Source organism: Burkholderia sp. SIMBA_062, from assembly GCF_046534765.1.
GTDB classification, from domain to species: domain Bacteria; phylum Pseudomonadota; class Gammaproteobacteria; order Burkholderiales; family Burkholderiaceae; genus Burkholderia; species Burkholderia ambifaria.
Genome location: NZ_JAWRYD010000018.1, coordinates 115,344 through 165,603 on the forward strand (window position 1 = coordinate 115,344; position 50,260 = coordinate 165,603).

The 50,260-nt window shown below is 65.7% G+C and carries 43 protein-coding genes and 1 pseudogene (1 of these 44 running past the window's edge); 33 read left to right on the forward strand and 11 right to left on the reverse strand.

Going from position 1 to position 50,260, the window contains the following annotated elements; translation table 11 throughout:
- Both SB786_RS20815 and SB786_RS20820 read left to right on the forward strand, forming a co-directional pair.
- Positions 1-434, forward strand: the 3' end of a protein-coding gene (locus SB786_RS20815) for an HD domain-containing phosphohydrolase (RefSeq protein ID WP_410729122.1). The gene continues 976 nt to the left of window position 1, outside the view; 434 of the gene's 1,410 nt are visible here — the last part of the coding sequence; its start codon lies beyond the left edge, outside the window; its stop codon occupies positions 432-434.
- A 77-nt stretch (positions 435-511) separates the two neighbouring features.
- Positions 512-2,302, forward strand: coding sequence for a histidine kinase (locus SB786_RS20820; protein ID WP_410729123.1), 1,791 nt, complete (start codon positions 512-514; stop codon positions 2,300-2,302).
- Between the two features lie 23 nt (positions 2,303-2,325).
- On the opposite strand, the gene SB786_RS20825 is transcribed toward SB786_RS20820, so the two are convergent.
- The gene (locus SB786_RS20825) at positions 2,326-3,402 is read right to left on the reverse strand and encodes an alpha/beta fold hydrolase (RefSeq protein ID WP_410729124.1); all 1,077 of its coding nucleotides are present in this window, start codon (positions 3,400-3,402) and stop codon (positions 2,326-2,328) included.
- A gap of 312 nt (positions 3,403-3,714) precedes the next feature.
- On the reverse strand, positions 3,715-4,623 hold the full coding sequence (locus SB786_RS20830) for a LysR family transcriptional regulator (RefSeq protein ID WP_410729125.1): 909 nt from the start codon (positions 4,621-4,623) through the stop codon (positions 3,715-3,717).
- A 281-nt stretch (positions 4,624-4,904) separates the two neighbouring features.
- Here SB786_RS20830 and SB786_RS20835 point away from each other — a divergent pair, with 281 nt between their 5' ends.
- The 3 genes from SB786_RS20835 (at position 4,905) to SB786_RS20845 (ending at position 8,604) form a co-directional block, all read left to right on the forward strand.
- Positions 4,905-5,846: a hydroxymethylglutaryl-CoA lyase gene (locus tag SB786_RS20835; RefSeq protein ID WP_410729126.1), complete on the forward strand. Its 942-nt coding sequence runs from the start codon at positions 4,905-4,907 to the stop codon at positions 5,844-5,846.
- Positions 5,847-5,853: 7 nt separating this feature from the next.
- Positions 5,854-7,005, forward strand: a complete 1,152-nt coding sequence (locus SB786_RS20840) for a CaiB/BaiF CoA transferase family protein (protein ID WP_410729127.1) — start codon at positions 5,854-5,856, stop codon at positions 7,003-7,005.
- A 159-nt stretch (positions 7,006-7,164) separates the two neighbouring features.
- Complete coding sequence (locus SB786_RS20845) at positions 7,165-8,604, forward strand: MFS transporter (protein WP_410729128.1); 1,440 nt, start codon at positions 7,165-7,167, stop codon at positions 8,602-8,604.
- 133 nt (positions 8,605-8,737) lie between these two features.
- Here the strand turns inward: SB786_RS20845 and SB786_RS20850 are convergent, their stop codons facing one another.
- From SB786_RS20850 to SB786_RS20865, 4 genes are read right to left on the reverse strand one after another with little or no spacing between them, the layout of a single operon-like run.
- Entirely contained in the window at positions 8,738-9,121 is a 384-nt protein-coding gene (locus SB786_RS20850) for a GtrA family protein (RefSeq protein WP_410729129.1), read from the reverse strand.
- Positions 9,122-9,136: 15 nt separating this feature from the next.
- Positions 9,137-10,180: a glycosyltransferase family 2 protein gene (locus tag SB786_RS20855; RefSeq protein ID WP_410729130.1), complete on the reverse strand. Its 1,044-nt coding sequence runs from the start codon at positions 10,178-10,180 to the stop codon at positions 9,137-9,139.
- A gap of 23 nt (positions 10,181-10,203) precedes the next feature.
- Complete coding sequence (locus SB786_RS20860; protein WP_410729132.1) at positions 10,204-11,583, reverse strand: glycosyltransferase family 87 protein; 1,380 nt, start codon at positions 11,581-11,583, stop codon at positions 10,204-10,206.
- Positions 11,580-12,818 (reverse strand): glycosyltransferase family 87 protein, encoded by a 1,239-nt coding sequence (locus SB786_RS20865; RefSeq protein WP_410729163.1) that lies wholly within the window; start codon positions 12,816-12,818, stop codon positions 11,580-11,582. Before SB786_RS20865 ends, SB786_RS20860 begins: the two co-directional genes overlap by 4 nt.
- A 1,035-nt stretch (positions 12,819-13,853) precedes the next feature.
- Here SB786_RS20865 and SB786_RS20870 point away from each other — a divergent pair.
- The 17 genes from SB786_RS20870 (at position 13,854) to SB786_RS20950 (ending at position 31,566) form a co-directional block, all read left to right on the forward strand.
- Positions 13,854-14,036 carry a Flp family type IVb pilin gene (locus SB786_RS20870; RefSeq protein WP_410729133.1) on the forward strand — a complete coding sequence of 61 codons (183 nt, stop codon included), beginning with the start codon at positions 13,854-13,856 and terminating at the stop codon, positions 14,034-14,036.
- Positions 14,037-14,205: 169 nt separating this feature from the next.
- Complete coding sequence (locus tag SB786_RS20875) at positions 14,206-14,412, forward strand: Flp family type IVb pilin (RefSeq protein WP_410729164.1); 207 nt, start codon at positions 14,206-14,208, stop codon at positions 14,410-14,412.
- Between the two features lie 34 nt (positions 14,413-14,446).
- Positions 14,447-14,986 carry a prepilin peptidase gene (locus tag SB786_RS20880; RefSeq protein ID WP_410729165.1) on the forward strand — a complete coding sequence of 180 codons (540 nt, stop codon included), beginning with the start codon at positions 14,447-14,449 and terminating at the stop codon, positions 14,984-14,986.
- Positions 14,987-15,020: 34 nt separating this feature from the next.
- A complete protein-coding gene (locus SB786_RS20885; protein WP_410729134.1) occupies positions 15,021-16,421 on the forward strand; it encodes an ATP-binding protein in 1,401 nt (466 codons plus the stop codon).
- 35 nt (positions 16,422-16,456) lie between these two features.
- On the forward strand, positions 16,457-17,302 hold the full coding sequence (gene cpaB, locus SB786_RS20890) for a Flp pilus assembly protein CpaB (protein ID WP_175756902.1): 846 nt from the start codon (positions 16,457-16,459) through the stop codon (positions 17,300-17,302).
- A 112-nt stretch (positions 17,303-17,414) separates the two neighbouring features.
- Positions 17,415-19,406 (forward strand): type II and III secretion system protein family protein, encoded by a 1,992-nt coding sequence (locus SB786_RS20895; RefSeq protein ID WP_410729135.1) that lies wholly within the window; start codon positions 17,415-17,417, stop codon positions 19,404-19,406.
- A 20-nt stretch (positions 19,407-19,426) separates the two neighbouring features.
- Positions 19,427-19,723, forward strand: coding sequence for a hypothetical protein (locus SB786_RS20900; RefSeq protein WP_012372338.1), 297 nt, complete (start codon positions 19,427-19,429; stop codon positions 19,721-19,723).
- A gap of 25 nt (positions 19,724-19,748) precedes the next feature.
- On the forward strand, positions 19,749-21,020 hold the full coding sequence (locus tag SB786_RS20905) for a pilus assembly protein TadG-related protein (protein WP_410729136.1): 1,272 nt from the start codon (positions 19,749-19,751) through the stop codon (positions 21,018-21,020).
- Positions 21,021-21,033: 13 nt separating this feature from the next.
- Entirely contained in the window at positions 21,034-21,567 is a 534-nt protein-coding gene (locus SB786_RS20910; protein ID WP_410729137.1) for a TadE/TadG family type IV pilus assembly protein, read from the forward strand.
- Complete coding sequence (locus tag SB786_RS20915; protein ID WP_410729138.1) at positions 21,564-22,007, forward strand: TadE/TadG family type IV pilus assembly protein; 444 nt, start codon at positions 21,564-21,566, stop codon at positions 22,005-22,007. Before SB786_RS20910 ends, SB786_RS20915 begins: the two co-directional genes overlap by 4 nt.
- Before the next feature lie 21 nt (positions 22,008-22,028).
- On the forward strand, positions 22,029-23,237 hold the full coding sequence (locus SB786_RS20920; protein WP_410729139.1) for a CpaE family protein: 1,209 nt from the start codon (positions 22,029-22,031) through the stop codon (positions 23,235-23,237).
- Positions 23,238-23,256: 19 nt separating this feature from the next.
- Positions 23,257-24,624, forward strand: coding sequence for a CpaF family protein (locus SB786_RS20925; protein ID WP_410729140.1), 1,368 nt, complete (start codon positions 23,257-23,259; stop codon positions 24,622-24,624).
- A gap of 33 nt (positions 24,625-24,657) precedes the next feature.
- On the forward strand, positions 24,658-25,635 hold the full coding sequence (locus tag SB786_RS20930; protein ID WP_410729141.1) for a type II secretion system F family protein: 978 nt from the start codon (positions 24,658-24,660) through the stop codon (positions 25,633-25,635).
- 38 nt (positions 25,636-25,673) lie between these two features.
- A complete protein-coding gene (locus tag SB786_RS20935; protein WP_410729142.1) occupies positions 25,674-26,645 on the forward strand; it encodes a type II secretion system F family protein in 972 nt (323 codons plus the stop codon).
- A gap of 681 nt (positions 26,646-27,326) precedes the next feature.
- Positions 27,327-30,056, forward strand: coding sequence for a xanthine dehydrogenase family protein molybdopterin-binding subunit (locus SB786_RS20940; protein WP_410729143.1), 2,730 nt, complete (start codon positions 27,327-27,329; stop codon positions 30,054-30,056).
- Positions 30,053-30,571, forward strand: coding sequence for a (2Fe-2S)-binding protein (locus SB786_RS20945; protein WP_410729144.1), 519 nt, complete (start codon positions 30,053-30,055; stop codon positions 30,569-30,571). The genes SB786_RS20940 and SB786_RS20945 overlap by 4 nt, the downstream gene beginning before the upstream one ends.
- Positions 30,568-31,566 carry a hypothetical protein gene (locus SB786_RS20950; RefSeq protein ID WP_410729145.1) on the forward strand — a complete coding sequence of 333 codons (999 nt, stop codon included), beginning with the start codon at positions 30,568-30,570 and terminating at the stop codon, positions 31,564-31,566. The genes SB786_RS20945 and SB786_RS20950 overlap by 4 nt, the downstream gene beginning before the upstream one ends.
- A gap of 150 nt (positions 31,567-31,716) precedes the next feature.
- Here SB786_RS20950 and SB786_RS20955 read toward each other — a convergent pair whose 3' ends face one another.
- From SB786_RS20955 to SB786_RS20965, 3 genes are all read right to left on the reverse strand, one after another.
- Positions 31,717-32,826, reverse strand: coding sequence for an S-(hydroxymethyl)glutathione dehydrogenase/class III alcohol dehydrogenase (locus SB786_RS20955; RefSeq protein ID WP_410729146.1), 1,110 nt, complete (start codon positions 32,824-32,826; stop codon positions 31,717-31,719).
- Positions 32,827-32,882: 56 nt separating this feature from the next.
- Positions 32,883-33,158 carry a formaldehyde-responsive transcriptional repressor FrmR gene (frmR, locus tag SB786_RS20960; RefSeq protein WP_006753040.1) on the reverse strand — a complete coding sequence of 92 codons (276 nt, stop codon included), beginning with the start codon at positions 33,156-33,158 and terminating at the stop codon, positions 32,883-32,885.
- 185 nt (positions 33,159-33,343) lie between these two features.
- A complete protein-coding gene (locus SB786_RS20965; RefSeq protein WP_410729148.1) occupies positions 33,344-34,306 on the reverse strand; it encodes a LysR substrate-binding domain-containing protein in 963 nt (320 codons plus the stop codon).
- Positions 34,307-34,444: 138 nt separating this feature from the next.
- Between SB786_RS20965 and SB786_RS20970 the strand changes: the two genes are divergently transcribed.
- The 7 genes and pseudogenes from SB786_RS20970 (at position 34,445) to SB786_RS21000 (ending at position 39,958) form a co-directional block, all read left to right on the forward strand.
- Positions 34,445-35,614, forward strand: coding sequence for a M20 aminoacylase family protein (locus SB786_RS20970; protein ID WP_410729149.1), 1,170 nt, complete (start codon positions 34,445-34,447; stop codon positions 35,612-35,614).
- Positions 35,615-35,667: 53 nt separating this feature from the next.
- A complete protein-coding gene (locus SB786_RS20975; RefSeq protein ID WP_410729150.1) occupies positions 35,668-36,462 on the forward strand; it encodes an ABC transporter substrate-binding protein in 795 nt (264 codons plus the stop codon).
- 55 nt (positions 36,463-36,517) lie between these two features.
- Positions 36,518-37,702 (forward strand): porin, encoded by a 1,185-nt coding sequence (locus tag SB786_RS20980; protein ID WP_410729151.1) that lies wholly within the window; start codon positions 36,518-36,520, stop codon positions 37,700-37,702.
- Positions 37,703-37,921: 219 nt separating this feature from the next.
- A pseudogene (locus SB786_RS20985) lies at positions 37,922-38,172 on the forward strand (autotransporter outer membrane beta-barrel domain-containing protein); the annotation flags it as partial.
- A gap of 621 nt (positions 38,173-38,793) precedes the next feature.
- Complete coding sequence (locus SB786_RS20990) at positions 38,794-39,282, forward strand: hypothetical protein (RefSeq protein ID WP_410729152.1); 489 nt, start codon at positions 38,794-38,796, stop codon at positions 39,280-39,282.
- A 211-nt stretch (positions 39,283-39,493) separates the two neighbouring features.
- Positions 39,494-39,631, forward strand: a complete 138-nt coding sequence (locus tag SB786_RS20995; protein WP_158380557.1) for a hypothetical protein — start codon at positions 39,494-39,496, stop codon at positions 39,629-39,631.
- 36 nt (positions 39,632-39,667) lie between these two features.
- Positions 39,668-39,958, forward strand: coding sequence for a DUF4148 domain-containing protein (locus SB786_RS21000; protein ID WP_410729153.1), 291 nt, complete (start codon positions 39,668-39,670; stop codon positions 39,956-39,958).
- 75 nt (positions 39,959-40,033) lie between these two features.
- Here SB786_RS21000 and SB786_RS21005 read toward each other — a convergent pair whose 3' ends face one another.
- Together SB786_RS21005 and SB786_RS21010 are read right to left on the reverse strand one after the other, a co-directional pair.
- Positions 40,034-41,206, reverse strand: a complete 1,173-nt coding sequence (locus SB786_RS21005) for a porin (RefSeq protein WP_410729154.1) — start codon at positions 41,204-41,206, stop codon at positions 40,034-40,036.
- Positions 41,207-41,280: 74 nt separating this feature from the next.
- A complete protein-coding gene (locus SB786_RS21010; RefSeq protein ID WP_410729155.1) occupies positions 41,281-42,630 on the reverse strand; it encodes an MFS transporter in 1,350 nt (449 codons plus the stop codon).
- Positions 42,631-43,429: 799 nt separating this feature from the next.
- Here SB786_RS21010 and SB786_RS21015 point away from each other — a divergent pair.
- The 4 genes from SB786_RS21015 to SB786_RS21030 form a co-directional block, all read left to right on the forward strand.
- Positions 43,430-44,293 (forward strand): AraC family transcriptional regulator, encoded by an 864-nt coding sequence (locus tag SB786_RS21015; protein ID WP_410729156.1) that lies wholly within the window; start codon positions 43,430-43,432, stop codon positions 44,291-44,293.
- Positions 44,294-44,612: 319 nt separating this feature from the next.
- Positions 44,613-47,327 (forward strand): alpha-ketoglutarate dehydrogenase, encoded by a 2,715-nt coding sequence (gene mdeB / locus SB786_RS21020; RefSeq protein ID WP_410729157.1) that lies wholly within the window; start codon positions 44,613-44,615, stop codon positions 47,325-47,327.
- Positions 47,328-47,488: 161 nt separating this feature from the next.
- Positions 47,489-48,826 (forward strand): dihydrolipoyllysine-residue acetyltransferase, encoded by a 1,338-nt coding sequence (aceF, locus tag SB786_RS21025; RefSeq protein WP_410729158.1) that lies wholly within the window; start codon positions 47,489-47,491, stop codon positions 48,824-48,826.
- A gap of 274 nt (positions 48,827-49,100) precedes the next feature.
- On the forward strand, positions 49,101-50,260 hold a 1,160-nt coding region (locus SB786_RS21030), incomplete at its 3' end, for an FAD-dependent oxidoreductase (protein ID WP_410729166.1).

Sequence of the window (50,260 nt, forward strand, 5' to 3'; positions counted from 1 at the left end):
GCGACGCGATTCCGCTCGGTTCGCGGATCGTCGCGATCGCGCGCGACTTCGAAGGGCTGCGCAACGGCGAGATCGGTGCGCCGCACTCGGTCGAGCAGGCGATCGACGTGCTGCACTCGCAGGCCGGCGTGCGTTACGACCCGCTGCTCGTCGCGCGCTTCATCGAACTAATGCGGCATCCGGCGAGCCTCGGCATCGCGACGTCCGTCGCGGAGATCCCGTCCGCGCAGCTGCGCGAAGGGATGCAGCTCGCCGACGATCTGCGCACGCATCGCGGCGTGCTGCTGATGACGAAGGGCAGCGTGATGTCGACGCACCAGATCGAGCTCGTGCGTCGCTTCGAGGCTCGCGAAGGGACACCGTTCGACATTCTCGTGTTGACGGGCACCGCCGCGTCGAAGCAGGCGCCGGCCGACGCCGCGCCGCCGGCCTGACGTCGCGCACCGCACGGCCGCGGCGCACGATTACCCGTGCGCCGCGGCAACGCGTTCCTCTCGACCGGGGTTCGATCATGTATGGCACCTACAATCCGCTGCTTGTCCTGCTGTCGCTCGTCATCGCGACGCTGGCCTCCTATACGGCGCTCGACCTCGCCGCATTCATTTCGCTGCTCGACAACCCGAAGCTCAAGCGCGCATGGCTTGGCGGCGGCGCGGCCGCGATGGGCACCGGCATCTGGTCGATGCATTTCGTCGGCATGCTGGCGCTGTCGCTGCCGATCCCGCTCGGCTACGCGCTGCCGGATACCGGCGCGTCGCTGGCCATCGCGGTGCTCGTGTCGTATTTCGCGCTGAACGTCGTCACGCGTGCGCGGTTGAGCCGCCGGCGCCTGCTCGCGGGCGGCGCGCTGATGGGCGCCGGGATCGTCGGGATGCATTACACGGGGATGGCCGCGATGCGCATGGCGCCCGGCATTCGCTACGATCCCGTGCTGTTCGCGGCGTCGATCGGCGTCGCGGTGATCGCGTCGACGGCCGCGCTATGGATGGCGCAGGCGCTGCGCGTACAACAGGCGCGCCATGCGACCGCGCTGCGCATCGGTGCGGCGCTGATCATGGGCATCGCCATCACGGGCATGCACTACACGGCGATGGCGGCCGCGCATTTCGCGCCGGATGCGCGATGCGGCGCGGCGAACGGGATCGATGGGCCGTGGCTTGCGACGACGATCGCGCTGTTCACGATGGCGACGCTGATCGTCACGCTGCTGGTGTGCCGTTTCGATGCGCGTACAACGTTTCTGCGCGGGATGACGGATACGCTCGAGCGACTGGTGCGCGTGCGGACCGCGGAACTCGAAACGGCGTTGCGACGCTACGAGCAGACGACGGCGATGCTGCAGCGCACCCGCGAAAACATGGCGACCGAGATCGACGAGCGCAAGGCGGCGCAGATCCGGCTCGAGCAGGAGAAGGACGAACAGCGGCGCCTGCTGCGGGCGCTCGAGGAAACGCACGTGCAGTTGCTGCAGTCGGAAAAACTCGCATCGATCGGCCAGCTCGCGGCCGGCGTCGCGCACGAGATCAACAATCCGGTCGGCTTCATCAGCGCGAACCTCAACACGCTGAAGACATGGGTGCGAAGCCTGCTCGACGTGATCGCCGCGCACGAGGCCGCGCTGCCGCAGCTGGACCCCGCCCAACGCGACGCGCTGGCCGCGATGGGGCGTGCCGCCGATCTGGACTACGTGCGCGACGAGATCGTGACGCTGATCGACGAGTCGATCGACGGCGCGCTGCGGGTGCGGCGCATCGTGCAGGACCTGCGTGATTTCTCGCGGCCGGGCAGCGGCGAATGGTGCGTGGCCGACATCCACGCGGGCCTCGAAAGCACGCTCAACGTCGTCCACAACGAACTCAAGTACAAGGCCGACGTCGTGCGCGAGTACGGCGACGTGCCGCCCGTCGAATGCCTTCCGTCGCAATTGAACCAGGTATTCATGAACCTGCTCGTCAACGCGGCGCATGCGATTGCCGAGCGCGGCGTGATCACGATCCGTACGTCGAGCGACGACGAACAGGTGTCGATCGCGATCAGCGACACCGGCGCCGGCATGACGCCCGACATCGTTCGGCGGATCTTCGATCCATTCTTCACGACGAAGCCGGTCGGGCAGGGCACGGGGCTCGGCTTGTCGGTGTCACACGGCATCGTCGAGCGCCACCGCGGCGCAATCGACGTGACGAGCGAGCCGGGGCGCGGCACCACCTTCCGCATTCGACTGCCGATCCGGCGCGCCGGCGCGAGCGCGGACGCGAGCATGAGCGCGAGCGAGACGGCGGCAGTCGGGCAGCGTGCGTGAGCGCGAGGCGGCCAGCGTCGCCGCTATCGCTTGCGCCGCCGCCTTCGAAAGAAATTCCAGAACATCGCGGTGGCGTCCGGCCCTGTCGCGGAGTGGAACGCTTCGCGCGGATCGCCGCCGCTCCACGCGTGCGCCAGCCGGCGAACGATGCAGACCCGGACGATCAGCCGCCCGCCGCGCAGATAGTCCGTGTAATCCGCATCGTCATGCGCGTAGGTCTGCCGCTCGCCGACGCGCAGCTCACCCTGTTCGTCGACGAGCCGGTTGATCCGCGCGAACGCGACGCCGAGCTGCAGCGCGTTTTGCTCGGCGACGACCGTATCGAGGCCGCCATGCATGACGAGCGCGGGCATGCCCGGATAAGCGCGCACGTCGACGCATGCGTCGACCACGCGTATCGGGTCGTCGCGCAGGCCGCGGCGCATCAGGCTCATCGCGGCCATCGTCGACAACGGCGGCGCGATGGCCGGACCGGAATGCAGGCCGACGGCCGCGAACCGATCGGGATACGCGATCGCCAGCTGCGCGGCCAGCCCGGCGCCGGCCGACATGCCGGCCAGATAGATCCGGTCGCGATCGAATCCGCGCTCCCGCACGATCGCGTCGATCAGCGATACGACCGCCGGGAGCTCCGACTCCGACGCATCGCCATGCCAGTTCCAGCAGCGATGCGCGTGGGCGGTATTCGCCTGTTCGGGGAACAGCACGGCAAACCCGGCACGCTCCGCGACGCGGCACATGCGCGTGCCCGCGGCGAACGACTCGGCCGTCTGCTTGCAGCCGTGCAGCATGACGACGATCGGCATGCCGGCGGTCGTCACCGGTGCGGCGGGCAGGTACAGCGCGTAGGCGAGATGGTTGACGAGGCGGCCGGCGGTCGGGCGCGCGGAATGAAACGAACGCAGCCACGTGCCCGGTGCGTGGCGCGGCGACGGGTGGGCGGCCGGCGCCGGCGCGCGGGTGCGGCGCGGGGTCCGTACCGTGGCGGGGCGCTTGACCGACGCCGCCGGTTTGGCTGTCTTCCGTTTCGGTCGCGGGCTCGGCGCGGCGGAAAACAGGTCGAAAGCCCGTAGCCAGAGGCTGGTTTTTTTCCTGGGCATGGACGAATCTCGTGCCGGCGGCTTGCGCAACAGCATGCGGCGCAGCCGGCCGTCGGGTGGAAGTCGAATGCGGGCAGAGCACGATTCGTGCGTGCGGGAAGCGGCCGCGTCGAAGCGGTCTCGCGCGGCCGACACGAGGGCGGCAGGCGGCGCAAATGCCATGCCACGCGACATCTTTACAGCCGGGTCGCGATTCGGACGGGCCTCCCGGCATGCTAGCAGGCGTCGCTCGTATCGGGTGCGATGGTTTCATGACGGATCGATGAATGCTTCGACCCTATCGTGGGGCGATTGCCGACGCGGCGCGACGCGTTACCGGCCATCGACGGCGCGGTTCGCGAGATGGTCGACCATCCGCTGGGCGGCGGGCTGCAGCGTATCGAAGCGCTGGAAACACACGATGAAGCGACGCTTCGCCCATGCGTCGGTGAGCGGAATGATGTGCACGCCGAGCGACTGCCGGTAAGCCGCCGCGACTTCGACGGGAATGACGCTGATGCCCAGGCCGGCGGCCACCACGCGAAACGCCGCGTCGAAACTCGACACGATCACGCGATACGACACGGTCCGCCCGCGGTCCGCGGCGGCCCGCTTGAGCATCGTATGAACGGCGGTGGCCGGCGGCAGGCCGACGTGCTCGAACTCGAGCGTGTCGTCGAAGCCGATCGACTGACGGCCGGCGAGCGGATGGTCGGGATGCACGGCGAGCGCCAGCTGGTCGTGGCGATAGGACCGCGCCTGCAGCCCCTGCAGGTCGACGTTGTCCCAGCACACGCCGAGCGCGGAAGCCCCTTCGCGCACCTGCCGGACCAGATCGCGCGACAGCCGCTCTTCCACGTCGACCTTGATGTTCCGGTTGGCGGGATCGCGCATGAACGACGCGATGTCGTCCAGCAAGACTTCCGCGATTGCCGATGCCGACGCGCAGATGCTCACGCGCCCCTGCAGCCCGTCGCCGATCGCGGTGACGTCGGCCGCGATCCGCTCCATCGTGAACAGCATGCTGCGCGCATGCTCGAGCAGCGCGATGCCGGCCGGCGTGGGCGCGACGCCGCGTCGTGACCGCGTGAGCGCAGGCACGCCGAGATCGCTTTCGAGCTGCGCAATGCGCTTGCTGATCGCCGAAGGCTCGATGTGCGCTTCCTGCGCGGCACGCGCGATATTGCCGTGATCGCACACCGCCACGAACAGCCGCAGTGTCTTGAGGTCGATGTCGCGCATCGGTGCAGTCTCCGCGTGTCGGAACGTTCCGGGCCGGAAGCGTTCGGCTCGATTCCGCCGTTTCCGGGTTTTCCGGGAATGCCAGAAATTACCACGGCGACGGCGCCGCGTCGCTCCGTTCGGATTGCTTTCGAAATGCCTTCACGGCGCCACGTGGAGGGATTCCATTTCGGAACGGTTGCGGTTCCAAACCGGTGCTTTACGTTTTTTCGGGAAGCTCTAAAGTGGGGCTATCGCCGGCGTGTGACGACCGGCCACCGATTGCGGAGACAGCCCACGCCATGCCTTCTTTTCCCACCCCCGTCGTGATTCGCGAGGTCGGATTGCGCGACGGCCTGCAAAGCATCCAGGCCGTTCTGCCGACTGCGCGCAAGCTCGAATGGATCGCCGGCGCCTACGCGGCCGGCCAGCGCGAGATCGAAGTCGGCTCGTTCGTGCCGGCGCGCCTTCTGCCGCAACTGGCCGATACCGCCGAACTCGTTGCGTACGCGAAAACGCTGCCGGGCCTCGCCGTATCGGTGCTGGTGCCGAACCTGAAAGGCGCGCAGCGCGCGCTCGAAACCGGCGCCGACTTGCTGCTCGTGCCGTTGTCCGCGAGCCGCGAACACAGCCTCGCGAACCTGCGCAAGACGCCCGATGAAGTCGTCGCCGAGGTCGCGCGCATCCGCGCCGAGCGCGATGCCGCCGGGTCCGCGACGCTGATCGAAGGCGGCATCGGCACGGCATTCGGCTGCACGATCCAGGGGCGCGTCGAACCGGACGAAGTCCTGCGCTGCATGCAGGCGTTGCTCGATGCGGGTGCGGATCGCGTCAGCATCGCCGATACGGTCGGCTACGCGGGGCCGGCCGCCGTGCGCGCGCTGTTCGAGCGGGCGCGTCGCGTCGCCGGCGATCGCTTCTTTTGCGGTCACTTTCACGATACGCGCGGCCTTGCGCTCGCCAACGTCTATGCCGCGCTCGAAACCGGCGTCGCGCGTTTCGACGCGACGCTCGCCGGCATCGGCGGATGCCCGCACGCGCCGGGCGCAAGCGGCAATGCGTCGAGCGAAGACCTGGCGTTCATGCTCGCCGACATGGGCATCGACACCGGCATCGACCTGCCGGCGCTGCTGGCGTTGCGCGCCAAGGTCGCGCGCTGGCTCGGCGGCGAATCGCTGCACGGCGCGCTGTGGCGGGCCGGCCTGCCGAAAACCCATCGCGCGTCGATCGCGCTCACTGCCTGAGGACCTCATGGAAACCAACGCAAGACTTCCGCTCGACGGCGTGCGCGTGATCGAGTTCACGCACATGGTCATGGGGCCGACGTGCGGGATGATCCTCGCGGATCTCGGCGCGGAGGTCATCAAGATCGAGCCGCCCGGCGGCGACAAGACCCGCAAGCTGCCGGGCCTCGGCATCGGCTTCTTCCGCACCTTCAACCGCAACAAGAAGAGCGTCGTCCTCGACATCAACACGCCGGAAGGCAAGGACGCCGCGGTCGAACTGATCGGCACCTGCGACGTGATGCTCGAGAATTTTCGTCCGGGCCTGATGACGAAACTTGGTCTGGACTACGACACGCTGTCGAAGGCGTTCCCGCGGCTCGTCTATGTGTCGCACAAGGGCTTCCTGCCCGGGCCGTACGAGAAGCGGCTCGCGCTCGACGAAGTCGTGCAGATGATGGGCGGGCTGTCGTACATGACGGGGCCGGTGGGCCGGCCGTTGCGCGCGGGAACGTCGGTCAACGACATCATGGGCGGCATGTTCGGGGCGATCGGCGTGCTCGCCGCGCTGCGCGAACGGGATGTCACCGGGCGCGGCCAGGAAGTGCAAAGCGCGCTCTTCGAGAACTGCGTGTTCCTCTGCGCGCAGCACATGCAGCAATATGCGATGACGCATGAAGCGCCGCCGCCGATGCCGGCACGCGTGTCCGCATGGAGCGTGTACGACGTGTTCACGCTTGCCGACGACGAGCAACTGTTCATCGGCGCCGTCAGCGACAAGCAGTTCGTCACGCTGTGCGACGTGCTCGGCCGGCCGGATCTGCCCGCCGAACCGCGCTTTGCCAGCAACGCGTTGCGGGTGGCGGCCAGGCCGGCGTTGCTCGACGTTCTTGGCGACATCCTGAAGCGGCACCGGGTCGACGAACTGACGCCGAAGCTCGAAGCCGCAGGCATTCCATATGCGCCGATCGTGCGACCGGAGCAATTGCTCGACGATCCGCATCTGAAGGCCAGCGGGGGCCTCGTGCCGATGGAAGCCGACGACGGCACGACGACCGACGTCGTGCTGCTGCCGCTGACGATGGGCGGCCGCCGGCCGGGCGTCCGGCAGGCGCTGGCCCGGGTCGGCGAACACACGCACGAGATTCTTTCGCGGCTGACCGGCCGCGCGGCCGCATGACCTGCTACCGCCTCGGCAGCGATCCGGTCCGTCGAGGTGCAGCAGCACAAAACCGTTGAGAACCACGCGCCGCGCATGACGTGCGCGGCGCGCAACACCGGCAGACGGACCACGATCGAACAACAAGGCCGTCGACATTCGCCGTATCAGGAGACAGACATGCAGCCCACCGTCACCGCGGATTCCCGTCCGCATGATTCGCCCTTCATCGATGTCGACGTCATGCCGGGCGCCGCGATCGCCGCGCGCATGGATCGCCTGCCGATCACCCGCCATTTGTGGATGCTGGTGCTGCTGATTTCACTCGGCGGCTTTTTCGAAGTCTACGACCTGATCTTCACCGGCTATATCGCGCCGGGCATGGCGAAGAGCGGCGTGCTGCAAACCACCACGCACGCATTTTTCGGCTTCACCGGGATCGCCGGCTTCATCGCCGCGACGTTTGCCGGCCTGTTCGTCGGTACGTTCGGGCTGGGCTGGATGCCCGATCGCTACGGCCGGCGCGCGGTGTTCACGGTGTCGCTGCTCTGGTATTCGATCGGCTCGGTGATCATGGCATTCCAGACGACGGCAGAGGGCATGATCCTCTGGCGCTTCATCACCGGGATCGGCGTCGGGGTCGAGATCATCACGATCGACAGCTACGTGACGGAACTCGTCCCGCAGCAGATGCGTGGCCGCGCGATGGCGTTCAACCAGAGCGTGATGTTCGCGGCGGCGCCGGTCGCCGCGATCCTGTCGTACTGGCTCGTGCCGACCACGGTGTTCGGTATCGACGGATGGCGCATCGTGGTGCTCGCAGGCGCGCTCGGCGCGTTGCTGGTGTGGTTCATCCGGCGCGGTGTGCCGGAGAGTCCGCGGTGGCTCGCGATGCACGGACAGGTCGACAGGAGCGACGCGATCGTGCGGCACATCGAGGCGATCGTCGAACGTCAGTCGGGGCAGCCGCTGCCGGCGCCGTCGCCGTTCGTCGAACAGCCGCGGCATCGCCGTGCATCGCTCGCGCAATTGTGGCAGCCGCCGTATCGTTCGCGCCTCGTGATGCTGATCGTCTTCAACTTCTGCCAGGCGATCGGCTATTACGGTTTTGCGAACTGGGTGCCGACGCTGTTGATCAGCCAGGGCATCACGGTCACGAAAAGCCTGCTCTATTCGTTCATCATCGCGTTCGCATTGCCGGTCGGGCCGCTGCTGGCGATGGCCGTCGCCGACCGGATCCAGCGCAAATACCTGATCGTCGGCGGCGCGCTGGTCGTGATCGTATGCGGGACGGCGTTCGCGCAGGTCAGGGCCGTGGTGCCGCTCATCGTGCTCGGCGTGTTGATCAGCTTCGCCGGCCAGATCATCTCGGTCTGCTACCACGCTTACCAGGCAGAGTTGTTCCCGACGGCCGTGCGGTGCCGCGCCAATGGGATCGTGTACTCGGCCAGCCGGGTCGGCGCGATGATGTCGGGTTTTTCGATCGCGTTCCTGCTCCGGGATTTCGGATTGCCCGGGGTATTTGCCGGCATCACGGCGTGCATGCTGGCGGTCGCGGTATCGATCGGGTTCTTCGGGCCGAAGACCAACGGGCTGCGCCTCGAGGAGCTGAACCGTTGACGGACCGTTGCAGCGGGCGACGACACGCGGGCGAGCGCTCCGTGCTCGTCGCTGGCGCCGATCCGGCCACGTCTCGCTCAATACGCTGAACGTCGCGCCAGGCCGGGAAGCCCGCGCGCGCCACCGTGAAACTTTACCGATACGTCCACACCCGATGCATCACGAACATCGTCGGCGGGATCAGCAGCGCGATCGCGACGATGGCCCAGCCGCGCGGCACGTCGAGCAGTTCGGCGGCGCGTGCGAGCAGCATCGTTTCGGCGAAGCCGGCCAGCGCGACCGTCAGATAGCGCACCAGATTGCGCGAATGCACCGTCGACGAGAAGCTCCACAGCGTGTTCGCGAGATACGAGAACGCGGTCGCGCACACGAATGCGACGGCGTTCGCGAACACCTGCGTCGCATCGAACAGCGCATACATCGCGGATGCGACCAGCACGTGCAGCGCGGTCGAGCCGAGTCCGGACACGCCGAAGCGCGCAAGCCGCACGCGCTCGGCGCAAAGCAGTTCGAACATCGCGCTCTTCGCCTGTCAGCGTGCGCCGACCCGCACGCGGGCCGGCTGGACGCGGCGGCGTGCGGCCGTGCGCCGCGCATCGCGCGCGACCGGCAGCTCGATCACCTTGGCGTGCGCGTCGTAGCGGCGGCGAATCAGATAGATGGGGCGTTGCTTCGACTCGTCGTAGATGCGTCCGATGTACTCGCCGACCACGCCGATGCCGACGAGCTCGATCCCGCCGATGAACAGCGTGACCGACAGCAGCGACGCATAGCCGAGCACCGGGTTGCCGAACAGCAGCGTACGGCCCACGATGAACGCGCCGTACAGGAATGCGAGCGCGGCGATGCTCAGGCCGATATAGGTCCAGCTGCGCAGCGGCACGGTGCTGAAGCTGGTGATCCCCTCGAGCGCGAAGTTCCACAGCTTCCATCCGGAGAACTTAGAGTGCCCGGCGCTGCGCGCTTCGCGCTGGTACTCGATGATCACGGTCCGGTAGCCGACCCACGCGAACAGCCCCTTCATGAAGCGATGCCGCTCCGGCAGGCTGCGCAGCGCGTTCACGACCTTGCGATCCATCAGCCGGAAGTCGCCGACGTTCTCCGGCAGCTTCACGTCCGACAGCAGGTTGTGGACGCGGTAGTAGATCGAGGCGGCGGTGCGCTTCGCGAACGAATCGCATGCGCGGTTGCTGCGCTTCGCGGCGACGACTTCCACCCCGTCGCGCCAGTGCTCGAGCATCACCGGAATCAGGCTCGGCGGATCCTGCAGGTCGGCGTCGAGCGGGATCACGGCGTCGCCGGCGGCTTCGTCGAGGCCGGCCGTCAGCGCCGCTTCCTTGCCGAAGTTGCGCGTGAGATCGATGACGCGCACGCGGCGGTCGCTCATGCTGATCCGGATCAGGCGGTCGAGCGTGTCGTCGCGGCTGCCGTCGTTGACGCAGACGATCTCGAAGCGGATCGCGTCGAGGCCGGCCATCAACGGAATCACGACGTCGAAGAAGCGTTCGACGGCTTCGCCTTCGTTGTAGAACGGCACGACCAGTGAGACGAGCGGCGTGTAGAGTGATTCGCGCATGATGGTTCCCCTGTAATCGCGTGTCAGCGGCCGATGCCGACGGTCGGGCGGCCGGTGCGGCGCAATCCGTGCGCCGGGCGGTGATGTGAGCGCAACGGATGCGTGAAGCCGGTCTCGGTCGAGTTGTCGCGTGCGTCGGGCATCGACGGCACGTCGTGCCTTTCCCGTGCGATCCGGCTGACGAGCAGCGCCAGCGACGCCAGCGTGACGAGCGGCATGAACTGGAACGACAGGTGCGGTACCAGCACGAGGCCGGCGAGCGGCATCACCCACAGCAGCAGCAGCCATTCGCGATCGAAGCGCCGCCAGCCGTGCGTCCACGCATAGCGTGCGTACCAGGCGATCACGAGCCCGTACCAGGTCAGATCGTAGTCGTACAGATAAGGGCTGACGATCAGGCATGCGCAGGCGAGGGTCGCCGCGCGCAGTGCGTACGAACACGCGCCGCGCCACGCGTACACGACGGCGATCGCGGCGGTCGCGGCCGACAGCAGCTGCAGCGCGCGCGCGACGGTGGCGGGCCAGCCGGCCATCGTGGCGAGCGCGAACACGGTCGGCATGCGCGCGAGCCTGGCGTGGCCCGCGCCGACGATCTGGTACGCATCGTTGATCCCGTGCACGAACGCGACCCACGAACCGGTCCCGAACGCGAGCGTCGACAGTGCGACGCCGCCGGCGATGGTCGCGGCCCACGCGGCCAATGCGCGCCATTGGCCGGCGCACAGCAGCGCGAGCGGGAACAGGATTGCCATCTGCGGCTTCATCGTCAGCAACCCGAAGCAGATGCCGGCGATCACGGGGCGGCGGTTCAGCGTGAGCAGCCCGACGCCGGCGAGCGTCGCGGTGAAGAGGCTCGTCTGCCCGACGATCACCGTGAGGAACGCGCCGGGGAACGCGAGCGCGCAGAGCAGCGCCGCCTCGCGCTGCACGGTGGCGCGGATCGTCACCGCGAACAGCACGCAGGTCACGCCGAGCCACAACACCAGCGCGAGCAGGTACGGCATCCAGCCGAGCGGCAGCACGAGCAGCAGCATGGTCGGCGGATAGAGCCACGGCAGCGAGCCATTCGCCGCGCTGATCGTCGGGATCGCGAGTTTCTCGATCGCGAAGAGCGACGGGAAATGCCATGCGTCGATCGCGTGTCCGAGCACGGCGAGCCGCGCGGCGCTCCAGATCGGCGCGAGATCCTGCGCGAGCGGTTCGGGTACGGACGTATGCGACCCATGCACGCGTGCGACGTAGAGGCAGATGAACAGTAACTCGGTGAGCAGTACCGCTGCCGCATAGAGGCGCACCCGATCACGATTGAGCCAATGCGGGAAACGGCGCGGCCCGGCGATCGGCAGCTCGGGATGGGCGTCGAACGAAGAACCGACGTGCAGGAGGGAGAGCGGCGATTTCATTGTGCGCTCCGCGGTGCAAGGCTTGCGCGACGCACGACGACGAACAGGACGGCGAGCAGCACGATCGGGCCGATCTGCGGCAGCTTCGTGATCCGGTTGAACACCTCGAATATCGGCAGCAGCCACGCGAGCACGATCACGATCTGATCTCCCGGCAGCCAGCCGTCTTCCAGGCCGTGAGCAATCACGCAGAACACCGCGATGCCGAGCCACGCCAGTTCGTAATGCCACAGATAGGGTGTCGTCAACAGCGTGGCGACCGCCAGCGCCGCACCGCACAGCCGCATGTCGGCCGTGCGGCGCCACACATGGACGGCGGCTGCGATGGCGAGCAGTCCGACGGCGGCTTGCGCGGCGAGCGCGATCGGAATCGATGCACCGGCGAGCCGCAGCGCCGCGAACGTCGTCGGTGAAACGAACCAGTAGGCAGGCAGGGTGAAATGCATGCCGCGCACGATCGACATCGCCTGAGCCAGGCCGGTCAGCGAGCTGGTGCCGGTCAGCGCAATGCCGGCCACCACGAACAGCGTGGTCGTGAGCGCCGCCGCCGCGAAGGTGCGCCATGCACGCGCCGCGATCAGCACGAACGGAAACACCATCGCCATCTGCGGCTTGATGGCAAGCAGCCCGATCAGCACGCCGGCGACGATCGGGCGCCGGCCGAGGAAATGCAGCGCGAACGCGGCGATGCCGGCGGTCAGGATGCTGTTCTGTCCGTACAGGATCGACGCGAACACGCCGGAATAGGCGAGCACGACGAGCGCGGCGGCGTGCGGAACGGGCAGGGACGCACGCAGGCCCGACAGTCGCAGGACAGCGTACGCATAGCATAAAAGACTGCCCGCAAAAAAGAGGAAATACGCGGGCAGGAAAGGCACGAGGGCAATCGGCGCGACGAACAGCAGCATCGTCGGCGGATAGAGCCAGGGCAGCGATTGGTGACCCAGATAGGCCCCGAACTGCGCTACCTCGGCATGGGAGAAGAAGACCGGATCGTAGATCGCGGCGGCATGGCCTTGCAGCACGAGTTGCGAGGCGGTCCAGAAGACGGAGAAGTCGACGCCCGGCCGGGCGGTGGTCTGCGACGTGAAGGTATTCGTGACGGCGCCCCAGGTGATCAGGAATCCAACACAAAGCATCAGCATGATGCAGCTGTACGGAATGATCCGGTCCGCTGTCAGCCATTGAGCACAGCGTTTGGCGCGATAGCGCACTCCACGATTGGCTGTGTACATGATGCCCCGTCTGCAGTGAAGGCCGCCTGGTGTGCCGCAGCCTTTTTGTGTTGTCGTGTATCCGGAGAGAATCGCGTTCAATGGCGCTGTCCGGTGAATGCATTGTTGGAGAAAAAATCGCGTGACGCAAACGGCGGGCTGAATCGTGAAATATCGATTTGGCGGCGACACGGCTGAAAACCGGGTTTTTACGTCTGAAAACCCCGCGCCGGCGCAAATGATGTTTCTCGCTTGAAACATTCCGGGTTTTTCGCCGGTCCGGCACGTCTCGGAACCGGCGTCGGGGGACCCGCGTCGCGGATTCGGGAAAATCCCGAGAAAATTTTTTGGTGCCTTGCACAGCGCGGCGGCGCTCACGCCGGCACGCCACGGCGGCCGGCACGCGCATATCAAATCTGAAACATTTCCCGCATCGAGCCCAAGCCCGGCCGATGGGCTAACGGCCCGAACCCTTGCTGCGCCTGGCTTTCTTTCCGGCTGGCCTGCTCTTTGCGTCAAGGTCCGCACGACAGTCGACGATGTGACGAATGACCGGTTCAAGCAACGGACTCACCCGACCGGACTGAATCACCTGCGGAAAGCAACGGATCGAGGGCGCGTCGGGGAATACGCCGCCCAGGCCTTGAAACCGCTGGAAACGTCGATCGAGCGAATAGGCGACGGCATTGTCCGCGCAACAAGAATCACATGACAGCATTGGGGAATAAAAATGAAAGACCGAAGCACGCCGCGGCTTGCATGCCGCGCAGAAGATCTGCCGCAGCATCGACGCGCTTGCGTCGCCCGTTCAATTCGAATCCATGCGCCGGACGGCAGTCGTTCCGTTCCGCTCGATCGTCGCGTCTCGCCGATCGAATCGCGCATGCGCATCGCCCGCTCCAGCTCACCGACATACGCTCGCCCGGACAGTCTCGACAACTGCCGCGCCTGTCGCTGAGCGCAGCATCCGAATCGCTTTGTTGTGCCGGTGGTACCCGTTCCCTGCGTCGATCCCCGACAACGGGATTTTCATAGTAATGCGAAAGGAGAATAGCCATGTTCAAGTTCATCCAGAAGGTCCGCGGTTTCGTCCAAGACGAACAAGGTGTGACGGCCATCGAATACGGCCTGATTGCCGCACTGATCGCAGTCGGACTCATTGCAGCACTGACGGCGGTCGGAACGGATCTCAAGACCGTGTTCAACACGATCGCAGACGATCTCAACGCGGCCATCTGAATGGCGGGGCGGCGAACGGCGGGTCCGGCCCGTTCGTCGCCATCCCGTCACGCGTGCAGGGCCGGACGCAACACCAACAGATGTCGGATGCAACGAACGGCGGATGGCTCGGCCGGTGCAGTGCTCGAGCCGACCCCGCTCTTTTGGTCAAACCGATTCGGAGGACGCCATGCGGGTCAGGGTGCATGCAGGTGCGATATCGCGATGGATCGACGACGAGCAGGGGGTGACGTCGATCGAATATGCGCTGCTTGCGGCGGTGTTCGCCACCATCGTGCTGGGAAGCGTGGTCACGCTGAAAGGCTCGCTTGAAGATATGTACAACATGATCGCGTCGGTCGTGACCGCGGCGATCGAAACCGCACTGGGTCAGTGATTCCGGCCATTACGTCCAATCGAGGTCCGCCATGTTGCTGCCTGCCGCGCTGCCTTACCCGGTTCCGTTGTGCGTGACGCTGCTCGCGATCGTCGCGGCCAGCACCGACATCACGAGCCGACGCATCCCGAACCGGCTCGTCGCGCTCGGTCTGGCCGGTGCGCTGGTCGCACAGTGCGCGCTGCACGGCATCCCGGCAGGTGCGCTTGCGTGGCTGGCGGGCGCGGCGACCGGCTTCGGCCTGCTGCTGCCGTTCTATCTGCTGCGCGGAATGGCTGCAGGCGACGTGAAGCTGATGCTCGCGATCGGCGCATGGGTCGGCGCACAGATGACGTTCTACATCGTGCTGGCCACCTTTCTGGTCGGCGGGATCGGCGCGATCGGCTTTGCGCTGCTGCGCGGACGCATGCGCCAGATGTGCGCAAACGTCTGGGCGCTGATCGCGCACCGCTCGACCGGCGCGTATGCAGGGGCAACCGACGGCCCCGTGGAAGTCGCGTCGGTTGGCGCGTTGCCGTATGGCGTGGCGATTGCCGCCGGCACGCTGGGCATGCTGTTCGTTTCGTCTGTATAGAGCGTGACGAACCCGCAACGAGGATGAAACGCACATGAACACGATCCCCACCGAACCGAAACGCGACGCGCAGGTTGCACACCTGCCGTATCCGCCGCCGTCGCGGGAGGTGCATGCGAAACCGGGCGCGCTGCTGCCGCCGGCGCCGCGCTCGCTCGAGGAAACCGGCTTGAGCCAGGCGTTCGTCGCAGGGCTCGTGCTGAAGTCGACGCTGGTGCTCGGTCGCCCGTCGTACGGCGTCCTGATCGAGCGCCACTGCCTGCCGCTCGCGGTGCTCGACGACGTCTTCGCGTTCCTGGTGCGCGAGCATCTGGTCGAACTGACCCATCGCGGCAAGACGGACCTCGACGTGACGTTCCGCCTGACCGACGCGGGCCGCGTGCTCGCGCTCGAAGAGCGTGCGCGCAGCAGTTACAGCGGCCCCGCGCCGGTGACGCTCGACGCGTATCTCGACTGCGTGTCCGCCCATTCGGTGCGCAAGCTGCGGGTGTCCCAGAACGACGTGTGGGCCGTATTCGAAGGCGTCGTCATGGACACGGCGGTGCTCGATTCGGCCGCCGCCGCGCTCAACGCCGGCCGTCCGCTGCTGATCCACGGCCCCGCCGGCAGCGGCAAGACCTACCTCGCGGAGCGGCTCGGCGCGCTGATGGGCGGCCACGTGCCGGTGCCGCACGCCATTTACGCCGCCGACGAAGTGATCCAGATCTACGACCCGATCGTGCACGTCGACGCGCCATCGCAAGCCGACGGCCAATCGGCCGATCGCCGCTGGCGCCTGTGCGAGCGGCCGGTCGTGATGTCCGGCGGCGAGCTGACGCTCGACGAGCTCGACCTGCGCCGCGACGAAGGGGCAGGCTTCTACCAGGCGCCGCCGCACATGAAGGCGAACATGGGCATGTACATCGTCGACGATCTCGGCCGCCAGCGCGTCGAGCCGCGCGACCTGCTCAACCGCTGGCTGCGCCCGCTCGACCGCGGCGTCGATTTCCTGACGCTCGAGTCCGGCAATCGTCTGGTGCTGCCGTTCGATGTGTGGCCGGTGTTCTCGAGCAACCTGGCGCCGGAGCAGTTCGCCGACGACGCGTTCCTGCGCCGGCTCGGCTCCAAGCTTCACGTCGGTGCGATGTCGATCGACCACTACCGCACGGTGTTCGATGCCGCATGCGTGTCGCTCGGGCTGGTGCCGGCACAGGACGCATTCGACTATCTGCTGTACCGGCTGCACCTGCCGAGCGGCAAGGCCTATCTCGCATGCTTCCCGATGGATCTGCTGCGCCTCGTCGCCGCCGGCGCGCGGTATCGCGGCGATCCGCCCGAAGTGACGCACGACGCGCTGTACGACGCATGGGCCAGCTATTTCGGCACGGCGCCCGAGCGCGACGGCGGGCATCCGCCGCCTGTCGACCGTGGCGGGCGCACGTACATCACCGGTTGAGCCGTTTCTTTCACGATTCGTTGAGGAGCATTGCCATGAAAAACAGTCGAGCGCTCATGATGCTGATCATCGCGATGGTCGCGGGGCTAGCCGCGGTCGTGTTCGCGTCCCGCTGGCTGATGAATACCTCCAGCAGCTCGGTCACGTCGGTCGCGGTGGCGACCACCGACCTGAACCTGGGCGAGCCGCTCGGGCCGAACCAGATCCACATGGTGAGCTGGCCGTCGGGCAGCGTGCCGACCGGCGCGTTCGCCGACACGAAGGAGCTCGAAGGGCGCGTCGTGCGCACGAGCCTCGCCCGCGGCGAGCCGGTGATCGAGTCGAAGCTCGCGCCGGTGGGCACCAAGGGCGGGCTGTCCGCGGTAATTGCCGACGGCAGCCGAGCGATCACCGTGCGCGTGAACGACGTGGTCGGCGTGGCGGGCTTCGCGCTGCCGGGCAACTACGTCGACGTGATCGTCAACACGCAGGAACAGCAGGGCAAGACCGACGGGCAGAGCATCTCGAAGATCGTGCTCGAGCACATCCTCGTGCTCGCCGTCGCGCAGCAGGTCAGCCGCGACGACACCGCACCGAAGGTCGTCAACGCGGTGACGCTCGAAGTCACGCCCGATCAGGCCGAACGCCTCGATCTCGCGCGCAGCGTCGGCACGCTGTCGCTCGTGCTGCGCAACCAGGTCGACCAGAAGACGCTGACCACCGACGGCGCAACCAAGCTGACGTTGCTCGGCAAGGCTCCGGTACCCGACGCGACGCCCGCACCGGCACCCGCGCACGTACGGACCGTGCGCGTGCATGTCGCCTCGCACGCCGCACCGGAAGCGCGCCGCGATTGCGTCGGTGTGCTGACGGGCGTGCACGGCAGCATCGAATGTTTCTGAACACGCAAACACATCCAGATAACCAGATTAACCAGATCGGCCGCCGTCAAGGCACGGCGGCCTTGCAAGGCGAAAACCGGCGTCTCGCCGGTCACTCGGGGGATCAGACGAAATGAAGATCAATCCGCAATATTCAGGTACCGGCCCGGTGCGTACGCGCATCGCGCGGGGCGCGATGATGGCCGCGATCCTCTGTGCAGGAACGCTGACCGTGTACAGCGCACTGGCCCAGGAAGGCGCCGAATCGGCCGCGCTGATGAAGGGCGGGGCCAGCGCACCGGTTGCCGCCGCGAAGGGGCCGATGCAGATGACGATCAGCATGGCGCCGGCGCCGGCCGCCGCGGCGGCCGCATCGGCCGGGCCGCTGCGCGGACCGAACTGCGTGGGCGCGGTGCGTGACGCGACCAGCGTCAGCGTGCCGCTCGGCAAGTCGCTGCTCGTGCCGATGCCGGAGCCGGTCCGCAACCGCACGATCGGCAACCCGGCCGTCGCGCAGGCGACGATGGTGTCGCCGCAGACGCTGTACATCCTCGGGCTGTCGGTCGGCACGACCAACATGATCGTGCAGGGCAGGAGCGGCGCATGCCGCGTGATCGACGTGGCGGTCGGCGCGGACGCCGGCGGCCTGCAGTCGTCGCTGCAGCAGCTGATGCCGGGCGAGCGCGACATCCACGTGTCGACCGCCGCCGGCACGATCGTGCTGGCAGGCACCGTGTCGAACTCGCAGGCCGCGCAGCAGGCCGTGCAGATCGCCCATGCGTACAGCGACAGCGCCGGTGACGGCGGCGGGGCCGGCAAGGGCGCCGGCGTGCTGAACATGCTGGCCGTCACGTCGCCGCAGCAGGTGATGCTCGAGGTGAAGGTCGCCGAAGTGTCGAAGACGCTGATCAACCAGATGGGCAGCGCATTCAACATCCAGGGCGGCTTCGGTTCGTGGAGCGGTGCGCTCGTCAGCAACCTGCTCGCGGGCGTTGCCAGCGCCGGGATCTTCAACAAGGCGAACAACAAGCCGTTCAGCGTCGCGGCCGATGCGCAAAACACCGACAACCTCGTCAAGATCCTCGCGGAGCCCAACCTCGTGACGATCAGCGGCCAGGAGGCGACGTTCCTTGCCGGCGGCAAGATCTTCATCCCGATCCCGCAGAGCGGTAGCAACGGCGTCTCGTCGATCACGCTGCAGGAAGAGGAGTTCGGCGTCGCGCTGAAGTTCACGCCGACGGTGCTCGCGAACGGCCGCATCAGCCTGAAGGTCGCGCCGGAAGTGTCGGAGCTGTCGCAGACGGGCGTCACGCTGAGCGCGACGAACATCGGCGGCACGTCGATCCTGCCGCTGATCACGACCCGGCGTGCGTCGACGACGGTCCAGATGAGCGACGGCGAATCGTTCGCGATCGGCGGGCTGATCAAGGACAACGCGACCGGCTCGCTGAAGGCGATCCCTGGCGTCGGCGAGGTGCCCGTGCTCGGCGCGCTGTTCCGCAGCACGTCGTTCCAGCAGGACCGCACCGAGCTGATCTTCCTGATCACGCCGCACCTGGTGAGGCCGCTGCAGACCGCCGACGTGCCGTTGCCGACCGACAGCTTCTCGAAGCCGAGCGAAGTCGACGTGTACGCGACCGGCAACATGGAAGGCCGCAAGGGTGTCCGCAAGGCGACCATGCAACCGTCGAACGGCGCGACGAATGCACCGCAGACGCCGGCTTCGGCACCGGCTCCCGCGCCGCAATCGGCCGCGCCGGCTGCTCCGGCTGCTCCGGCTGCCGCGCTGCCCGCACCGCGTGCGCCGCAGCCTGCCGATGCACCGGCGCCGGTGCCGGCACAGCCGGAGAAGGCCGCGGCTGCGGCGGCCGAGGCGGCGGGGGCGGTGAACGCCGAGCCGACGCCTGTCGCGCAGCCGCAGCCGCAGCCGCCATCGCCCGCGCAACCGCAGGCCGATGCGGCCCGTGCGGCGCGGATCGCGCGCATCGAAGCCGCGGCCGCGCGCCTCGCGGCGGCCGGCTCCGCCACGCCGGCGAAACCTGCGCCGCGTCCGGCGCCCAGCGTGCCGGCCGCCCATGCGCAGATCGCGCGGGCGAGCGCCGCACCCCAGTCCACCGATCGTTGAAGCCATCCAAGGGGAAGCTCATGAAATCCGCCTACCTCGTATTCGTGCGCCGCGCGGCGCTTGCCGTCCCGCTCGCGTTCGCACTCGCCGGCTGCATGTCGTCGAGCCCGGTGTGGGACAGCCGCTTCGGCGACTCGGTCCGCGCCGTCACGCAGGCCCAGATCATCGATCCGCATGCCGGGGAACACGCGGCAACGCACCCCGGGGTCGATGGCCGCGCCGCCGCGTCCGCGCTCGACAACTACGACAAGTCGTTCAAGCAGCCCGAGCCGAAAGCCAATGCATTCGTGATCGGCATCGGCAAGTCGGCGCAATAACACAGGCACGCTCAGGGAGAACGCCATGTCCAGCGCAGCTCGTCATCCGAAGCTCACGCGTCGCGGTCTGCATCGTCAGCAAGGCGCCGTCGCGATCATCGTCGGTCTCGCACTGGCGATGATGATCGGGTTCGTCGGTCTCGCGCTGGACCTCGGCAAGCTGTACGTCACGCGCAGCGAACTGCAGAACAGCGCCGATGCCTGCGCGCTGTCCGCTGCGCGCGACCTTACGTCGGCCATCAGCCTGCAGGTCGCGGAAGCCAACGGCATCGCCGCCGGCCACGCGAATTACGCGTTCTTTCAGCAGAACGCGGTACAGATGCAGACGGATTCGAACGTCACGTTCAGCGATTCGCTGAGCAATCCGTTCCTGACCAAGTCGGCGGTCGCCACGCCGGCGAACGTCAAGTACGTGAAGTGCACCGCGCAGTTGACCAACATCGCGCACTGGTTCATCGAGGTGCTCAACACGATTCCCGGCGTGCAGGTCGCGAACGCGGCGCAGGTCGCGGCCAGCGCGATCGCGACGGTCGGGGCCGGGCAGACCACCTGTGCGATTCCGGTGTTCGTGTGCAAGGCGGCGTCCGCCGCGCCGTACAAGGTGGGCGACTGGATTTCGTCGCCGTCCGGCTCGTCGACGACGTACGGGCCCGGCAACTTCGGCTGGGCGGCGCTTGACGGCTCGACGAACGAGCCGACCATCGCCAGCGAACTGTCCGGCAACACCTGCAACATCACGTCGCCGCCGGACCTCGGTTCGACGGGCCTGAAGGCCGCATCGCTGCGCGCCTGGAACACCCGCTTCGGCATCTATACGAACGGCGCCAACGGCTCCAGCGGCCAGCCGGACTTCACCGGCTATGCGTACGTCGGCCCGAATTACGGGCCGCCGGGAACCGCGGGCATCGTCGGCGATGCGTACACGCAGTTCGTGCTCGATCGCGCGAGCTTCAAGGCCTACCAGGGCGACGGTACGCCGCCCACCGGCAGTGGCATCTCGACCAACGGGACCGTCACGTCCAGCAACTACCACACGTATGGCGGCGACCGCCGGGTCGCGCTGGCCCCCGAGGGCGACTGCTCGACGCTGTCGGGCAGCAGCGGCAAGGTGCACGTCACGCAGTGGGACTGCGTGCTGATGCTCGATCCGCTGCCGTTCAGCCCGGGAGCCGGCGGGGTCGTGGCGCACCTCGAATACCTCGGCTCCGCGGCCTCCGGCACCACGCCGTGCGCGACGCACGCCCTGCCCGGCAGCGGCAGCTCGGTCGGTATCAAGGTACCGATGCTCGTTCGATAGAGGAGACACGATCATGAAAAGGGTCCCGATTCGCCGGTCACGCATGCGCGGTGTCGCCGCGGTCGAATTTGCGCTCGTGCTGATGCCGATGATCGTGCTCGCGACCGGTGTGGCCGAGTTCGGCCGCGCGATCTACCAGTACGAGACGCTCACCAAGGCGACGCGCAACGCGGCGCGCTACCTGTCGGTGTTTCTGCCGAACGACAGCGCGTATCCGCTCGCGGCGGCGCAGTGCCTCGTCGTGTACGGCAGCACTACGTGCGGCTCCGCCGGCACCGAGCTGGTGCCGGGGCTCACGACATCGATGGTGATCGTCTGCGACGCCACGCATTCGACCGATTGCGGCGACGCGTCCGACCCGTCGCAGTTCGCGAACCTGCCGACCTACGACTCGACCAACAACGCGGCAAGCGGCACGGCGACCGGCAGCATCAACCTCGTCGAAGTGAAGGTGAAGGGCTATCAGTACCAGCCGATTCCGGCCTACCCGGGGCTGTCGTCGATCACCTTCGGCAACGTCGTCACCGTGATGAGGCAAGTGTCATGAACGCGCGCCCCGCTCCGCTGTCCCGCCGTCGCGCCCAACGCGGCTCCACGATCGTCGAATTCGCGCTGATCGCGTCGATCCTGATCATGCTGCTGATCGGCATCTTCGAATTCGGGCGCGTGATGTTTTACTGGAACACGGCGAGCGAGGCCATCCGGCTCGGCGCACGCACGGCGATCGTCTGCGACGTGAACGCCGCCGGCGTCGTGAAGCGCGTGCGGTCGCTAATGCCGATCCTGGCCAATTCGAACGTGTCGGTGACCTACTCGCCGTCAGGCTGCGACGTGAGTTCCTGCTCGTTCGTGACCCTCAGCATCAGCAACGTCACAGTCAACACGATGATCCCGATCGTGAACGTTGCGATCACGATGCCGTCGTTCACCACGACGCTGTCGCGGGAAAGCCTGAACTCCTCGACGGGCGGCAGCGCCTGTCAATAATCGAACCGACGAGGCACAGTCATGATCAATATCCTCGTAGCCGCCGACGATACCGCCCGGCTCATGCAGATCGCGCGTCTGGTCACCGACAGCGGACACTATCGCGTGACACGTGCGCACGGTCGGCCATCCCAGATCGAGCATCGCACCGATGGACTCGATTCATTCGATATCCTGCTGATCGACGGCGCGATGACCGATGCGGCCGAGCTGTCGGCGCTCGAGCGGATCTGCCGGCTGCACCCGTGCCTGATCGGCATTCTGGTGACCGCGGATCCGGCGCCGCATGTGCTGCTGGACGCGATGCGCGCCGGCGCGCGCGACGTGCTGCAGTGGCCGATCGATCCGGCGGCGCTCGCCCGCGCGCTCGAACGCGCCGCCGCGCAAAGCACGCGGCGCGATGGAGACGATACGCGCTTCGTGTCGTTCATGTCGTGCAAGGGCGGCGCGGGCACGAGCTTCGCCGCGAGCAATGTCGCGTACGAGATCGCCGAAACCCACAAGCGCCGCGTGCTGCTGGTCGATCTGAACCAGCAGTTCGCGGATGCCGCGTTCCTCGTCAGCGACGAGACGCCGCCGTCGACGCTGCCGCAGCTCTGCGCGCAGATCGAGCGGCTCGACGGCGCGTTTCTCGACGCGAGCGTCGCGCACGTGACGCCGACCTTCCACGTGCTGGCGGGCGCGGGCGACCCGGTCAAGGCCGCGGAGATGCGCGAGGATGCGCTCGAATGGATCCTCGGCGTCGCGGCGCCGCGCTACGACTTCGTGATCTTCGACATCGGCGTGAGTATCAATCCGCTGTCGATGATCGCGCTGGATCGCAGCGACCAGATCCAGCTCGTGCTGCAGCCCGCGATGCCGCACGTGCGCGCCGGCCGCCGGCTGCTGGAGATTCTCGTATCGCTCGGCTACCCGGTCGACCAGTTGCGGCTGGTGGTGAACCGGATGACGCGCGCGAGCGAACGCTCCCGCACCGCGCTCGAGGAAGTGCTCGGCCTGCACGCCAGCTGCACGATACCCGACGACGTCGACACCGTGCGCGAAGCGCTCGACCTGGGGCATCCGGCCTCGCGCGTCGCACGCGGCGCCGCGGTGACGCGGGCATTGCAGGGCTGCGCGAAGCAGATCGTCGAAGGGGACGTGCGCACCCGGCACGGCACGTCCAGCAGCGAACCGTTGATGTCCCGGCTGTTCGGCCGCAAGGCCACGCCGAAGCTCAAGTCCATGTGAATCTTTCGGGGAAACCATCATGTCATTGCGCGAACAGATGTCCTTGCACCGGACGCAGCCGCAGGCGGCGGGCGCCGAACCGGCGGGTGCGGCGCATTCGTCGGTACGCGACGCGTACCAGAAGCTGCGCCGTGAAATTCACCTGACGGTGCTCGAACGCGTCGAGCTCGAGCGCCTGTCACGTCTGCCGCAGGAACAGGTCCGGCAGGAAATCTCGTCGCTGATCTCACGCATTCTGGACGAGGAGCGGCTGCTCGCGAACGACATCGAGCGGCGCCAGCTCGCGATCGACGTGTACGACGAAATGTTCGGTTTCGGCCCGCTCGAGTCGCTGCTGCGCGACCCCGGCATCTCCGACATCCTCGTGAACACGTACCGCCAGGTCTACGTCGAGCGCAGCGGCCAGCTCGAGCTGACCGACGTGACGTTCTACGACGACGCGCACCTGATGAAGGTGATCGAGAAGATCGTGTCGCGGGTCGGGCGGCGCATCGACGAATCGACCCCGATGGTCGATGCGCGTCTGCCGGACGGCTCGCGCGTGAACGCGATCATTCCGCCGTCGGCGATCGATGGGCCGCTGATGTCGATCCGGCGCTTCTCGGTCAACCCGCTGAAGATGGACGACCTCGTGAGTTACCAGAGCCTCACGCCGCCGATGGCGGAACTGCTCGACGCGCTGGCCCGGGCGAAAGTGAACGTGCTCGTGTCGGGCGGCACCGGCAGCGGCAAGACGACGCTGCTCAACATCCTGTCGGGCTTCATTCCGCGCTCGGAGCGGATCGTGACGATCGAGGATGCGGCCGAGCTGCAACTGCAGCAACCGCACGTGCTGCGGCTCGAAACGCGGCCGCCGAACATCGAGGGCAAGGGCGAGATCACGCAACGCACGCTCGTGCGCAACGCGCTGCGGATGCGCCCGGACCGGATCATTCTCGGCGAGGTGCGCGGCGCGGAAGCGCTCGACATGCTCAATGCGATGAACACCGGCCACGAAGGCTCGCTCGCGACGATCCACGCGAACACGCCGCGCGATGCGCTCACGCGGCTCGAGAACATGATCAGCGTCGGCGGCCTGACGTTGCCGCCGAAGACGATGCGCCAGCAGATCGCGTCGGCGATCTCGGTGGTGGTCCAGGCGACGCGGCTCACCGACGGCAAGCGCAAGATCGTCAGCATCCAGGAGTTGACCGGGATGGAAGGCGACATCATCAACATGCAGGAGATCTTCACGTTCAAGCGCACCGGCATGGATCGCGACGGTACGGTGCGCGGACACTTCTGCGCGACCGGCGTGCGGCCGAAGTTCGCCGAGCGGCTGCAGGCGTTCGGCATCGACCTGCCGGATTCGCTGTACGACCCGGCGCAGCATTACGAGACGAAGTGACGACGCGCCATCGTCTGATTCCGGAGAGACCTCATGGACTCGATCTATTACGGTTTTGTGATTCTCACCTTCGTCGCGGTCGTGCTCGCGATCGAAGGCGTCTATCAATGGTGGAACGCACGTCACGGTGCCGCGGCACGCCGGATCGAGTCGCGCCTGCGCGCGATGTCGGCCGGCGGCACCGTGCAGCAGGCGCGACTGTCGATTCTCAAGAAGCGGATGCTCGACGAGTCGAAGCCGTTCGACCGGCTGCTGATGCGGATGCCGCGCGTACAGGCGCTGGACCTGTTGCTGCAGCAGTCGGGGCTCGACTGGACGGTCGCGAAGCTGGTCGTGACCAGCGCCGTATTGCCGGTCACGGCGGCGCTCGTCCTGACCTTCACCCCGTTGCCGCTGATCGCCGTGCTGCCGATCGCGCTGCTGACCGCATGCCTGCCGGCCATGTACGTGATGCGGCATCGCAACCGCCGGATGCTCAAGCTCGAGCGCCAGCTGCCGGATATCTGCGACATGATCGCGCGCGCGTTGCGCTCCGGCCACTCGTTCTCGAGCGCGCTCGGCATGGTCGGCGAGGAGTTTCCCGATCCGATGGGCGGTGAATTCCGGATCACGTTCGACGAGATCAACTACGGCGTGTCGCTGCACGATGCGCTGGTGAACCTCGCGACGCGCGTGCCGGCCCACGACCTGCGCTACTTCGTGATCGCGGTGCTGATCCAGCGCGAGACCGGCGGCAACCTGGCCGAGTTGCTCGACAGCATCGCATCGCTGGTGCGCGAGCGCTTCAAGCTGTTCGACAAGGTCCGCGTGCTGTCGGCGGAAGGGCGGCTGTCGGCCTGGATCCTCGGGCTGCTGCCGTTCGGGACCGCGGCCATGATGGCAGTGTTGAACCGGGAGTTTCTGTCGGTGCTCTGGCAGGATCCGGCCGGCATCAAGATGGTCGGCACGATGCTGGGGTCGATGGCATTCGGCGTGCTGTGGATTCGCCGCATCATCCGGATTCGCGTCTGACGCGTGTCTCAGGCTTCACGAACCGATTCGAGGCTGTCATGCAAAACCTGAGCGTAATACATACCGTGATGCTGGCCGGCTTGTTCCTCTTCGTCGCCGGCGGCGTGCTGGTCGCGATGCTGCTGTTTGCGCCGCGCAACATCGAGCGCCGGATTCAGCAGGCGAGCGGGGCAACTGTGGGCATCGGCGGCGGTGCGGATGGCGACGGGCAAACGTCGCGCTGGATCGCGAAACTCGTCGAGCTGTCGCGACCGATTTCCCGGCTGTCGGTGCCGCAGGAGGGCTGGGAGAATTCGCCGTTGCGGATCCGGCTGATGAATGCCGGCTGGCGCAATCCGAACGCGGGCGCGCTTTACTTCGCGGCAAAGACGGTGCTCGCGCTGGTGCTGCCGGGCGCGGCGCTACTGGCGCTCGCCACGACGCGGCTCGCGGATCAGCGCATGCTGCTGTCGTTCATCCTCGTCACGCTCGCCGGGCTCGGCTACTACGTGCCGAACGTGATCCTCTCGCGGCGGATCGCGACGCGTCAGCGGGTGATCTTCGAGGATTTCCCGGATGCGCTCGACTTGCTGACCGTCTGCGTCGAAGCCGGGCTCGGGCTCGATGCGGCGCTGATGCGGGTGAGCGAGGAACTGCGCTTTCGCAGCGAAGTGGTCGCGGGCGAGCTGGACTTGCTGCTGCTCGAGATGCGTTCCGGGTTCACGAAGGAAACCGCGCTGCGCAATTTCGCGCTGCGCACCGGCGTCGAGGATATCGAATCGTTCTGCGCGATGCTGATCCAGGCCGACCGCTTCGGCACGAGCATCGCCGAATCGCTGCGCGTGCTGTCCGACATGCTGCGCACGCGGCGGCGGATGCGTGCCGAGGAGCGGGCCGCGAAGATCGCGCTGAAGCTGCTGTTCCCGCTGATCTTCTGCATCTTCCCGGCACTCATGTCCGTGTTGCTCGGGCCGGCGATGATTCACGTGTATCGCGTGCTGCTGCCGACGTTCGCCAGCGTCGGACAGTGAGCACCGGCGCGGGTGGCCGCGCGAAACGGATTGGCGTGCCGGCCCGGCAGCACCGGTCGGCCGGCACGGTAAGGTCTTCATGGGAGGCTCCTCCTCCCCCCGGGCGGCGCCGCGAGACAGGTCGATCATAGCGGCGTCAACGCAACCCGGACCCATGGTCGACCCTGGATACAGCCGTAGTCCACTGCCCGCGCGGGTGGCCCCCTACGGCTAATCGCGAACGCAGCCGCGCGTGCTGCGCGAAAATCCCCTTGAAATTCACGTTTCGAATTCCTACGATTATTCAAAATCAGGCTCGAATGACGGTGCGCACGGGCGATTGACCTGCGTCCCGGATATATCGAACACCACAACTGAATATCGAGCGTCAGCCCGACGATACGGAAAACAGGCCAGTCGTCCACGATCAAGGCCGGGGGAACCATGAGCGAACACACAGCGCGACGCACGCGGTCCGACGCTTCATCGAGCAGGCGCCCATCCGCGTGGAGCGAACCCGCGAATCCGCCGGGCATCGTCGCGCATCCTCTGCGTCCCGACTCCTGAGAACCGGCGCCAGCAACCGCGCCCGGTACACCATCTTCTCATCGACACCTGCGCATCGGCGCCCACGCGGCCGGCGTGGCGACGCGCGTCGCGCAGTCGACCGACCGACATAACAATTCGAACGAGGGACGCAGCATGGCCATCCATGTGCCTGTGACACGCCGGACGTTTCTGAAGCTCGCCGGCAGCGGCGCCGTCGTCGCCGTGTCGGTCACCCATTTGCCGGCCGTCGTGCTCGCCGCGGGCGACACGCCGGCCGATGCGAACGGCCCGAACTGGGCGCCGGTGCCCGGCAAGGCGCGCTGGCGCATCGACGGCATGCCGAAGGTCACGGGCCAGAAGATCTACGCGCGCGACTTCAAGTCCCGCGACTTCGTCGGCTGGCCGCAGCAGGAAAACTGGCTCTATGCGCTGCGCTGCGACCGGGTCGACGCCGTGTACCAGGGCTACGACCTTGGCGTGCTGCCGCCCGAACTGCGACCGATCGCGATCGTCGACAGCGCATTGCTGAGCGCGCGCCGGATTCCGCTTGCACCCGAACCCGATCCGATCGCGAACCAGGACATCTACTGGCTCGCGCGGCCCGGCCATCCGGCGGACGGCTACGGGCAACCGGCCGCGCTGCTGATCTTCGAGAACTTCGACGTCTATCGCCGCGCGAAGAAGCTGCTCGACTTCAATCGCGGCGTGATCCGCTACGGCGCGTCGACCGGCACGGGCCCGGCCGCACCGGTCGTGCCGTATTTGCCCGTGACCGTCTACGTGCGCGACGACGAACGACGGTTCAACTACGTCGACAACTACCAGACCGACAGCAACGGCAAGCCGACCGCGAAGTACCTGGAGGAACGCGAGGCGGCAGTCGCCAACATCGACGCGACGATTGCCCGCCAAGCGGCCGCCGGCGCGTGGATCGGCGTTCGAGCGATCGGCGACGACGCGTTCGAGACGCCGGCGATCGACCCGATGTTCATGGAGCCCGAGTCGGGACTCGCATGGTACGACGCGTCCGCCGCGAGAATCAGCCTCGTGCTCGGCACGCAATCGGCGAACGACGATGCGACCGGCGCGTGCGCGCTGTTCGACGGCAGCGACGTCGCGGTCAAGGAAGCGCATGTGATCGCGTGCTACCCGGGCGGCGGCTTCGGCGGACGCGACAAGTCCTATTTCCCGCTGTATCTGGCGCTTGCGGCGCCGTTCGCGAAGGGCGCGCTGCGCTGGCAGCAGTCGCGCTACGAACAATTCCAGGTCGGCCTGAAACGCTGTGAAACGCAGTTCTCCGAATCGCTGTGGTTCGACCGTCGCGGCAAGCTTGAAGCGATCACCTGCGACTTCCTGTTGAACGGCGGCGGCAAGAAGAACCTGTCGCCGTACGTCGCGCAGCTTGCCGCGTTGAGCGCGATGAGCTGCTACGAGATTCCGCGCGCACGCGCGCAGGCCGCTTCGACCTACACGCGGGAAGTGTTCGGCGGGTCGCAGCGCGGCTTCGGCGGGCCGCAGGCGTTCATGGCGATCGAGACGCTGATGGACGAGGCCGCGCGCCAGCTCGGGCTGTCGCCGTTCGAGATCCGGCGCGCCAATTTGCTCGGCAAGGCGCCCGATCTCGGCAAGGGCCGCGCGATCACGGGTGCGCCGATCCTGTTCGACCTGCAACTCGACGCGCTGCTCGACCGGCTCGAGCGTCATCCGCTATGGCTCGAGCGCGAGCGCACGCGTGCCGAGCGCAACGCGCGCAACCTCCGGTACGGCGTCGGTCTCGCGATGGCGAACGAGGCGTACGGCACGTCCGGCGACGGGATGTTCGGGATGGTGCAGATCCTGCCCGACGGCAATCTGCGGGTGATCACGCCGTATACCGACATGGGCAACGGCGCGGCCACGACGCTGGGTCTCGCACCGGCTGAATTTCTCGGGCAGAACGCGCAAACGATTGCGATGAGCGAGATCGCGCCGTTCAACGCGCTCGGGCTCACCACGAAGAGCCCGTCGAGCGGGCCGAACTGGGTGCGCTACAACTACGGTTCGTCGAGCGCGTGCCTCGGCGCGTTCCATCAGTATCACGCGGTGAAGGGGGCCGCGCAGGCGCTGTTTCTGCAAAGCGTGCTGCCGGCCGCGCGCGCACGGTGGGGCGTGAACGTGCGGGCCGCGGACGTGCGCTGGGTCGATCGCACGCTCGTCGCGAACGGCCTCGCGCCGATTTCGTGGCCCGCGCTGCTCGGCACGATCGGGAAGCTGGGCCTGCAGACCGTGGCGGCCGTGCATGCGAGCTATGCCGGCTACTTCTGGAAGGGCACCTATCCGTTCGCGTCGGGCAGTGCGCAGATCGACTACGACTACGTGGCGGTCGGCCTCGACCCGTATCGCCTCGCGCCGCTGCAGCGCGTGCTGCAGCCGCCACCGGTCAATACGGCACTCTACGGGCGGACGACCTATGCGCCGTCGGCGACGCTCGTCGCGGTGGCGGTCGACTCGGCGACCGGGCGCGTGAAGGTCGAACACGTGGTGACGGCCGTGAGCGTCGGCCGGCAGTTGTCGCCGGAGCTCGTCGAAGGGCAGTCGCAGGGCGCGGTCGCGATGGGGATCGGCAACGTACTGACCGAAACCTGTCCGCTGGGGCCGGACGGGCCCGGCGGCGGCCGCTGGAATCTCGATCGCTACGAGGTCACGCGGCTGCCGGACATCCCCGTGCAGGAGCTGATCGCATTGCCGCCGCCGGCCGGCGATCCGGCCAATGCACGCGGCATCGCGGAAGCGGTGATGTGTCCGATCGCGCCGGCGTTGCTCAATGCGCTCGCGATGGCGACGGGGCGGCGGTTCCGGGTGACGCCCGTGACGCCGGAGAAGATTCGGGAGGCCCTGCAATGAGCAATCCGGTCCGGATGACCATCAACGGCAAGCCCGTCGAAGCAGACGCCGCCGACGGCGACATGAACCTCATCGACTTCCTGCACGAGCGGCGCGACCTGACGGGCACGAAGCTGTGCTGCGGCATCGGCGTGTGCCGCGCGTGCACGGTCGGCGTGCGCAACGCGCCCGATGCGCCGATGGAAAAGACGCTGTCGTGCTCGACGCCGGTCAGCGCGATGGCCGACATGCACGTGTACACGATCGAAGGGCTCGCGCAGGGCGGCGCGCTGTCGCCGCTGCAGCAGAGCTTTCTCGAGTCGTTCGCGTTCCAGTGCGGCTACTGCGCGTCGGGCTTCCTGATGGCCGCGACCGCGATGCTCGACCATCTGCGCGCGCAGCCGGTGCACGAGCGCGATCTGGACGCGATGATCGAAACCTGGGTCGGCGGCAACATCTGCCGTTGCACCGGCTACGTCAAGTACATCGAGGCCATTCGCAAGGTGGCGCTGCGCTACACGAAGGGGGCGGCATGACGACGAGAACCCGCGTCGCCGCGCTGGCGATGCTGTTGGCCGTGCAGGGTGCGCCGGGCGCGCCGCGCGCGCTCGCGGCGGAAAACGCCGATGCGTCGCTGCATGAGTATGCGCAGCAGTGCACCGATGAAATCGGCGAGATTCCCGCGTTCGACTGCAACGCCGGCACCGATGTGCCGATCACCGTCAACGGCCGCGTGCCCGCGCGCTATGCGGCGCACATGACGTGCGATCGCCCGGCGCTGCTGCCGTATGACGCGCCGACGTCCGGGCAATGCACGCCTTATTCGAAGATCCTCGACCTGTCCCACGGCGACACGCAGATCTCGGCGTTTTGCCGTCGCAAGCAGATCCGCGCGAACCGTAGCCCGTATTACGACGAAGTCGACATCGTGCTGCACCATGCGGGCAACGGCAAGACCTGCTGGTTTCACGCGGAGAAGGGCGGCACGGCCGGCATGAACGCGGCGCGCGTGCCGCCGCCGAACGAGACGACGCCGCCGCCCGGCCATCCGTCCGCGGCCGAGTTCTGGTGGAAGCCGGCCGCGACCGCGACAAAGCGCTGCGTGTCGTGTCACGACGCGAGCCCGGTCATGTACAGCCCGTGGATCGGGCAGGTATGGAACAAGGTGCCGACCGATCCGTGGGGCAAGTACGTGAATCTCGGCGCCGACTTCGCGTCGTGGACCTCGCATGCGATCAGCACGCCCGGCAACACCTGTATCGGCTGTCACCGGATCGGCGACCAGAACAGCTGCAAGATCTACGTGCCGCTCGCCGCCGGGATGCTGCCGCCGCCGAAGGGCAGCAACGCGCGCGCGAGCCGGTATCCGCTGACGCACTGGATGCCGATCGACAACAACAAGAGCCTCTACGAATGGAATGCGGCGAACGCGAAGTCGGTGAGCGACCTGCTCGAATGCTGTTCGGCGCGGGGCAAGAACGATCCGAAGTGCAGCTTCACGCCGGCGGCGCAGGCGCAGGCGGTGAAATAGGCCGCCCGCGATTGCCGTCGCCGGCGGCCGGGCCGGCGTGCTTCTGACAGAAGAGAATTCGGGGAATGCGTCGCGCCGGCAAGCATCGCGGCTTGCCGGCGGCATCGCGCGTGGAGACCGCTTGCCGCGGCCGGTTTCCTCGCGCGGGGTTCAGAAATGCACGACGGTCCGGATGGACTTGCCTTCGTGCATCAGGTCGAACGCTTCGTTGATGCCGGTGAGCGGCTTCGTGTGCGTGACGAACGGTGCGAGCTGGATCGTGCCGGCCATCGCGTCCTCGACCATGCCCGGCAGTTCGGAGCGGCCCTTCACGCCGCCGAATGCCGTGCCCAGCCAGCGGCGACCGGTGACGAGCTGGAACGGGCGCGTCGAGATTTCCTGGCCGGCGCCCGCGACGCCGATGACGACCGACTGCCCCCAGCCGCGGTGCGCGCATTCGAGCGCGGCGCGCATCACGTTGACGTTGCCGATGCACTCGAAGCTGTGGTCGACGCCCCAGCCGGTCATCCCGACGATCACCTGCTGGATCGGCTCCTGGTAGTCCTTCGGGTTCACGCAGTCGGTGGCGCCGAACACGCGTGCGAGGTCGAACTTGCCGGGGTTGGTGTCGATCGCGATGATGCGGCCGGCCTTCGCGAGCTTGGCCCCCTGGATCACCGCGAGACCGATGCCGCCGAGGCCGAACACGGCCACCGTATCGCCCGGCTGCACCTTCGCGGTGTTCTTCACCGCGCCGAGGCCGGTCGTGACGCCGCAGCCGAGCAGGCAGACCTGCTCGGGGTTCGCCTGCGGGTTGATCTTCGCGAGCGAGACTTCGGCGACGACGGTGTATTCGCTGAACGTCGAACAGCCCATGTAGTGATAGATCGGCTGGCCGTTGTAGCTGAAACGCGTGGTGCCGTCGGGCATCACGCCCTTGCCCTGCGTGGCGCGCACCGACACGCACAGATTGGTCTTGCCGCTCTTGCAGAACAGGCACTCGCCGCATTCGGCGGTGTAGAGCGGAATCACATGGTCGCCGGGCTTGACGCTCGTCACGCCTTCACCGACTTCCACCACGATGCCGGCGCCTTCGTGGCCCAGCACGGCGGGAAAGAGGCCTTCCGGATCGTCGCCCGACAGCGTGAAGGCGTCGGTGTGACAGACGCCGGTATGGGTGATCTTGACGAGCACTTCGCCCTTGCGGGGCGGTTCGACGTCGATTTCGACGATCTGCAGCGGCTTACCCGCCTCAAACGCAACAGCGGCACGTGATTTCATGGCAATCCTGTTAAAAAAATCATCGAATGGCTCGGACGTCGGCGATCCCCAGTCGGTCAGCGCAGGTAGGACCGAACGAGGGTCACGATATCGTCGATCGATCCGGACGAGGGCCGCGGGGCGTCCGCGAGCTGGGTGAATTCCTCGCGCAAATGGCTTTCGAGCACGCCGGCCATCACGCCGTTGATCGCGCCGCGGATGGCAGCCAGTTGCTGGAGTATCGGACCACAGTCCGCACCCTCCTCGAGCGCCTGCTCGAGCGCGTTCAGTTGCCCGCGCACACGGCGCACACGGGTCAGCACGCGTTTCTTTTCTTCGGGGGAATGCGGCATGGGATCGTGGGTTCCGGATACTGGGGGGCAGTATAGAACATTGCCGCGCGAAGAGGAATACGGAATCGCTTGATGTTGGCGCGCGGGGCCGTGCAGGGCGGTACAACGACGATGTTCTGCCCGCCGGCGCCCGCTCGTCGCGGTCCGTCAGACGCTTGCTGCCGGCCGCCGCAGCCTCCACACCGTCAGATCAACAGCGTCAGCGTGCGGAACAGTGCGAGATCCTCCTTGCGCGCCGATCGCGCGTGGCGCCGGATCGTCTGCAGCAGGCAGTCGATGAAGCAGCGCGCGGCGTCGCTCAGCGTGCTGCTGCGACGCGTGACGATGCCGAGTTCGCTCGGCTCGAAGGTTTCCTTCAGCGACAGCACGCGCATCCGCTCGCCGAACGGCGGCACCGCCGCGAGGATGGTCGGGCACCACGTGCACATGCCGGCCTGTTCGAGCATCGTCTGCAGCATCGCGACCGACTGCGCGCGCACGATGCGCCGTTCGTCGATCTGCGCGCCGTGTCGCGTGAACAGATAGTCGACGAGCGAGGCCTGGCCGTCGGCCGACGAATTCAGCACCCAGTCGCAGTCGAGCAGGTCGTGCACCGACTTCGCGCGCTCGCGCGGATGCCCGGCGCGCACCATCACCGACGTGTCGTAGCGCAGCAGCGGCTCGAACGCGAATTCCTGCGCGCCGCTGCCGGGCTGCACGTGGCCGAGCGCGAAATCCATGCTGCCGTCGCGCAGCAGCGGTTGCGCGACGGCCATCAACGCTTCGTAGAGCTCGAGGCGCACGTCGGGCATCCGTTCGCGAAACCGCAGCACGGTTTCCGCGAGGAACGTCATCGTCAGCCACGGCGTCACGCCGACGCTCAGCCGCCCCTCGACGCGCCCGCGCATCCGCGCGAGATCGCTCTGCGCGTGCTCCAGTTGCTTGAGCACGAGCTTCGCGTGCGTGAGCAGGGTCTTCCCGTACTCGGTGAAGCCAATGCCTTCCGGCGCGCGCACCAGCAGCGGCAGGCGCTCGCTGGCCTCCAGCTCGCGCAGCGCGCGCGTGACGGCCGCCTGCGACAGCCCGAGCGTGCGCGCCGCGCCGCGGATGCTGCCGGCCTCCGCGCTCGCGACGAGCGCCTGCAATTGATGCAGCTTGATCGTGCTCATGGTGGTGCGATACCGACAACGAAAGGTTGTCATCATAACGAAACTGCGGCTGTTCGCCGGTTTTTTCGCTGCCTACGATTTCGCCACGATCTGCCATTCCGGCGATCGGAAACCGGCACGCATCGAGGAGTATCAGGATTGGATAGAGTACGCATTCCGCCTGAAATGGCGGCCATCGAGACCGAGATGATCGCGCTGCGCCACCGGCTGCACGCGCATCCGGAGCTCGGTTTCGAGGAAGAGGCGACGAGCGCGCTCGTCGCCGACTGCCTGACAACATGGGGTTATCGGGTCACGCGCGGCCTCGGCGGCACCGGCGTGGTCGGCACGCTCGCGCGCGGCGCCGGGAATCGGCTCGGGCTGCGCGCGGACATGGACGCGCTGCCGATCCGCGAGACAACCGGGCTCCCGCATGCGAGCCGCCGCGACGGCGTGATGCACGCGTGCGGCCACGACGGCCACACGGCGATGCTGCTCGCGGCGGCCCGGTGTCTGGCCGAGCGCGGGCGCTTCAGCGGCACGCTGAACCTGATTTTTCAGCCGGCGGAGGAAGGGCTCGGCGGCGCGAAGCGGATGCTCGACGACGGGCTGTTCACGCAGTTCCCGTGCGATGCCGTATTCGCGATGCATAACGTGCCGGGGCTGCCGGCCGGCGTGCTCGGCTTCTGCGACGGGCCGGCGATGGCGTCGGCCGACGAGGTGCGCGTGCGGGTGACCGGGCGCGGCGGCCATGGCGCGGCGCCGCACACGACGATCGATCCGGTGGTCGTGTGCGCGTCGATCGTGATGGCGCTGCAGACGGTCGTGTCGCGCAACGTGAATCCGCAGGAACTGGCGATCGTCTCGACCGGCTCGATCCACGCGGGCACCGCATCGAATGTGATTCCGCCGCATGCGGATCTCGAACTGAGCGTGCGTGCGCTGTCACCGGACGTGCGCGCGCTGCTGGAGCGGCGCATTCGCGCGATCGTGCACGGTCAGGCCGACAGCTATGGCGCGACGGCCGAGATCGACTATCGCCACGGCTATCCGGTGCTCGTCAATCACGCGGCGGAAACGGCGTTCGCCCGTGACGTGGCGCGCGAATGGGGCGGCGACGACGCGCTGATTCCGCATCTGCGGCCGATCGCGGCGAGCGAGGATTTCGCGTTCATGCTCGACGCGTGCCCGGGCAGCTACCTGTCGATCGGCAACGGCGACGGCGCGGCCGGCTGCGGGCTGCACAATCCGGGCTACGACTTCAACGACGCGTGCCTCGCGACGGGCGCGAGCTACTGGATCGCGCTCGCCGAGCGCTATCTCGCGTGACGCGAACACACGGATTCGATTTACCTTCAACAACGCAAGCAAGGAGACGGGCAATGAAACAGTGGATGGCGGCGCTCGCGGTGGCGCTGACGGCGACGACGATGGCAGGGGCCGCGCATGCGGGCGACTGGACGGGCAAGGAGATCCGCCTCGCGGTCGATCCGACCTACCCGCCGCTCGAATACAAGCGGCCCGACGGCACGCTGACCGGTTTCGGGATCGACATCACGAACGCGTTGTGCGCCGAGCTGCGTGCGCGCTGCGTGTGGGTCGAGTCGAGTTTCGACGGGATGATTCCGGGGCTGCTCGCGCGCAAGTTCGACGTGATCGCGTCGTCGATGACGATCACGCCGAAGCGGATGCAGCAGATCGCGTTCACGAACCGGATCTCGAACGCGCCGGCGCGGCTGATCGCGCGCAAGGGTTCGCCGCTGCTGCCGACGGCCGCCTCGCTGAAGGGCAAGCGGGTCGGCGTCGAGCAGGGCTCCGCGCAGGCCGACTATGCGATCGCGAACTGGCAGCCGGCCGGCGTGCAGATCGAGTCGTACCAGAACCAGGACCAGGTGTACGCCGATCTCGTGACGGGGCGGCTCGACGCGGCGTTCCAGGCATCGATCGCGGCCAGCGACGGCTTCCTGAAGAAGCCGCAGGGCAAGGACTTCATGTTCGTCGGCGCGGCGATCGACGACGCGAAGTACTTCGGGCAGGGCGACGGCCTCGGGCTGCGCAAGCAGGACGCCGACCTGCGCGACGCGTTCAACCGCGCGCTCGCGACGATCCTCGCGAACGGCACGTATCAGAAGATCAACCAGAAGTACTTCGACTTCGACATCTACGGCACGAAGTAAGCCTGGCCGCACCTCGACGTGCGGCCTTGAATCAACATATCAATAAGGAAAACGAATGAACTGGAGATTGATTTTCGTCGCGATGCCGGCGCTCTGTGCGGCGCCGGCCTTTGCCCAAGGCAGCGTCACGCTGTACGGGCTGGTCGATGCCGGCATCGACTATACGAACAACGTCGGCGGCCACGCGGCGTGGCAGATGGCGAGCGGCTTCGCGCAGGGCAGCCGCTGGGGGCTGAAGGGCACCGAGGATCTCGGCGGCGGCTACAGCGCGCTGTTCCAGATCGAGAACGGCTTCAACGTGAACAGCGGCACCCTCGCACAGGGCGGCCGCATGTTCGGGCGGCAGGCTTACGTCGGGCTCGGCAACACGCGCTTCGGCACGCTGACGCTCGGCCGGCAATATGACTCGATCGTCGACTATCTCGCGCCGACGACCGCGAACGGCAGCTGGGGCGTCTATCCGTTTTCGCATCCGCTCGACAACGACAACACTGGCAACACGTTCCGCGTGAGCAACACGGTCAAGTACGCGAGCCCGGATTTTGCCGGCTTCTCGTTCGGCGGCACGTACAGCTTCAGCAACGACACCGGGTTCGCGAACAACCGGCAGTGGAGCGTCGGTGCGCAGTACGAGCAGGGCGGCCTGCTCGTCGGCGCGGCATTCCTGAATGCGGACAATCCGGGTGCGACGGCCGGCGGCGCGATCGCGGGTTCGGGCTCGGTCGGGGCGGATGCGAACTTCGCGTCCGCGCGGCTGCGGATCTTCGGGGCCGGCGTCAACTACACGGCAGGGCCCGCGACGCTCGGGTTCGCGTACACGAACAGCAACGTCACGCGGCCGACCGCGAACGTCGGCTACCTGTTCGGCGACGAGACGATCGAACCCGTCGCGGGGCCGCTCGCGGGCGGCACGGTCACCGCGATCAAGTACCAGAACTTCGAAGTGAACGGCAGGTATCAGTTCACGCCGGCGTTCTTCGTGGGCGCGCAGTATGTGTATACGACCGTGCGCTACGACGCGACCACGGGCAGCGCGAAACCGAAGATCCATTCGATCGGGCTGATGGCCGACTACAACCTGTCGAAACGCACCGACGTCTATCTGATGGGTGCGTACCAGCGGGTTGCCGGCGACGCGACCGGCTCGTCGCTCGATCAGGCGTATATCCCCGGGGCGGCCGATCTGTCGTCGACGTCGAAGCAAGTGATGGTGCATGCGGGGATTCGTCACAAGTTCTGAGTGCGCCGGACCGGGCAGGAAGGGCGGCGGCGGACCGGCGCCGCCCTTCCCGCGAAACCGGTGAAGCCCGCGAACCGTGGACCCGCCGCGCATCATGTGTGCAAGCGTCAGCAGGTCCGCACCGTCGCTTACGTCACCGTCCCCTTCTTCAGCGCGTCGATACAGGAGATCCCCGCGCGCCGCCTCGGCCGCAGGAATTTCGAGCTGACGCTCGGCGGTTCGGGTAACGGCACGGTCGGCTGGTGGCATGCATTCGGCAATACGCAGCCGGGTTCGACGCTGTCGTTCGCGAGCGGAGGTTCGCCGTTCAGCGCGGTCGGCGTGCCGGTCGCGCGTGATGCCGCGGTGCTCGAGGTCGGTGTCGATGCGGCCGTCACGAAGAACCTGTCGCTGGGGTTGTCGTATAGCGGCCAATCGGCGGCAGCTTCAGCGACCATGCGCTGTACGGCAATCTGTTGTGGAAGTTCTGAAGCGGTGGCGGCCGTTCGCGATGGGGTTTTTGCGAGCGGCCGGGTCCATTGGTGCGCACATATGACGTGCGTCCAAGAGATTGACCTGGTTCCCCATCCGCATGCGTTTGGAACTCGACGAGATATGTCTCGGTGCATGTCAATCAGAGGTGTCTGGAATTCGAATTTTGTGCTTTGCTTCAACGGCTTGGCAGTTTTTGACAGTGTTTTTGAAGTGCTTCGATAAGCTCGCGTTCGATAAGTAACGAACGGGACGCGGGCCGCGTCGGCGAGCATGAACGAGAATACGTATCGCCTGGTGTATTCCGGGCTCCGGGGTATGGTAGTGGCATCGCAATGGCCCGCGCGGTGTTGGTGAACGGTGCGACGTATCGCGAAGCCGAACGGTCGCAGGGACTCGCGTACTCGGCGGCCGCAACGAGCGGTCGCCGCGCTGCTGCGGTACAAGCACTCGGATTTTCAGGTACACCACGACACGGCGATGCCCCTGCATGATCCGTTTGGGCGTATCCCGCCGCCTGCCGCAAGCCAAACGGGCAAATAACGGCGGCAGCCCGCGCTAATCCTTGAACACACTTAGCGCTATGCCAATAAAATTCCGCTAACAATCAATGAGTTAGGTTGATTTTGGCGAAAATTTCACGAATCCCGGCCAATCCTCACTTTCCGGCGAGCGGCGCGGCGGTCTTCCCCATGATTCAACCGAGGTGGTTGATTGGATTGGGTTTTCATGGCGAAGACCCGGGCACGTCCGCTGCACATCGCACGTCAAGCGGCTGCATCTGCAGCAAATCGGCATCCGGCCGGGATCGAATTGTTTCAGAAGTGTTCACGGTGGTTTCCCTATGGCGGACCGCAGGATTCGATGTGCGGTGGGCGAGCGCCGGGTGCCCGTGCGTGAACCGCGGTCTGTCCCGACAATTCCATGGCTTTGATGGGCACGCTGCTGAATTCCGCCGTGAGCCGCAGATTGGCCCAGCCGGCAACACTCACGATGAGCGGCGGCGCACAACGACGCTGATTGGACTGCCGACAGGACGCCGCGCATCAGAAAAACTCTGGCAGTTTTTGCAGATGCGTTGTCATCTTCCACAAATTCAGACTGCCTGAATGTGGATAAAGTACGCATCACGGAGACGCTTCAAAGCACCGGATTGCCAGATTCCCGTGCTTCGAGCCGGTAGTGAACAAGCGTCGTGCGATGTAGATGGCCGCGATGCGTCATGAACTAATGATGCAGCCGTCAAGCGCAGTTCAGCACCATTGACGGATCGCCGAGAGATCGACCGTAAGGTCACATCAGATTGGAGAGTCAATCATCATGAAGCTTGTCCTTTCGAAAGTCGCAAAGGCAATCGTGTCCGCGTGCGCCATTCAGAAGACCGACGTCATGGTCTGCAATTCGGCGGGACAGGAGATCCCGTACGTCATGTTGTTCACCATGTATGGCTTCGTCTGAGCGCGGAGCCACGCCTTTACAAGGAAGGAGATTCTCATGCGCACGACAATTGCAGCGATACTCTGCTTCGTCACGTGCTTCCCGTTGGCCGCAAGCGCCGGTGTAGTCGATGCGGGCTGCGCCGCGGCAGGGGGCACAAGTGGAAAGACGCGCGCTGAGGTGCGGGCCGAACTCGTTCAGGCAGAACGCGACGGCTGGATTCCGACTCACTCGCTCAGGCAGCGGGCCTATCCGCCCAATATGGCGCACGCTCGCCCGAATCGGGATGTCCGTGATGCAGGCGCCGGGGCGACGCCATCCTTGCAGGCGTCGAACCAGCAACCTTGAGCAATGACCGTGGCGTCTGCATGCCGGCGCTGAAATATCGCCGCATCGTCATATGGACTCCAGGGCGAGCAACGCTCAGAATTTATGTCGTATAGCGACCCGATAAACCATCTGGTGGTTATTCGATGAATCTCCGGATCCGCCAATGTTGGCGACCGCCAGCGCGCCCGTCGACGATGTGCCGGAAGCGCGTTGCCAGCCGCCCGAGAAGTACACGTCGGTACGCTTCGACAGCAGATAGTCCAGCGTGAACGCCACCTGACTGTAGTGCTGATTGCCGACGGAATTGCCTTGTGCCGTCGTGACGCGCCGCGCCTTCATGTAGTCATACGCGACGCCGACGAAAAAGGCCGGCGTGACACGGTAGTTCAAACCGATGTCATAGTTGTTGAAGATGGCAGTACCGTTCAGGAACGACGCACCGAGATTGGCGTATTGAACATTCGAATACGACGCGCTAATCGTCGCGTTTCCGATCGTGTAGGCCGCCGCGATGACGGCGTCCTGATAGGCTTGCGCGACCTGATAAGCCGAGTTCAGGGAAGAGGCCAGCAGATTGAAGCCGCTTGCATAGTTGGTGAACCATCCGTTACCCGGTGTCGATGTCGGGTGTTTGAAGTAATCGAACGCCGCGCCGATCTGAAGCGGACCGCGTGTGTAACCGACTCCAAGCGAATAGCCCGACGTCGAAGTGAGGTCGCCGGGCACGCCGCCAAGGCTATATTCGACGCCAAAGGAGAAGCCGTGGTAGTCCGGGCTCATGTAGCGCACCGAGTTGTTGAATCGCACGCTGTTACTGGTGTTGTCGAAATCTCCCGGATGCGCGCTCGCCAGGTCGCCAACCGCTGCGGCACCGGCAAGAAACTCGGGGAAATACCACACCATGTCGTATTGACGGCCGACGGTGAGAGAACCGTAAGTGTCGCTGCTCAGTCCGACGAAAGCTTGCCGGCCGAACGCCGTGCCGCCCTGGGCAAGTTGTCCGTTATTTACGTTGATGCCGGACTCGAGCGTAAAAATCGCCTTGAGACCGCCCCCCAGATCTTCCTTGCCGGTCAGCCCCCAGCGACTGCCGTCGATACCGTCCAACGAGTCCATGTAGACGGCTTTGCCGCCGCCTACGTTGGTCTGGTAATGAATACCGTTGTCGATCTCGCCATAGAGCGTGACGCTGCTTTGGCTATGCGCGACGGAACTGGCCAGCCCCACGAGTGAGCCGACAATGATTTCGATTTTTTTGGTTTTCATGAGATCTCCGCAATTCAAAGGCAATACAAAAAAACAGTTCACCTGACGTTCATCGATTCAGCGAGCGGTACGGGTCAGGCCGAAAAGGATTTCTTCAGGCCGTTCTTCGTCTGGCCATAGCAAGCGCCCATCAGGGCCACGCAAGCCGCGGCAATGAGTATTGGCGCTGCTGCAACGCGAAACATCGCGTCGACTGTCCAGTTGTTCGCGTACAGGACACCCGCGAGGTAAGTGCCGCCCGCGGCGCCGAGCCGACCGAATCCATAGGCCCATGCGACGCCCGGCGCGCGCAATTCCGGGCTGTAGAAGAGCGTGCACAACGCGATCGCGCAGGTTTGTCCGCCGCTGATGCAAAAGCCGCAAAAGAAGATCGTCGTGAGTAAAGCGAGATGCGATGAGCCGATTGCTATCGAGATCGCGTACATCGACACGGCGCCGCCGACGTAGACCGCGGACAGGATTCTGTAGGGGCTCGTGCGATCCATGATGGGTCCCATCAGCAGACTGGCCACCATGCCGCCGATGATCACGGTAATGGTCGCCCAGACCACGAGCGCGGGTGGGAACGAGATGGACGCGAGAACGGTCGGCAGCCAGCTTTGCAGAAAATAAAAAGCTGCCAGGTTGATCGCGAATACGGCCCACAGGAGGAATGTCCCCACGCGGAATTGTGCGGAGAACAATCCGAGCACACTTGCGTCCGCCGGCTTCTCCTCGTGAGAGACCAGTTCGCTGTCCGATTGCAGCGTGAAATCGGGAAAGAGGCGCCTGGTTGCACGAAGCAGTTCGGCCGGCTCCGCATTTGCCGACAGGTAGGCCACGGATTCCGGCAGCAGCGGGATAAGCAACACCGTCAAACCCAGTGCCGCGAGCCCGCCCAGCCACAGTGGACCTTCCCAGCCAAATCGCGGGATCAAGGCGCTACTGCAGATGCCCGCGAAGATAAACCCCAGCGCATATCCCAAGTAGACGAGAATGACGAAAGTCGCGCGGGTTCTCTTTGGGCTGAATTCCGAAACGAGGCCCACCGCGCAAGGCGTGGCCGCTCCGAGGCCGATGCCTGTGAGGAACCTCAAGGCGATCAGTTGCGGCACGCTGGTGGCAAAGACGGTCAGGACGGTGAACAGGCCGAACGCAGTGGTTGCCACGAAAGCAATCTTCTTCGTGCCGAAGCGCCGGGTCGCGAACGGAATGCTGAAGTTACCGATTAGTAGCCCGAAGAAAACAGCTGAAAAAATCGCGCCGAATACCGTCTTGGGCAGTTGCCATTCCTTCGCGAGAACGGGCACGATGAAGCTGATGACCTGGGTGTCGAAGCCATCGAACAGCATGAGCAGCGCACAGAAGGCGACGATGAAATACTGCCTCCTGCCGATTCTGCGACTGTCGATGAGATCGTAGACGTTGATTTTCCGTATTTCCATATTGTTCTCCTCGCGTTAAAAGGAAGGGTTTGCTCTGGGTATTGCATTTTTTCTGGTTTAAAGGCGATGGCGCGGATGGTCGAACATTAAGCGCCAGTAAAACTGGTTTGAAGAATCGATAGTTAATATGACGAAGATCTGCTTAATTGCTGAGGAATGATCGGCTAGGCGAATAGACCGGCGCTGCGGATTCAACCGACGACGACTTCGCCGTAGGGGAAGGCGCCGCACGCAATGGTGCGGCGCTGTCGTCCGTTCGGTATTGGTATGACAAAAACAATCTGTCTCCATTGATTTATTATTTCGGCGCTCCGAACTTCATCGCGCATGACGAAATCCGGGTCGCCTGGATCGTGAAGTCATTTTTATTGCACGGAGAAATATTGCCGCAGTTCAGGCAGCATTTCTTATTCTTGTGTTGCCGCAGCGACGCTCCGTTCGGTCGATTGTGCGGTGAGAGCAGTCAATCGAAGCGTAATTCGCGGTCGGTGGCGCGTTGAACTTCGCGGTGCCGTCCCCGTCGATCTGCTCGACGCCATCGTGACTTTCGTCCGACTGGTGAAGCGTGCACGTGATGTGCCACAGCCCACGCACGAGCACAATCGGGTCCCAACCGGACTGCACAGGCATCGACACTGTCGAAACGCTCACCCGCGAGCCCGGATTCCACGCGTGCGGGAAGGGGAGGGCTCGCGCAATGAAGTCGTGGCGCCATTCCAGCTTGGTATGACGCGACTATGCCGGCTCATGCTTCGCGTCAATTTCGCTACAATTTCAAACCATCGCTAAAATGCCGGATATGAACCGTTACGTTAGTCTTCCTGATTTTGCGGATCCCGACGCGATCGATCGGCCGGCGGTAGCAATGCACATGCACGTCGACGAGCATGCTGCCGAAATTCCGGTTCACAAGCATCTGAAGGGGCAACTGGTGCTGGCGTTGCACGGCGCCGTAACCTGTCGGGTCGCGGGCGCGTTCTGGATCGTCCCGCCGCAATGCGGCGTCTGGATTCCCGGCGAGATGCCGCACAGTAACCATGCCACACCCAATGCCCGGCTTTGCTATCTGTTCGCAGAGCCCAGTATCGTCGACTTGCCGACGGATTGCTGCACGCTGTCCATTTCGCCAATGCTGCGGGAAATGATCCTGCATCTGGCCGGTGCGCCGCTGGACTATGAGCAGGGCGGCCATATCGACCGGCTTGCGCGCGTGCTGTTGCATGAGCTGACGTTGATGCCGGTCGAGCGCCTCTATCTGCCGGTTACGGACCATCCGCGAATCCGGCAGATGGCGGACGCGTTGAACGCCAATCCAGGCGATCGCAGCACCGTCGCGCAATGGGCCAAGCGTCTCGCCATGAGCGAGCGTTCGCTGGCAAGGCTCGTCGTCAGTGAAACGGGACTGACATTTGGCCGCTGGCGGCAGCAGTTGCAACTACTCGTTGCGGTGCGCGAGCTTGCCGGCGGCGCTTCCGTGCAACGCGTGTCGGACGAACTCGGCTACGAGTCGGTAACCGCCTTCATCACCATGTTCAAGAAAGCGCTCGGGCATTCGCCAGGCCGCTATTTCGCCGCGCTGGCTCGCACGCAATCGGAGGCCGTGCTCGCGCCGGCGGCGGACGACCGAGCGGATGGCCCAGCGGATGCTGTGGCCGATGTGTGAAGCCGCGCGCCTCGGCGCGCCGATGAACGCGTGGCGCGAGCGGCCGCAATCGCGCGGCCGGTTCCTTCCTGGTGCCCGTTGTGATGTAACGCGCTTCGAGTTTCGACGCGCCTTTCGCCCATTTTCCCGCCCGCGACTCCGGGATCTCCACGCGAGGCCGCCCGCATCAAATAGAAATGCTGTAGATCACGCATTTCGCAGAAGAGACTGCAGCCGACACAGCGTCGGCGGCCTTTAATACGACCACACATTCTGCGGCATCCCCCGTAATCTTTGCGCACTCGCCACTAAATTCGCATTGCTTTTACGGAGTTGCAAGATGACCGACTTATCGACGGGGACACCCTCGATCCTTTCCCTGGGCCAGACGAAAGTCGACGACGACCCACTCGAAACCGCCGAATGGCTCGACGCGCTCGATGGCGTGGTTCGGCATGCAGGTGCCGAACGGGCTCAGTACCTGTTCGATCGGCTCGCGGCCCACGCTTCGTCCAACGGTATCGCAACGGCGCGCCTCAATATCACGCCCTACGCGAATACGATTGCCGTCGATCAGCAGCCGCCGTATCCGGGCGACTTCGATATCGAAGAAAAGCTTGCCGCCGCGCTGCGCTGGAATGCGCTGGCCATGGTGGTGCGAGCCAATCGCGCCTACGGGGAGCTCGGCGGGCATATTGCCAGCTATGCGTCGGCGGCCGACCTGTTCGAAGTGGGCTTCAATCATTTCTTTCGTGGCCCGAATGATGCCCACGGTGGCGATCTCGTCTATTTTCAACCTCATTCCGCGCCGGGCGTTTACGCGCGGGCTTACCTCGAAGGCTTTCTCGACGACGCGCATCTCGAGCATTACCGACAGGAAATCACAGGTGCGGGCCTGTGTTCCTACCCGCATCCGTGGCTGATGCCGGACTTCTGGCAGTTCCCGACCGGCTCGATGGGCATTGGGCCGATCAACTCGATCTACCAGGCGCGTTTCATGCGTTATCTGCAGAACCGCGGACTGCAACGCACGGAAGGCCGCAAGGTGTGGGGCTATTTCGGCGATGGCGAAATGGACGAACCAGAGGCAATCGGTGCGCTTTCGCTGGCCGCGCGCGAGCGACTCGACAATCTCGTGTTCGTGATCAACTGCAATTTGCAGCGGCTCGACGGACCGGTGCGCAGCAATGGCCGCATCATCGACGAACTCGAAGCCCAGTTCACGGGGGCGGGCTGGAACGTCATCAAGGTGTTATGGGGTTCGGACTGGGACGCCCTGTTTGCACGTGATCGCACCGGGGCGCTGTTGCGCGCGTTCGCGCACACCGTGGACGGCCAGTTCCAGACCTTTTCAGCCAACGACGGCGCCTACAATCGTGAACGCTTTTTCGGCCAGAACGCCGAGCTGGCCGCGCTCGCCGCGCATCTGAGCAACGACGATATCGACCGCCTGCGGCGCGGCGGCCACGATGTGCGCAAATTGCACGCTGCGTACGAAAAGGCGTCGAAACACAGCGGGCAACCTACGGTCATTCTCGCGAAGACGATGAAGGGCTTCGGCATGGGCTCGATCGGCCAGGGGCGCATGACAACACATCAGCAAAAGAAGCTCGACATCGACCAGTTGAAGGCGTTTCGCGATCGCTTTCGCCTGCCACTCTCCGACGACGATGTCGAACAACTCAAGTTCTACAAACCGGACGAAAGCAGTTCCGTCATGCAGTATCTGCACGCGCGCCGTGCGGCGCTGGGCGGCTACCTTCCCCGAAGGCGCACATCGGCATCGCACGCGCCGGCCGTGCCCGCGATGTCGTCGTGGGGACGATTCGCGCTCGACACCAACGACAAGGAAATGTCGACCACGATGGCGTTCGTGCGCATGCTCGGCAACCTGTTGAAGGACGCCGAGCTGGGGCCGCGTGTGGTGCCCGTCGTCGCCGACGAGGCGCGCACCTTCGGCATGGCGAATCTGTTCCGGCAAGTCGGCATCTATTCTCCCCTCGGTCAACTGTACGAGCCGGAAGACATGGGTTCGATGCTCTATTACCGTGAGGATACGGGCGGCCAGATTCTGGAAGAGGGCATCTCCGAGGCGGGCGCGGTGTCGTCGTGGATTGCCGCGGCGACGTCATACAGCGTGCACGATCTGACGATGCTGCCGTTTTATATCTACTACTCGATGTTCGGTTTCCAGCGTATCGGCGACCTGATCTGGGCGGCTGCCGACCAGCGCGCGCGCGGTTTCCTGATCGGCGCGACGGCCGGCAAGACGACGCTCGGTGGTGAGGGTCTGCAGCATCAAGACGGCACGAGTCACCTTGCGGCCTCGACGATACCGAACTGCCGTGCGTACGATCCGGCCTTCGCGTACGAAGTGGCGATGATCGTCGACGAAGGCATGCAGGAGATGATCGCGCGTCAGCGCGACGTGTTTTACTACATGACGGTCACCAACGAAAACTACGCGCAACGTTCGTTGACTGAAGCGGATGTCGATCGCGTCCGGCGCGGCGTGCTCAAGGGGATGTACGTGCTGGAGCCCGCGCAGGTCGAGATCGCGCAGGTGCAGTTGCTCGGCTCGGGCGCGATTCTCGGTGAAGTCCAGGCCGCGGCACGGATTTTGAAAGACGACTGGAATATCGACGCGGCGGTCTGGAGCGTGACGAGCTTTACCGAATTGCATCGCGACGGCGTGTCCGCGGAGCGCGCGCAGCGGCTAGTGGAGCGCGGCGAGACTGCGGTGCCCTACGTGACGGCGGCCCTGGGCGCCGCGCGTGGACCGGTGATCGCCGCGACCGACTATGTGCGCGCCGTGCCCGAACTGATCCGCGCGTACGTACCGTCCCGCTATGTCGTGCTCGGCACCGACGGCTTCGGGCGCAGCGATACACGTGCGGCGTTGCGTGCGTTCTTCGAAGTGGACCGTGCGTCGATCGTGATCGCCGCACTGAAAGCACTCGTCGACGAAGGCCAGCAGGACCCTGACATCGTGCGTCAGGCGATCGACCGATACGGGCGAATCGGAAGCGGGCTGATCGAACCCTGGCTTGTCTAGAACCCGTTGACCGGTGAGCGCCATGAGAGCGGTGCGCGAATCGGCTGCTCGAAGGCCTCGCGCATCCATCGGTCCATCGCGGGAAATCCGATCGAATCAAGTGCGTCCGGCCTGATGAAGAGGGGCGCCGACTGTTGAAACGCTTGCTGTTGGAGACGAATGTGCGGGTGACACGAATAGAAGTACCGGATATCGGCGATTACAAGAACATCCCCGTGATCGAAGTTCTGGTGGGAGTCGGACAACGCGTCGAACAGGAGCAGTCGCTCGTCATGCTCGAGTCGGACAAGGCGACGATGGATGTGCCCAGTCCCACCGCTGGCGTGATCAAGGAGATGAAGGTCGCGGTTGGCGAGACGGTGTCGCAAGGCACGTTGATCGCGCTGCTCGAAAGCGACGGCGAGCGGCAGGACGACGCGGTGCCCGTGCCTGCGGCCGCCTCCGCTGCGCGCGATGTCACGTGTCCGCCGGCGAATGTCACGACAGGGCCAGTGCCTGCGCCGACGCCGGCGCCCGAACTGAAATCCGCATCCGCGCCATTGCATCGCGCCCCGGCGCGCGAAGGCGAGCCGTATCGCGACAGCCATGCGTCGCCGTCGGTGCGCAAGCTCGCGCGAGAACTGGGCGTCGAGATATCGCATGTGCAGGGCACCGGTCGGAAGCAGCGCGTTACATCGGAAGACGTTGCAGCGCTCGTCAGGAATGCGATGACGGCATCGTCCGGCACGTCTCCAGTCTCGACGCCTGTCCCGGCGAACGGCGCGGAGCTGGGTCTATTGCCATGGCCGAAGGTGGATTTCGCGAAATTTGGTCCCGTCGATTCGCAGCCGCTGTCGCGCATCAAGAAGATCTCGGGCGCGAACCTGCATCGCAACTGGGTGATGATCCCGCACGTCACGAACAACGACGAAGCCGACATCACCGAGCTCGAAGCGCTGCGCGTGCAGCTGAACAAGGAGCACGAGAAGGCGGGCGTGAAGTTCACGATGCTCGCGTTCGTGATCAAGGCGGTCGTCGCTGCGCTGAAGAAGTTCCCGACCTTCAACGCGAGCCTCGATGGCGACAATGTGGTGTTCAAGCAGTACTACCACATCGGGTTTGCCGCCGATACGCCGAACGGTCTCGTCGTGCCGGTGATCCGCGATGCGGACAAGAAGGGGCTCGTCGACATCGCGAAGGAAATGGCCGAGCTGTCGAAGGCCGCACGCGACGGCAAGCTGAAGCCGGACCAGATGCAGGGCGGCTGCTTCTCGATCTCGTCGCTCGGCGGGATCGGCGGTACGCATTTCACGCCGCTTATCAATGCGCCGGAAGTGGCGATTCTCGGGCTGTCGCGCAGCGCGATGAAGCCGGTTTGGGACGGCAAGCAGTTCGTGCCGCGGTTGATCCTGCCACTCTCCCTGTCGTTCGATCACCGCGCCGTGGATGGCGCGGAAGCCGCGCGGTTCAATGCGTATCTCGGCGCGTTGCTCTCCGATTTCCGGCGCATCGTTCTTTGATGAGTAGAGGGGCTCGCGGGGGCGTGGGTCTTTGTCGGTGCGCCTCTTACTGTCGTTGAACCTGTTTTGCATACGGTCTGCTAGCGTCGCCCCTGCGCGGGGCGGCGGTCACTTTTCTTTGTCTTCCAAAGAAAAGTAACCAAAAGAAAGGCGCGTCCTTGGGCGGACAGCAAAGGTGGTTCTGCCCAAGTTCGCGTTCTTTTGTCAGGCTGTGGCCGGTTCGTCGCCCGAGTTTCCCTTCCCTCTCTCAGTAGCCAACAAGAAGGGGACGTACATGAGTCTCATCGAAGTCAAGGTTCCGGATATCGGCGATTTCAACGGCGTCGATGTCATCGAAGTCAATGTCAAGCCCGGCGACGTGATCGAAAAAGAGCAAACGCTCATCACGCTCGAATCCGATAAGGCATCCATGGAAGTGCCCAGCGACATCGCCGGCACGGTCAAGGAAATCAAAGTCAAAGCCGGCGAGAAAGTCTCGCAAGGCACCGTGATCGCACTCGTCGAAGCGTCGGCAGGCGCAGCCGCTCCGGCAGCCGCGCCGCAAGCTGGCAGCTACAGCGCCGCCGCCGACATCGAGTGCGACATGCTCGTGCTCGGCGCCGGCCCCGGCGGCTACTCGGCCGCGTTCCGCTCAGCCGACCTCGGCATGAAGACAGTGCTGGTCGAACGCTACTCGACGCTTGGCGGCGTGTGCCTGAACGTCGGTTGCATCCCGTCGAAGGCGCTGCTGCACACGGCACTCGTCATCGACGAAGCCGCGGCGCTCGCATCGCACGGCATCACGTTCGGCAAGCCGGAGGTCGATCTCGACAAGCTGCGCGACTTCAAGGGCGGCGTCGTCAAGAAACTGACGACGGGCCTCGCCGGCATGGCGAAGGCGCGCAAGGTCGAAGTCGTCACCGGCGTCGGCGCATTCGTCGATCCGTATCACATGGAAGTGCAGGGCGAAAACGGCAAGAAGGTCGTCAAGTTCAAGCAGGCGATCATCGCCGCGGGCTCGCAAGCCGTGAAGCTGCCGTTCATGCCGGAAGACCCGCGCGTCGTCGATTCGACGGGCGCACTCGAACTGCGCCAACTGCCGAAGCGGATGCTCGTGATCGGCGGCGGCATCATCGGCCTCGAAATGGCAACGGTGTACGCGACGCTCGGCGCCGAGATCGACGTGGTCGAAATGATGGACGGCCTGATGATGGGCGCAGACCGCGATCTCGTGAAGGTCTGGGAAAAGTACAACGCAAAGCGCTTCGGCAACGTGATGCTGAAGACCAAGACGGTCGGCGCGCAAGCGAAGGAAGACGGCATCTACGTGAAGTTCGAGGGCGAGAAGGCGCCGGCGGAAGCGCAGCGCTACGACCTCGTGCTCGTCGCGGTGGGCCGCAGCCCGAACGGCAAGAAGATCGGCGCCGACAAGGCAGGCGTCGCCGTCACCGACCG

What these genes read in the sequence shown, in the direction of transcription:
- SB786_RS20875 (WP_410729164.1), top strand. Translation starts at nt 14,206, where the DNA reads ATGCGGGTCAGGGTGCATGCAGGTGCGATATCGCGATGGATCGACGAC.
- SB786_RS20940 (WP_410729143.1), top strand. Translation starts at nt 27,327, where the DNA reads ATGGCCATCCATGTGCCTGTGACACGCCGGACGTTTCTGAAGCTCGCC.
- SB786_RS20830 (WP_410729125.1), bottom strand. Translation starts at nt 4,623, where the DNA reads ATGCGCGACATCGACCTCAAGACACTGCGGCTGTTCGTGGCGGTGTGC.
- cpaB (WP_175756902.1), top strand. Translation starts at nt 16,457, where the DNA reads ATGAAAAACAGTCGAGCGCTCATGATGCTGATCATCGCGATGGTCGCG.
- SB786_RS21005 (WP_410729154.1), bottom strand. Translation starts at nt 41,206, where the DNA reads ATGAAAACCAAAAAAATCGAAATCATTGTCGGCTCACTCGTGGGGCTG.
- SB786_RS20955 (WP_410729146.1), bottom strand. Translation starts at nt 32,826, where the DNA reads ATGAAATCACGTGCCGCTGTTGCGTTTGAGGCGGGTAAGCCGCTGCAG.
- SB786_RS20870 (WP_410729133.1), top strand. Translation starts at nt 13,854, where the DNA reads ATGTTCAAGTTCATCCAGAAGGTCCGCGGTTTCGTCCAAGACGAACAA.
- SB786_RS20920 (WP_410729139.1), top strand. Translation starts at nt 22,029, where the DNA reads ATGATCAATATCCTCGTAGCCGCCGACGATACCGCCCGGCTCATGCAG.
- SB786_RS20980 (WP_410729151.1), top strand. Translation starts at nt 36,518, where the DNA reads ATGAACTGGAGATTGATTTTCGTCGCGATGCCGGCGCTCTGTGCGGCG.
- SB786_RS20885 (WP_410729134.1), top strand. Translation starts at nt 15,021, where the DNA reads ATGAACACGATCCCCACCGAACCGAAACGCGACGCGCAGGTTGCACAC.
- SB786_RS21015 (WP_410729156.1), top strand. Translation starts at nt 43,430, where the DNA reads ATGAACCGTTACGTTAGTCTTCCTGATTTTGCGGATCCCGACGCGATC.
- SB786_RS20865 (WP_410729163.1), bottom strand. Translation starts at nt 12,818, where the DNA reads ATGTACACAGCCAATCGTGGAGTGCGCTATCGCGCCAAACGCTGTGCT.
- SB786_RS20945 (WP_410729144.1), top strand. Translation starts at nt 30,053, where the DNA reads ATGAGCAATCCGGTCCGGATGACCATCAACGGCAAGCCCGTCGAAGCA.
- SB786_RS20845 (WP_410729128.1), top strand. Translation starts at nt 7,165, where the DNA reads ATGCAGCCCACCGTCACCGCGGATTCCCGTCCGCATGATTCGCCCTTC.
- SB786_RS20950 (WP_410729145.1), top strand. Translation starts at nt 30,568, where the DNA reads ATGACGACGAGAACCCGCGTCGCCGCGCTGGCGATGCTGTTGGCCGTG.
- SB786_RS20935 (WP_410729142.1), top strand. Translation starts at nt 25,674, where the DNA reads ATGCAAAACCTGAGCGTAATACATACCGTGATGCTGGCCGGCTTGTTC.
- SB786_RS20915 (WP_410729138.1), top strand. Translation starts at nt 21,564, where the DNA reads ATGAACGCGCGCCCCGCTCCGCTGTCCCGCCGTCGCGCCCAACGCGGC.
- SB786_RS20930 (WP_410729141.1), top strand. Translation starts at nt 24,658, where the DNA reads ATGGACTCGATCTATTACGGTTTTGTGATTCTCACCTTCGTCGCGGTC.
- SB786_RS21010 (WP_410729155.1), bottom strand. Translation starts at nt 42,630, where the DNA reads ATGGAAATACGGAAAATCAACGTCTACGATCTCATCGACAGTCGCAGA.
- SB786_RS20965 (WP_410729148.1), bottom strand. Translation starts at nt 34,306, where the DNA reads ATGAGCACGATCAAGCTGCATCAATTGCAGGCGCTCGTCGCGAGCGCG.
- SB786_RS20995 (WP_158380557.1), top strand. Translation starts at nt 39,494, where the DNA reads ATGAAGCTTGTCCTTTCGAAAGTCGCAAAGGCAATCGTGTCCGCGTGC.
- SB786_RS20900 (WP_012372338.1), top strand. Translation starts at nt 19,427, where the DNA reads ATGAAATCCGCCTACCTCGTATTCGTGCGCCGCGCGGCGCTTGCCGTC.
- SB786_RS20910 (WP_410729137.1), top strand. Translation starts at nt 21,034, where the DNA reads ATGAAAAGGGTCCCGATTCGCCGGTCACGCATGCGCGGTGTCGCCGCG.
- frmR (WP_006753040.1), bottom strand. Translation starts at nt 33,158, where the DNA reads ATGCCGCATTCCCCCGAAGAAAAGAAACGCGTGCTGACCCGTGTGCGC.
- SB786_RS20825 (WP_410729124.1), bottom strand. Translation starts at nt 3,402, where the DNA reads ATGCCCAGGAAAAAAACCAGCCTCTGGCTACGGGCTTTCGACCTGTTT.
- mdeB (WP_410729157.1), top strand. Translation starts at nt 44,613, where the DNA reads ATGACCGACTTATCGACGGGGACACCCTCGATCCTTTCCCTGGGCCAG.
- SB786_RS20895 (WP_410729135.1), top strand. Translation starts at nt 17,415, where the DNA reads ATGAAGATCAATCCGCAATATTCAGGTACCGGCCCGGTGCGTACGCGC.
- SB786_RS20820 (WP_410729123.1), top strand. Translation starts at nt 512, where the DNA reads ATGTATGGCACCTACAATCCGCTGCTTGTCCTGCTGTCGCTCGTCATC.
- SB786_RS20975 (WP_410729150.1), top strand. Translation starts at nt 35,668, where the DNA reads ATGAAACAGTGGATGGCGGCGCTCGCGGTGGCGCTGACGGCGACGACG.
- SB786_RS20855 (WP_410729130.1), bottom strand. Translation starts at nt 10,180, where the DNA reads ATGCGCGAATCACTCTACACGCCGCTCGTCTCACTGGTCGTGCCGTTC.
- SB786_RS20860 (WP_410729132.1), bottom strand. Translation starts at nt 11,583, where the DNA reads ATGAAATCGCCGCTCTCCCTCCTGCACGTCGGTTCTTCGTTCGACGCC.
- SB786_RS20835 (WP_410729126.1), top strand. Translation starts at nt 4,905, where the DNA reads ATGCCTTCTTTTCCCACCCCCGTCGTGATTCGCGAGGTCGGATTGCGC.
- SB786_RS20850 (WP_410729129.1), bottom strand. Translation starts at nt 9,121, where the DNA reads ATGTTCGAACTGCTTTGCGCCGAGCGCGTGCGGCTTGCGCGCTTCGGC.
- SB786_RS20840 (WP_410729127.1), top strand. Translation starts at nt 5,854, where the DNA reads ATGGAAACCAACGCAAGACTTCCGCTCGACGGCGTGCGCGTGATCGAG.
- SB786_RS21000 (WP_410729153.1), top strand. Translation starts at nt 39,668, where the DNA reads ATGCGCACGACAATTGCAGCGATACTCTGCTTCGTCACGTGCTTCCCG.
- SB786_RS20925 (WP_410729140.1), top strand. Translation starts at nt 23,257, where the DNA reads ATGTCATTGCGCGAACAGATGTCCTTGCACCGGACGCAGCCGCAGGCG.
- SB786_RS20905 (WP_410729136.1), top strand. Translation starts at nt 19,749, where the DNA reads ATGTCCAGCGCAGCTCGTCATCCGAAGCTCACGCGTCGCGGTCTGCAT.